This window comes from Halomonas caseinilytica (genome assembly GCF_001662285.1).
Taxonomy (GTDB): Bacteria; Pseudomonadota; Gammaproteobacteria; order Pseudomonadales; family Halomonadaceae; genus Halomonas; species Halomonas caseinilytica.
In genome coordinates, this window is sequence record NZ_BDEO01000001.1 from 850,043 (window position 1) to 895,814 (window position 45,772).

Here is a 45,772-nt window from a genome sequence, read left to right on the forward strand (position 1 = left end):
AGTTCCAGGTGCTGGTGGTGGAGAATGTCGACGAACGGCACATCCAGCGTGCCGCCTGGTTGTTTCCCCTCTACCTGCTGGTCATCAATCTGTTTGTGATCCCCATCGCCATGGCCGGCCTGCTCGGAGGCACCGGCGAGGATCCGGACAGCTTCGTGCTGACCCTGCCCATGGCGGCGGGCGTCGATGGCCTGCCGGTACTGGTCTTTATCGGCGGCCTCTCGGCGGCCACCGGCATGATGATCGTCGAGACCATTGCCTTGTCGACCATGGTCAGCAACCAACTGGTCATGCCCTTGCTGCTGCGTTCACGGCGCCTGCACCGCAGCCACTCGGGGTCCCTGGCCAACCGCGTGCTGGGCATTCGCCGCATTGCCATCCTCGGCATCCTGCTGCTCGGCTACAGCTACCACGCCTTGATCGGCGATGCCTACAGCCTGGTCACCATCGGCCTGGTGTCCTTCGCCGCGGTCGCGCAGTTCACGCCCGCCCTGCTGGTCGGTCTCTACTGGCGCGGCGCCAATCGACTCGGCGCGGGACTCGGCATGTCCGCCGGCATCCTGGTCTGGGCCTGGACCCTGCTGATCCCTGGCTTCGCCCAATCGGGCTGGCTGAATGCCGACTTTCTGGACCAGGGCCCCTTCGGCATCGCCTGGTTGCGCCCTTATGCGCTATTCGGCCTGGAAGGCTGGGACATCTACACCCATTCCCTGCTCTGGAGTCTTCTCGCCAACATCGGCCTGCTGGTCGGGGTCTCGCTGTTCAGCCGCGCCTCGCCGCTGGAACAGGCCCAGGCCGCCTTGTTCACCGAAGCGCTTCATCCACGGCTCGACCAGAGCTCGCTATGGCGCGGACATACCCTGCGAGGTGAGCTGCGCGCCTTGCTCGACCGCTACCTAGGCACCACTGCGGCCCAGCGCGTCTTCGCCGACCATGCGCCCGACGATGACGACCAGTCGGCCTCCACAGCCCTGGTCGCCCGGGCCGAACAGGCCCTGGCCGGCGCCCTGGGCAACGCCTCAGCCCGGGTGCTGATCGATTCGGTGGTTCGCGGCGAGGCACTGGATCTGGACTCGATCCTGCGAATCCTCGATACCACCTCCGAAACCCTGGAGATGAACCGCCGTCTCGAGCAGAAATCCCGGGAGCTTGCCCGCATCGGGCAGGAGCTGCGCGAGGCGAATGCCCGCCTGCGTGAGCTCGACCGCCTCAAGGACGAGTTCGTGGCCATGGTCAGTCATGAGCTGCGCACGCCCCTGACCTCGATCCGCGCCTTCGCCGAGATACTCCGCGACAATCACGAACTTCCCCAGCAGCGTCGCGAACATTTCCTGGATGTCGTGGTAAGGGAAAGCCAGCGACTGTCACGCCTGATCGAGGAGATCCTCGACCTGGCTCGCCTGGAAAGCGGCCGCCTACCCCTGGAGCCGCAGCGGCTGGATCTGGTGACCCTGACCCGCCAGGCCATGGAGGCGATACACCGCCCTCTGGAGAAACGCGGCATCGCGCTGACGTCCTATTTCGAGGTCGACAGCGCCGAGGTGATCGGCGACCCGGATCGCCTGGAACAGGTGATCATCAACCTGATCGACAATGCCGGCAAGTTCGCCGATCCCCACGCTCCCCGGGTCTCGCTGCACCTGGCACAACACCGGCAGGGCTTCCGTCTCGCTGTCTCCGACAACGGCACGGGTATCGACGAAGCCGAGCGCGAACGGGTCTTCGAGAAATTCCACCAGCTTCCCCATGCCGACACCACGCGAAGCAGGCCGCGCGGCAGCGGACTTGGCCTGCCCATCAGCCGCGGGATCGTCGCCCATCTGGGCGGTCGGCTATGGATCGAGGACGCTTCCAACCTCAGTGGTGCTTGCCTGGTGATGGAACTGCCGGAGGCACCGCACGAGGTCGACGATCTGTCTGGCAGCAACGCCGATGACTAGTCATGTCGAGGGCTAGGCGTGTCGATGCCTCGCCCGACGGACATCATGACGGGCAGGAACGAAAAACGGCGCCACCAAGGCGCCGTTTCTCATCGCAGGACAATACGAGCGTCAAGCTAGCGCGCGTCATCGAACAGGGCATCACCCAGCTCGTCGATCAAGCGCTCGGCCTTGCTGATCATCAAGGCATCGCAGGCTTCCCGACCGGGGACCACATCGGAGCGCTCGAAACGCTGCTCGCGTGGCTCGCCGCCCTCCGAGGCCGGCTTGCGAATCCAGCCGCTGACGCGGAACTGACCGCCCACATCCTCGGGCTGGGACACGATCACATAGCCCTTGTACTCCACCGGTTCGCCCTCGACGGACGTCGATCCGGTGCGGGACTCCCTCGCTCCCCCGCCGAACAGGCCGGATAACAGTTTCTTCAGCATGACGCTCTCCCTCGACGTCGCTCAGTCCTGCTGGCGGCCCTTGCCCGCCGCAATCCGCAGCCGCAACGCATTGAGCTTGATGAAACCTTCGGCATCCTTCTGATCGTAGGCGCCGGCATCGTCCTCGAAGGTCGCGATGGACTCGTCGAACAACGAGGCATCGGAACGGCGGCCGGCCACAGTGGCATTGCCCTTGTAGAGCTTCATGCGCACCACGCCGGAGACGTGCTTCTGAGTCTCGTCGATGGCGGCCTGCAGGGCACGACGCTCCGGGCTCCACCAGTAACCGTTGTAGATCACCTCGGCGTACTTGGGCATCAACTCGTCCTTGAGATGAGCCTCTTCGCGGTCGAGGGTGAGCGACTCGATGGCACGGTGGGCCCGCAGCATGATGGTGCCCCCGGGGGTCTCGTAGCAGCCGCGCGATTTCATGCCCACATAGCGGTTCTCGACGATGTCGAGACGGCCGATGCCGTTGTCGCCACCCAGCTGGTTGAGCTTCGACAGCACCTCATGGGGCCGCATCGGCTCGCCGTCGATGGCCACGATGTCGCCCCGCTCGAAGGTCAGCTCCACATAGGTGGGCTTGTCCGGAGCGGCTTCCGGCGACACGCTCCAGCGCCACATGTCCTCCTCGGCCTCGACCCAAGGATCCTCGAGGTTGCCGCCCTCATAGGAAATGTGCAGCAGGTTGGCATCCATGGAGTACGGCGACTTCTTCTTCTGGCTGGAGAAGTCCACCGGGATATCATGCTGCTGGCAGTAGGCCATCAGCTTCTCGCGGGAATTGAGGTCCCACTCGCGCCACGGCGCGATCACCTTGACGCCGGGCTTGAGCGCATAGGCGCCCAGCTCGAAGCGCACCTGGTCGTTGCCTTTGCCGGTGGCCCCGTGGGAGATGGCATCGGCGCCGGTCTGATTGGCGATCTCGACCAGTCGCTTGGTAATCAGAGGGCGCGCGATGGAGGTACCCAACAGGTACTCGCCTTCATAGATGGTGTTGGCACGGAACATCGGATAGACATAGTCGCGCACGAACTCCTCGCGCAGATCCTCGATGTAGATCTCCTCGACGCCCAGCGCCTGGGCCTTGGCACGCGCGGGCTCGACTTCCTCGCCCTGGCCGATGTCGGCAGTGAAGGTCACCACCTCGCAGTCGTAGGTCTCTTGCAACCACTTGACGATGACGGATGTGTCCAGGCCGCCGGAATAGGCGAGCACGACCTTCTTGACATCGGACATGCTGAGAGCTCCTCTAGGTGAACGGTGAGCGTCGTGAAAGCCCGATTATAGCGCGCCATGCCGAGCGCGAATACCGGCGACGGGACGAGTCGGTCCCGAAATGCTAGACTCTCGCGTTTCGGGACTTTCGTGCCCAGCTTTTCGTGCCCAGGACAAGGAGAGGCGCATGACCGAGGCGGTCACCCGCGAACTCATGGCGCAGCGCTTTCGCAGCTTCCTGCCCGTGGTGGTGGACCTGGAAACCGGCGGTTTCAACGCACAGGGCGACGCGATACTCGAGATCGCCGCGGTCACCCTGACCATGGATCCCGAAGGCAACCTGATGCCTGACGCCACCTATGCTTACCATGTCACCCCCTTCGAGGGCGCCAACGTGGAGCAATCGGCGCTGGACTTCACCGGTATCCGCCTCGACGACCCGTTGCGTCGACAAGTCGCTGTCAGCGAGGCCGAGGCGCTGGGAGAAATCTTCCGGCCGGTCCGCAAGGCCATCAAGGCCCATGGATGCACTCGTGCCATCCTGGTCGGCCATAATGCGGCCTTCGACCACGGCTTCCTCAACGCCGCCGTGGAGCGTTGCGCCATCAAGCGCAACCCCTTCCATCCCTTCTCGAGCTTCGATACGGCCTCGCTGGCCGGCATGGTATACGGCCAGACCGTGCTTGCCCGTGCCTGCCGTGCCGCCGGCATCGAATTCGACAACAGCGCCGCCCACTCGGCCCGCTACGATACCGAGCGCACCGCCGAACTCTTCTGCGCCATGATCAATCGCTACAAGGACCTCGGTGGCTGGCGACTGGCGCAACGCGAACAAGGGGTCGAGGAGCCATAGGCCATCACCTTGAAGTTTGAAGAACGCCGCTTCGCGGCTGGAAGAGAAAAGCAGGAAAGAAAGAAGTAAAAAAAGAAAAGAAGTAGAGAAGCGGGAAGAAAACACCCCTGCAGCCATGCTACAGGGGTGTTCCTCTTCCGGCTTCGAGCTTACGCCCACGGGGCGGGCGATCTTCCGGACGCAGGCCGCTCAGCCTTCCGGCTGATCGTCCTGATGCTTGGCGGCGGTTTCCTTGATCAGCGTCTCCAGCTCGCCGTTCTGGTACATCTCCACGACGATGTCACAGCCGCCGACCAGCTCGCCTTCCACCCACAGTTGCGGGAACGTCGGCCAGTTGGCGACCTTGGGCAACTCGGCACGAATATCCGGGTTGTCCAGCACATTGACGAAGGCGAAGCGCTCGCCGCAGGCCATCAGCGCCTGGACGGTCTGGGCGGAGAAACCGCACTGCGGTAGCTGGGGCGTGCCCTTCATGTAGATCAGGATCGGGTTCTCGCTGATCTGCCGCTGAATGTTCTCGACGGTGGTACTCATTGTGCTTTCCCTCTGAATCGCGTGTTGACCATCGCATCAGGCAATACCCGAGCACGCTGGTCGGCCTTATGATGAAGCCATTCTACTGATGCACGGCGCATTGCGCATCCCCCCGGGGGTGGCTAGGATGGTCGTTTTTTTCCGTGGAGCGATGCCATGGCTACCCGCCATTTTCTGACCCTGCTCGACCTGAGTCCGGAGGAATCTCGTTACCTGATCCAGCGCGCCATTTCGATCAAGAACGGCCTGATGACCCAAGGCCCGACCTATACGCCGTTCGCCAATCGCACACTGGCCATGATCTTCGAGAAATCCTCGACCCGCACCCGGGTCTCCTTCGAGACGGCCATGGCACAGTTCGGGGGCCACGCGCTCTTCCTCTCCCCGCGTGACACCCAACTGGGCCGCGGCGAGCCCATCGGCGACACCGCCCGGGTACTCGCCGAAATGGTCGACATCGTGATGATTCGTACCTTTTCCCACCAGGGACTCGAGGAGTACGCCTCGGCAAGCAGGGTGCCGGTCATCAATGCCCTCACCGACGACTACCATCCCTGCCAACTGCTCGCCGACGTCATGACCTGGACCGAGCTGCGCGGCACTATCCGGGGCCGCACCGCCGTCTGGATCGGTGATGGCAACAACATGTGCCACTCCTGGATCAACGCCGCCCGCCAGTTCGACTTCCAACTCCGCGTGGTCTGCCCCGAGGGCTACGAGCCCCGCCAGGACATCCTCGATGCCGCCGGCGACCGCGTGACCATCCATCGCAATCCCCAGACCGCCGTCGACGGCGCCGACCTGGTGACCACCGACGTCTGGGCCTCCATGGGCCAGGAAGAGGAACAGACCAAGCGCGAGTCCGACTTCGCCGGCTTCCAGGTCACCGAGTCCTTGCTCGATCGCGCCGCCGACGATGTGCTCTTCCTGCACTGCCTGCCGGCCCACCGCGGCGAGGAAATCAGCGAAACCCTGCTCGACGATCCTCGCGCCGTGGTCTGGCAGGAAGCCGGCAACCGCCTGCATGCCCAGAAGGCATTGATCGAGTTCTTGTTGCTGGGACGCGTCGAGGCCTGACCCGCATTGCCCCGGCACCTCGCCGGGGCAGCATACGTTCGTCGCCCACACGCCGTAGATTGGCGCATCATATCAAGTCGATGTCGTCTTGTGCTTATTCGACATCGTCATCTTCACGGACACTCCTCTCAGACTCACACAGGAGGTCCGACCATGAACCGCAACGTCATCCTGACCTGCGCCGTCACCGGCGCCGGCGACACCACCGGCAAGAACCCCAACGTGCCGGTGACTCCCAGGCAGATCGCTGACAACTGCATCGAAGCCGCACGCGCCGGTGCCAGCGTGGCTCACATCCATGTGCGCGATCCCGAGACCGGCGGCATCAGCCACTCCCTGGATCACTTCCGCGAAGTGATGGAGCGCGTCCGCGAATCCGACACCGATATCGTCATGAACATCACCGCCGGTGGTGGCGGCGACTGGATTCCCGATGCCACGGACCCGACCCGCGGCGGCCCGGGCACCGACATCCAGACCCCAGCCCAGCGTCACGAGCCGGTGGGTGAACTGCTGCCGGAACTCTGCACCCTGGACTGCGGCAGCCTGAACTTCGGCGACATGGTCTACATCAACACTGCCGACTGGCTGCGCGAACACGCCCGGTTGGTGCAGGCCGCCGGCGTCAAGCCCGAGCTCGAGTGTTTCGATCTCGGCCATGTGTGGTTCGCCCGCCAGCTTCAGCGGGAGGGGCTGATCGACGGCAACCCCTTGTATCAACTCTGCCTGGGCATCCCCTGGGGCGCCGAGGCCGATACCGAAACCATGCTGACCATGCGCAACAAGCTGCCGGAAAACGCCGACTGGGCGGCTTTCGGCATCGGCCGCCATCAGATGCCGATGGTCGCCCAGGCCGCGCTGCTCGGCGGTCATGCTCGGGTCGGCCTGGAAGACAACCTCATGCTGGAGAAAGGCGTACTGGCCACCAACGGCCAGCTCGTCGAAAAGGCCACCGGCATCATCGAACATCTCGGCGGCCGCGTCATGACACCGGCCGAGACCCGCTCGCATCTCAAGCTGCGCGATCCGGTAACCGGTCGCATCGCCGGAGGTGACGCATGAGCCGCCAACTGTCCGTCATCGGTACCGGCGTCATCGGCAACGGCTGGATCGCCCGGGCGCTGGCCCAGGGCTGGGACGTGGTGGCCTTCGACCCAGCACCCGAAGCCGCCGAACGCACCCGCGACTTCGTCGCCAATGCCTGGCCCTCGCTCGAGGCGCTCGGCCTAGCCGAGGGAGCGGCCCCCACCCGCCTGACCTTCGTCGACAGCCTCGAGGAAGCGGTGGCCGGCGCCGACCTGGTCCAGGAGAACGTGCCGGAACGCCTCGAGCTCAAGTGCGAGATTCTCGCCGCCATCGACGCTGCAGCGGCACCCGGCGTGATCGTCGGCTCCTCCACGTCCGGCTTCAAGCCCAGCGACCTGCAGCGCGACTGCGCCTGGGTGCCGGGCCGGGTGATCGTCGCTCACCCCTTCAACCCGGTCTACCTGCTGCCGCTGGTAGAGCTGGTTGGCGGCGAGGCCACCGAACCCCATCAGATCGAGCTGGCCCAGGCGCTCTATCAGGAACTGGCCATGCGCCCGCTGGTGGTGCGTCGCGAGATCGAGGGCCACATCGCCGACCGTCTGATGGAGGCGCTGTGGCGCGAAGCCCTGCACCTGGTCAACGACGGCGTGGCGACCACCGAGGAAGTCGATGCCGCCGTGGTCTACGGCTGCGGCCTGCGATGGGCGCTGATGGGCACCTTCCTGACCTTCCACCTGGCCGGTGGCGATCAGGGCATGCGTCATATGCTCGAGCAATTCGGTCCGGCACTGAAGCTGCCCTGGACCAAGCTGGAAGCCCCGGAGCTCACCGAGGAGCTGATCGACAAGGTCGTCGAGGGCTGCGAGTACCAGGCCGCGGGCCGCCCGGTGGCCGAACTCGATCGCCGCCGCGACGACTTCCTCGTCGAGGTGCTCGGCCTGGTGAAGAAGTACTGGCCCGAGGCGGAAGGCCTCGAAGGACGAATCTGATGGCGCTGCTCGAAACCCGCGTGGCCCCGGAATGGGTCGACTACAACGGCCACATGAACGATGCCGAGTACGCCCGAGCGTTTTCCCTGGCGGTGGAGGAACTGATGCACCGTCTCGGCCTCGACGAGAACGGCCGTCGCCACCATGGGTACACCCTCTACACCCTGGAAACCCATCTCTGCTATCGCCGCGAGGCCCATGAGGGCCAGATACTGCATCTCGAGGCAACGCTGCTCGAGCGTGATGCCAAGCGCCTGCATGTCTTCTTCGAGATGCGGGACAACGAGGGCAACCTGCTGGCCACCAGCGAGCAGATGCTGATGGGTATCGACAGCCAGGCCGGCCGGCCAGCGCCCTTCCCCAGCGAAGTGAATGAAGCCGTCGCGGCACTGTCCCGAGTCGAGCCCGATGCCTGGCCGGAACTTGCCGGACGGCGCATCGGCCTACCCCCGGCCAAGCGCTGAACGGCACCATCGACGAGATGCCGCCCGGTCATGACCGGGCGGCAACGGGATCACCGGCCCGAGGTCCGGATCAAAGAGGATTTCGCTTATCGCTACTTCAACCCCTCCCACTCCGCCCGAGGCACCGCAGGGCGACACTGCCTCGAACCGCGCGACATCGACGGACTACATGGTGACCGAACTGTCCCAGCGGGGGTTCTTCCAGGGTATGCACAAGGGCATGACCCTGGCCTCCGCCGGTCTGGTGCTGACCTTCGTGCTGTTCACCGGGCTCGGCTCCGACATGGCCGGCAGCGTCTTCGGCACGGCGCGCACCTGGATCGAAGGCACCTTCAGCGGCTACTACCTGATGACCGTCATGCTGCTGATGGCCGTCTGTGCCTTCATCGTGGTCAGCCGCTACGGCAGCATCCGCCTGGGCAACGACGATAGCCGCCCCGAATTCAGCAATTTCGCCTGGTTCTCGATGCTGTTCTCTGCCGGCATCGGCATCGGCATCCTCTTCTTCGGCGTCGCCGAACCGGTCTTCTACCTGGATGACAGCGGCGCCTTCGGTTACCCCAACAATCCCCACGCCGACATGGCCGGTGCCACCGCCATCGGCTACGAACGCGCCATCGACGCCCTGCGCGTCTCGGTCTTCCACTGGGGTCTGCACGGCTGGGCCATCTACGTCATCGTCGGGATGTCGCTGGCCTACTTCGCCTATCGGCGGGGCCTGCCCCTCGCCTTGAGATCGGCCCTGTATCCCTTTATCGGCGACCGCATCTATGGACCCATCGGCCATCTGGTCGACATCCTCGGCGTACTGGGCTGCGTGTTCGGCGTCGCCACCTCGCTGGGGCTCGGCGTGAGCCAGATGGCCGTCGGCCTGCAGCGCCTGGTCGGCATCAGTGACGGCCTCGGCACTCAACTCATCCTGATCGCCGTGATCTCGGCCGTCTCTATCCTCTCGGTGGTATCCGGCGTGCAGAAGGGCATCAGGATCATTTCCGAACTCAACATCTGGGTCTCGGTTCTCGTGGTCGGCGCCTTCCTGCTCGGCGGTCCCACTCTATGGCTGATCCAGGCCTTCGGCGCGACTCTGCTCGACTACGCCGCCAACTTCATTCCCATGGGCCTGTGGTATGCCGACGAGCCGGCGTCCGCCGACTGGCAGCAGGCCTGGACCATCTTCTACTGGGGCTGGTGGCTGGCCTGGGCGCCCTTCGTCGGGTTGTTCATCGCGCGCATTTCTCGCGGACGCACCCTGCGCGAGTTCGTACTCGGCGTGCTGCTGGTACCGACTCTGATCATTTTCGTCTGGCTGGTGATCTTCGGCGGCAATGCGCTCTATCAGGAGCTCCACGCCACGAGTGGTCCCGGCAATGCCGGCATCATCGAGCTGGTCAATGCCTGGAATCTGCCAGCCGCGCTGTTCGCCAGCGCCGACGGCATCGCCGGCACCGGCACGCTGGGCTGGACACTCTCGGCACTGATGGTGTTTCTGCTGATGAGCTGGTTCGTCACCTCGTCGGATTCCGGCACCCTGGTACTGACCACCATCCTGTCGCTCGGCAACGACGATCCGCCCCAACGTTTCCGGGTCTTCTGGGGCGTGGTGATCGGCCTGGTCGCCGCCGTACTGCTGGTGGCAGGCGGACTCAAGGCACTGCAGACCGCCTTGATTGCCGCTGCCCTGCCGTTGAGCGCGGTTATCCTGGTCATGACCGCCGGCGTGCTGGTCTCGTTGCTGCAGGAATCGCGCCGCGCGCGTCGCGCCGCCCAGTGATGCGCCACGAGACCTTTCAGCGACGCTTCGCGCACGCACTCGATGCTATCGCCGGGTTGCCCGTGGAGGCGGCTCGGCAGCGTTACGATGCGCTCTGTTCGGGCTTCGCGCCTGCCGATCCCGCCGGCATGACGGTGCTCGACGAACGCATCGCCGGCGTCAGCGTGCGTCGCTTTCAGCCGGCCAAGTTCAAGGCTGGCCCGATCCTCTATGCGCATGGCGGTGGATGGTATCTCGGCTCGCCGCGCAGCCATCACGGCATCACGGCCGATCTCGCCGAGCGGCTGGGCCGCGAAGTGATCAGCGTCGACTATCGGCTGGCCCCGGAGGCCAGCTACGCCGAGGCTCTCGACGACTGTCGTCGAGTGGCCGAGGCCTGCGCCCCCGTGGCCCTGGCCGGTGACAGCGCCGGCGGGCGGCTGGTCCTGGATGTCGCCCGGCAATCGCCGTGGCGCGGCCTACTGGGCCTGATCTACCCACCGGTGGGCCGCCTGTCCCCGACAACCCTGGGGCCGGACGCGCCGCTGCTCTCGCGGGACGATATCCTGACCTTGTGGCACGCCATCGCCAGGGATGTCCCGATGTCCGACGATGCCTCGCCACCGGCAGGCTGTATCGAGATACTGTCGGTGGAGCGCGACCCCCTCACCCGTCCGCTCGAGATGGCAGTCGACGCCTGGCGCCACGCCGGTGCCGATATCGGCTATCGCCGAGCCCCAGGCATGCTGCACGGCGCCCTGCACGCCCATGCCAGGCTCGATGCCATGCAGACGGCTTGGCATGACGTCTGTCATGCCCTGGCAAACCGGCTGGCATGAGACCGTCGCTCGCCGCTTCAGCTACAAATTCAATTTATATCAGCGGATAGAAATGATCGATTGTGCCGCCATTCCCGCCTGTCTAGGCTTCAGCAGCACTGCCATGTCGCCTCGCACATGACATCCGGGTCATCACTCTCATCAAGGAGTTTCACACATGTCGTCCCGACTGCTTCCCCTCGCACTCGCTGTTGCCGCCGGTTCCGCCCAGGCGGCGGCTGGCCCCTGCCACGACACCACCATGGACCAGCAGGTCGAGACGCTGATGACCCGCCATGACATCCCAGGCGTCTCCGTGGCCATGGTGGATCATGGAAAAGTGTGCGTCAGTCATTATGGCGTAGCCTCCCGGGACACCGGCGCCACCGTGGACGATGCCACCCTGTTCGAGATCGGCTCGGTCAGCAAGACCTTCACCTCAGTGCTCGCCGCCTGGGCGCACCAACAGGGTGGATTCGAGTGGAACGACACTGTCGCCAGCATCGAGCCGGACTTCGATGGCAGCCCCATAGGCGAGGTCTCCATGATCGAACTGGCGACCTACACGGCCGGCGGCCTGCCGCTGCAATTTCCCGAAGGCGTGACGGCTCGAAACGCCCATGATTATTACGCGAGCTGGCAACCAGAATATCCGCCCGGCACCCAACGCCTCTACTCGAACCCCAGCATCGGTCTGTTCGGCGAGCTGGCATCCCGGAGTCGCGACATTGCCTTCGAGGCGTTGATGCAACAGCGTGTCCTGCCGGCGCTGGGGCTGGAACACACCTGGCTCGAGGTACCCAAAGACCGGGCACGCCACTATGCCCAAGGCTACAATGGTGACGACGAGCCGGTGCGGGTCAATCCCGGCGCCATGGACGCCCAGGCCTACGGCATCAAGACCACGGCACTGGATCTGGTGCGGTTTGTCCAGGCCAACATCGACGCTCATCGACGTGACGACTCGATCTCTCGGGTCCTGCTGGAAACCCAGCACGGCTATGCTACCGTCGGCGACATGCAGCAGGGCCTGGGTTGGGAGAGCTATGCCCTGCCGGTCTCGCTCGACACACTCCAGGCCGGCACCACCTCAGAGATGGCTCTGTCGCCCCAGCCCGCCCGCCTGCTCGACACCGAGGGCGACCCGCAACCACAGCGCTGGTACCACAAGACCGGCTCGACCGGTGGGTTCGGTGCCTACGCCGCCTACATGCCTGCCCGCGAACAGGGCATCGTGATCCTTGCCAACAAGGGGTATCCCAATGAGGAACGTGTCGAAGCGGCCTGGCGCATTCTGACGTCGCCGGATCACTGATCGAGACGCGTCTTCGGCGCGACCCAGGATCGACTCGTGCAGCCGCTCCCGGACATCGCCGGACCGCACCTCATCCCTTTCGGATCTGTCGAGGGGAGCGGCCATAATGTCCGCGAAATGCCCGGGAGAAACTCGAACTCGAGCCGAAACCACAGGCCAGTCCCACGGCCAGGATATCCAGGTCGGTCTCTTCGAGCAGGTAACGGGCCCGCTCCAGCCTCAGGCCCAGATACCACTCCCGGGGCGACTGCCCGAGCTCGCGCTCGAAGAGGCGCTGCAGATGACGCAGCGAAATGCCGCTGCGTTGCGCCACCTCCGCCAGGCTCAACGGTGTCTCCAGATGCTGCTCCATCAGGTCGACGGCTTCCACCAGGCGGCGGCGATGCGTTCCCAGGCGGCGCGCCAGCGTCATGCGTTGCTGGTCGCGGCGCGTGCGGATCCGCTCGTGCACCAGTTGCTCCGAGACATCGATGGCCAGCTGGTGACCATGACGCCGGGCGATCACATCCAGGGCCATGTCCATGGCGGCCGCGCCTCCGGCACAAGAGAAGCGCCGGCGCCCGAGCTCGAACAACTCATCCGACGTCTCGATGGCCGGAAAGCGTTCCTGAAAGGCCGGCAGGCTCTCCCAATGCAGGGTGACCCGCTCGCCCTCCAGCAGGCCGGCAGCGGCAAGCAGGAAGCAGCCCGTATCGAGACCGCCCAGCACGCACCCAGCTTCGTCCATGCGGTGCAGCCAGCGCATCAGGGCACGGCTCAGGCAAGATTCTGGATCGAAACCGCTACAGACGGCGAGCGACGGGAGGTGATGCACCTCCTCGATGGACTGGTCGGCGAGCAGCGTCATGCCGTTGGAGGCCGTCACCGGCTCGCCGTCCTGGCTGAGCAGCGTCCAGTCGAACAGCGGTCGGCCACTGATTCGGTTGGCGATGCGCAGCGGCTCGACGGCCGAGAAGAAGGCCATCATCGAGAAGCGTGGCAGCAACAGAAAGCCGACGAGCTCCGGCGTGGGACCGCTGTAATCGAGGCGCATGACGGCAAGCCAAGGGGGAAAACGAGCCGGTCATGATGACCGGCCGGGGACTGTCGGGCAAGCTGGCTTCAATCGAAACGCGCCTTGACGGCCTCGATGGCGGGACGACCGTCGCGGGCTGCAACGCCCTCGAGCCAGGCCGCCACGGTGCCGTAGTGCGACGCGATCCATTCGCTGGCCACCTCGTCGGCGGGCCGCTCTTCGTAACTGTAGGCATGCACCCAGTCGTTCTGGTCGGCCGTGTCCACCACGTACTGCGTCATGAAACGATGGACATCGGCATCCCGCTCTTGCAAGTCATCCGGCACCACGGTCCAGACCGTGCTCTCGATCTGCGCCACGCCGGCGTCGTCAGCGTCCTCGAGATAGACGAGATCGAAGCTGACATTCATCCAGTGCGGCTCCCAACCGACGAAGGTCACCCACTCGCCGTCGCGCATCTTCTGCTCGGCCTGGGCGAGCATCGCCGCCGTGGAACTCTCGCGCAGCGTCCAGTCGCCGAGATCGGCCAGATCCTCGTCAATGGCCGCATTGAGGGCGGTATTGATGCCAGTGCCCGCCTCGATGCCCAGGATGGTAGCGTCGAAGCGCTCACGATGCGCCTCCAGGTCCGCCACCGACTCGATGCCGGCTTCATGGACATAGCGCGGCACCACCAGCCCCGAGACCGCGCCCTGGATGTTGGCGGCGGCCTTCTCTACCTTGCCGTCGGCCACCAGCGGCCCGACCATGTCGGTCTGTACCGGATACCAGCCGCCCAGGTAGGCGTCCAGATCGCCCTGGGCAACGCCATTGAGTATCACGCTCACCGCCAGGTCATTCTGGCGGGTTTCGTACCCCATGGCTTCCAGCAACTGGGCGGCGACCTCGGACTTGACGGTCACCCCCGGCCATGGCGGCACACCGAAACGAACTTGCTCGAGATCGGCCTGGGCCAGGGGCGCGGCCAGGGACGTCAGGGCCAGAGTGGTCCCCAGCAGGGGCCAACGACGTTGCAAACTCAGCATGGCGAACTCCTCTTGGAACGGCAATCCCACCAGTCTGACGCCTTTCCCCATGACGACTTGGCCTGACTCGACCTTGAATCGACATAAAGCGACATGACCACCGCTTTCCTGTCCCTATTCGCATGCCCATTGCAAAGAGCGGGATGCCCCCTACAATCGACGCAACAACGACCGTCCCCCACCGGCCAGGTCCTCCTTCATGCGTCTACAGCCCCGGGTCTGCGCACCGGAATCCATCGGCTTTTTGCTGCTGCCGCGTTTCGCCATGGTGGCCTTCTTCTCGGCCATCGAGCCGCTGCGCATCGCCAACCGCATCAGCCAACGTACGCTGTTCCACTGGGACGTCATCAGTCGTGACGGCAGCCCTGTCACCGCTTCCAACGGCATGCCCCTGGCCGCCAACTGGTCACTGCAGGACGCCCCCGAGACACCCAGCCTGGCGGTCTGCGCGAGCTTCGCCCCCGAACACGCCCTCGACACCGAACTGCTGGACTGGTTGCGCGCCAGGGCCTCGGCCGGCTGCGTGCTGGGTGGCATGGACACGGGGTGCTTCGCGCTGGCGGCCGCCGGCCTGCTCGACAACCAGACCGTGACCCTGCACTGGGAGTCGCTGCCAGAATTCCGCGCGCGATTCCCCGGCATCGAGGCGGTCGAATCGCTCTACGAAGTCTCGGCCGAAGGCTTCTCCTGCGCCGGCGGCAGCTCGGCCATCGACATGAGCCTGGACCTGATCGCCCGCCGACACGGCGACGAACTGGCCGGTCGAGTACGCGAGCAGCTCGTCCACGACCAGGGCCGCCTGCCTGCCAGCCGTCAACGCCATGCCGTTCGTTCGGCAGGCCGAGCCAATCCGCTGCTCGATCGGGCCATCGCCCTGATGGAAACGAATCTCGAAGCGCCACTCGGCATCCAGGCCCTGGCCGATGAGCTCGGGCTCTCCTGGCGAAGGCTCGAGCGCCTCTTCGAGCGTCACCTGGGCCAGACACCGCAGCATTTCTACTTGGAGCGCCGCCTGGCCCATGCCCACCAGCTTCTGATCGACACCCGCCACAGCATCATGGACATCGCTTTGGCCAGCGGCTTCGCCTCGGCCTCCAGCTTCACCCGGGCCTTCCGCCGCCGCTACGGCCTGACGCCGAGCCGACTGCGGCAACGTTGACCGGACGCCTCGACTGTCGAATCGTGCACACTCGTTGTCGAATCGGGTCGCATCGCACCACCTCTCGGCTGGCATCCTGAATTGCCTCATCACGTGATCCCTCTCAGGAGATGCCTCATGACCGAGACCGCCCTTCCGCTGACGCCGGATTACGATGCCTGGCCGATCGAAGCCCACATCCTGACTGTGGAAAGCTCGCCGCGCCAGGTTTCGGTACGCTGGAGCGACGGCCGTGTCAGCCGCTATCACAGTATCTGGCTGCGCGAGAACGCCGCCGACGAGACCACCGTCAATCCGGCGACCCGCGAGCGCATTCTCGATCTCTCTACCCTACCCGCCTGGCCGGAAATCGGCAGTGTCGGGATCGACGACAGCGGTGCCTTGTGCATCGACTTCGTGCCCGAGGATCGTCGCCTGCGCTTTCACCCCGGCTGGCTGCGTGCCCACGATTACGACAACGCCACCGACGCCGAGGCAGCGCTGATCCCGGTGACCACCTGGCTCGGCGGTCCCGACGAGCAGCCCGACAGCCTGGACGCCAGCGGCCTGCTCGACAGCGCTCCCGGCAGCGCAGCCGAAGAAGCGATCCTCGCCCCGGCTCTGGAGAGCGTGCTCGGCAAGGGGCTGGTGCGATTGCGCAACCTGCCTACCGAACCCGGCTCGCTGGAAGCCATCGCCCGGCGTATCGGTCCGGTGCGTCCCACCAACTTCGGTGAGTTGTTCAACGTGCGCGCCAAGCCAGACCCGGATTCCAACGCCTACACCGCGATCGCCCTGCCACCCCACGTGGATTTGCCGACCCGCGAGTATCATCCCGGGCTCCAGTGCCTGCACTGTCTCGAGAACAGCGTGGCCGGCGGCGAAGCGGTGATGCTCGACGGTTTCGCCGTGGCCGAAGCCTTGCGCGAACGCGACCCGCAGGCCTATGCCACCCTGACCCGCGTGCACTGGCGTTTCGCCAATACCGCCCGCACTACCGATTACGTCTGGCATGCACCGATGATCTGCCTGGACACTCGAGGCGAGCTGCTCGAAGTGCGCATTGCCGACTTCCTGCGCGGCCCCCTGCAGACCGCTTTCGAGGACGTCGAGCCAGCCTACGAAGCCTTGATGGCCCTGCAACGCCTGCTGCGCGAGCCTGGGTTCGCCATCCGCTTCACCTACCAGCCCGGCGACCTGGTGATCTTCGACAACCGGCGCCTGTTGCACGCTCGGGATGCCTTCGAGGGCGACAGCGGTCATCGCTGGCTGCAGGGGTGCTATCTGGAACGCGACGAGATCCGCTCGCGCTACCGCATGGTCCAGCGCGCCCGGCGTCAACGACGGATCGGCGCCGAGGACCGCTGAGCTGATGTCTAGCGCCGCATGGTCGAACCTGGTCAGCTTTCAGAGGATACCTAGCCTCGATCGGCCGTCACACTGGGCGCCTCCCCGAAACGCGCCCGGTAGGCCCGCGAAAAGTGCGCCAGATGCACGAATCCGGTGGCCAACGCCGCCTCGGTGACCCGGCAGCGGCTGGCGGCGAGCAGGCGCTGGGCCTGGTCGAGCCGCATGCCCAGATAGCATTGCTTGGGCGTCTCGCCGAAATGGGCCATGAAGCGGCGCGTCAACTGACGCTGCGACTGGCCCACCAACCGGCAGATCTCGGGAATGGGCAGCGCCTGGGCCAGATTCGCCTCCATCACCGCCAGGGCCCGCAGCACACTGCGCGGCAGGTGCGCATAACGCTCGTCACGGCTCGATGAAGGATCATCGTCGCCACGCTGGTGAACCAGCTGGCGACCCACCGCATTGGCCAATGCAGGGCCATAGAGCCGCTCCATCCAGGCCAGCATCATGTCGATGCTCGCCGAACCGCCCGACCCGGTCAGCCGCGACGCATCCAGCTCGAAGCGTGCCTGGCTGATCCTGAGCTGCGGGAACTCGCGACGAAACGCCGGCACGCTTTCCCAGTGCATCGCCACCCGATGTCCTTCCAGCACGCCCGACCGCGCCAGGATGAAGGGCGCCGTGTCCAGTCCACCCAGCCAGCCGCCATGCGCCGCCACTCGGCGCAGCACGGCGAGATCCTGCCCCTGGATGGTGGCTTCCGCCTCATAGGAGGACACCACCATCAGATGCGCGTCATCGGCCACGGTATCGAGTTCGTCATCGACGTCGATACGCACGCCATTGCTGGCGATCACTCCCTCTCCATCGGCGGACAACAACCGCCAGGCGAACAGGTCCCGACCGAAACGGTTGGCCACACGCAATGGCTCCAGCAGGCAGAACAGGCTCAGCATCGAAAACTTGGGTACCAGCCAGACATCCAGGGTGTACTCGGCCTGCTCGGGCGCCAGCAAAGGCGGAGAATCCGGTCGTGGATAGGGCCAGGCGTCGGTAAGCTCGCTCATTATGGCCAAAAATATCAAATATAAGGCGAATTTATGCAAATGGTAGCGGAGCAGTGGCGTTAGGGTAAAGCCAGTCGCGCATCGGCGCCGGTGGCGACGCCTCGTCACGGTCCACGCAACACCCGGAGATAGATCGTCATGACCGCAAGCGACACGCTGTGGCTGTCCTCGGACGGACAGCGCCTGAACCTCGAGACCCAGGGCCAGACCCGCGAATTCGCCGCCCTCTGGCTGCGCGAACGCGCGCCCGATCCCGACACCCTGGATCCGCGAACCGGCCAGCGCCTGATCGAAGCCGCCGAGCTGCCGCTCGACCTGGCCGTGGAAAGCGCCGAATTGACTGGCGAGCACGTGGCACTACGCTTCAGCGACGGTCACGCCACGGCCTTTCCACTCGCGGAACTGATCGAGGCCAGCACCGAGAACGACACCAGCGTGCCCGACCGCACTCTCTGGGATGCCAGCCTGTCCGAGCCGCCCAAGGCGGACTTCGCGGCCGCCCGACAGGACGATGCCGCCCTGCTCGACATGCTCGAGAACCTGCATCGCTTCGGCTTCGTGCTGGTGTCCGGCGTGCCCACCGAGGAAGACGGCATGCAGGCGCTGATCGATCGCATCGGCCCCTTGCGTCGCACCAACTGGGGCGGCATCGCCGACGTCAAGTCGGTGGCCAATGCCTATGACCTGACCATGACCCAGCGCGGACTCGAGCCGCACACCGACAACCCCTATCGCGACCCCATCCCCGGCTACATCTGGCTGCACTGCCTGACCAATGCCGCCGATGGCGGCGACAACACTCTGGTCGACGGCTACCAGGCCGCGCTGACGCTCAAGGCCCGCGCCCCCGAAGCATTCGACTGCCTGACCCGTATCGCCCCGGGTTTTCGCTACCACGACGACACCACTTGCTTGGAAGGCGAAGGGCCCTTGATCGAGCTCGACAGTCAAGGCCGCCTGTCGCGCGTGCGCTTCAATAACCGCACCGAGCGCGTCGGCGCCCTCTCCACCGATGAGCTCGAACGCTACTACGCTGCGCGACGGACCTTCTATCGCCTGATCACCTCGGACGAGCTGACCGTGCACCTAAAGCTCGACCCCGGCCAGATGCTGATCATGGACAACTACCGCCTGCTGCACGGACGGCGCGCCTACCAGCTCGCCGGCGGCGTGCGCCACCTGCGTCAGGGCTACGTCGATCGTGACAGTACCGCCAGCCGCCGCCTGGTGCTGCGTCGCCAGCTATCCAGCCAACCGTCCCAGGAGGTCAGCGCATGAATCAGGCCCGTTTCCGCCGTTTCGACGAAAGCCGGCTCGACGAATGGCAATTGATCGACGCGCGTTTCCGCGACTACCAGGCCGACGCTCCGCGTCGCGTGCTCGCGCATCTACACCGCCTGGCCGGCGACCATCACGGCTACCCGGTGGATCGCTTCGAGCACAGCCTGCAGACCGCGACCCGAGCCCTGCGCGACGGTGCCGACGAAGAAATGGTCGTGTGCGCCCTGCTGCATGACATCGGCGACGACCTGGCGCCGGCCAACCATGCCGAGATCGCCGCGGGGATCCTCGAGCCATTCATCGATCCGCTGAATGCCTGGATGATTCGCCATCACGAACTCTTCCAGGGCTATCATTACCGTCACTTCTTCGGCCAGGACCGCCACGCCCGGGAGCAGTTCCGCGACCACCCGGCCTATGTCCGCACGGTGCGCTTCTGCGACCACTGGGATCAGGCGAGTTTCGATCCCGACTACGACACCCTGCCGCTCGAGCATTTCGTGCCCATGGTCGAGCGCGTTCTGGGCCGCCCGCCCTTCGGCGGCCTGCCCGACCCGATCGAGGAGAACGAGCCCCGATGACGTGTGCCCAGCGACTGATCCAGCTCCTCGAGGCCTACGGCGTCGATACCGCCTTCGGCATCCCCGGCGTGCATACCATCGAGCTGTACCGTGCGCTGGGCGAAAGCCGGCTGCGCCATGTGACGCCACGCCACGAACAGGGAGCCGGCTTCATGGCCGACGGCCATGCCCGGGCGAGCGGCAAGCCCGCCGCCTGCTTCATCATCACCGGCCCCGGCATGACCAACATCGCCACCGCTATGGGCCAGGCCCTGGCCGATTCGGTGCCCATGCTGGTGATCTCCAGCGTCAACCAGCGCGCCAGCCTGGGGCGCGGCCAGGGGCGCTTGCACGAGATGCCCCACCAGCGCGAGACACTGGCCGGCGTCAGCGTATTCAGCCACACCCTGCACGACCCCGAGGCACTGCCCGAGGTGCTGGCCCGCGCCTTTGCGATATTCGACAGCGCCCGCCCCGGCCCCGTGCATATCGAGATTCCCCTGGACGTGATGGGCGCTCCGGTCTCCGATGCTCCCGTCACGCCCACCCGTAGCTACCCGCCGGCACCGGCACCCGAGGCACTGAGGCAAGCCGCCGAATGGCTCGGCGCCGCGGTTCGGCCGCTGGTACTGCTCGGCGGCGGCACCGTCGATGCTCCGGACGTCGCCCGCATCCTGGTCGAACGGCTCGACGCCCCGGCGTTTACCACCATCAACGCCAAGGGCGTACTGGGGCTCGACCATCCGCTGGATCTGGGCGCCACCGCCAGCCTGCCCGCCGCCCGCCGGCTGGCCCGCGACGCCGACGTGGTGCTGGCCATCGGCACGGAGCTTGGCGAGACCGACTATGATCTGGTCTTCGACGGCGGCTTCGTCCTCGATGGCCGCCTGATCCGGGTCGATATCGACCCCCAGCAGCTCGGTCGCAACCAGGCCGCCGACCTGGCCCTGCTCGCCGAAGCCGGCCAGACCATGACGGCCCTGGTCGAACGACTGCCCGAATCAGCAGCACGCGACGGTACTGCTCGCGCCGAGGCCGTGCGCCGGGAACTCGCCCTGCTCGAAGAGCCCGAGATCGCGCCCTATGCCCCGCTCTTCGCCACCCTGCACGAGGCGCTGCCCGAGGCTATTGTCGTCGGCGATTCCACCGGCCCTGTCTATGCCGGAAATTTCCTGGCTTCGCTGCCGGCACCCCGCCGCTGGTTCAACGCCGCCACCGGCTTCGGCACCCTCGGCTACGGCCTGCCCGCCGCCCTCGGCGCGGCCTTGGCCTGTCCCGATCGTCCGGTGGTCGCCCTGGTCGGCGACGGCGGTCTGCAGTTCGTGCTCGGCGAGCTCGGCACCGCCCGCGACCTGGGCCGCCCCGTCGCAGTGGTGATCTGGAACAACGACGGCTATGACGAGATACGCCGCTACATGGCCGCAAGCGAAATACCCAAGCTCGGTGTCGACCTGGCCGCCCCCGATTTCCAGGCCCTGGCACAGGCCTTCGCCTGCCGCTACCGCCGTATCGCCGACCCGGCCACGCTGGGCGAGGCGTTGGCCAGCCTCAACGACACCACATCGCCACTGATCGTCGAGGTCGACGCCGCCGGCTGGGCCGCATCCCTGTAATACAGCAACTGTCAGCTTCATCGCCAGGCAGTAGACCAAGAGCCGGGGACAGGTCAGAGAGAAGGGTCTACAGCGCCTCCTCGTCGACCTGTCGACGGATCAACCAGAGGGCATAGACCACGGTTGTCCTGCAGAGACAGTCACGCTAATTGACAAATTCAAATCAGGAGACATCCGAGATATGACGACCAGGATCCCCATCACCCTGACTCTGCTCGCCGGCCTGACCCTGGCCGGCCCCACCACGGCCGCCGATCGCGACGACGAACTCCGCCTGGTCGTGCCACCCTGGCCCGGCGTGACCGTCAAGAGCGAGATCCTCGCACAGCTCATCGAGCCGCTGGGATACACCGCCAGCAAGCAGCAGCTCAGCTCCACGGTCGGCTACAACACCCTGCAGACCGGCGACAGCGACGCCTTTCTCGCCGGGTGGCTGCCTGCGCAGCAGGAAAGCTACGACGCCGCCATGCAAGCCGACGCCATCATCGATCTGGGCAACAACGTCAACGGCGCCCGCATGGGCTTCACGGTGCCAAGCTACGTCTACGAGGCGGGCATCACCAGCGCCGAACAGCTCGCCGATCCCGAGGTGGCCGAACGCTTCGGCAAGACCGTCTACAGCATCGAGAGCGGCTCCACCGTCACCGACATGCTGAACAAGGCCATCGAGGCCGACACCTACAGCCTCGGTGACTGGGAAAGCATGTCCTCGTCCACGCCCGGCATGCTCAGCGAAGTCGAGGCGGCCGTGAACGAAGGTCGCTGGATCGTCTTCTACGGCTGGACACCCCACTGGATGGTGCCGGAGTACGACACCCGCATCCTCGACGACCCGGCAGGCGTCTACGGTGCCGACAACGGTCGCAGCGACGTCAGGACCATCGTCGCCAAGTCCTACGCCGAGGCCAATCCCAACCTGACGCGCCTGCTCGACCAGTTCGTGCTCAGCGCCGACGAACAGAGCGACTTCATCCGCGACTACAGCCTCGAGGAACGCGAACTGGACGTCGTGGCCCATGACTGGCTGGCCGCCCACCCCGAGCGAGTCGCCGAATTTCTCGAGGGCGTCGAGACTCGCGACGGCGGCGATGCGCTCGACGCCGTGAAGGCCAGCCTGTGATGCGTCTTGAAGCCTTCGACACCGCCGACACCACCACCAATCTGGCCACTCCCGAGCGGGCCACTCTGTGAGATTGCCATGCGTTATTCCCGACTGACCGACCGCATCGCCGGCGAAGGCGCCGCCGCCTGGAACATCCACTATCGCGCCCTGGCGCGCCGGGAAGCCGGCGAGGACATCACCGTGCTCTCGGTGGGCGATCCCGACTTCGACACCCCGGCGCCTATCGTCGACAGTGCCGTAGCCAGCCTGCGTGCCGGCGCGACGCACTATGCCGACGTCCAGGGCAAGGACAGCCTGCGCGACGCCATCGCCGAGCGCTACCGCCGACGTGGCGTCGAAGCCGACCCCGAGCGCATCATCGTGATGGCCGGGGCCCAGTGCGGCCTCTATGCCGTTGCCCAGTGCCTGCTCGACCCCGGTGACGAAGTGATCGTGCCCGAGCCCTGTTACGTCACCTACGAAGCTGTGCTGCGCTCCACCGACGCGACCATGGTGCGCATCCCGCTGCGCAGCGATGCCGGCTTCCGCCTCGACGCCGCCGACATCGAGGCGGCGATCACTCCGCGCACCCGGGCGATCATGCTCAATAGCCCGCACAACCCCACCGGGCAGCTCATCGACGCCGATACCTGGCACGCCATCGCCGAGCTGTGCCATCGCCACGACCTGTGGCTGGTCTCCGACGAGGTCTACGCCAACCTGGTCTTCGAGGGAGACCACCAGTGCGCCGCCGCCCTGCCCGGCCTGGAGGACCGCAGCGTGGTGATCGACAGCCTCTCCAAGTCCCACGCCATGACCGGCTGGCGACTGGGCTGGGTCCTCGGCCCCCGGGAATTGATTGCGCACCTCGGCAACCTGGCGCTGAGCATGCTCTACGGCTGCCCGGACTTCATCCAGGACGCCGCCCGGGATGCCCTGACCCGGGAGATCCCGGAACTCCAGGCCATGCACGAAAGCTACCGGGCCCGGCGTGATGCCGTCTGCGCGGCCTTGGCGGATTGCCCGGCCGTGGAGGTCATTCCCCCGGCGGCCGGCATGTTCCTGATGGTCGACATACGCGCCACCGGCCTGTCGTCCCAGGCCTTCGCCGACCGGCTGCTCGACGAACACGGCGTCTCGGTGCTCTCCGGCGAGGCCTTCGGCTCCTCCGCCGCCGGCTTCGTTCGGCTGAGCCTGACTGTCGACGAAGCCCGTCTGACCGACGCCTGCCGACGCCTGGCCCGCTGTGCCGAAACGGCACGCGACACGGCCGGCCCTCTGTTCACCGTTCAATGAGTCGCCTATGACATCATCGCTCGACGATCACACTCCGACCGCCACCGCCGCCCCGGCGGTGCAGGCGCGCCACCTCGTCAAACGCTACGGCGACCTCGAGGTGCTGCGCGATGTCTCCCTCGAGGTCCCCGAGGGCAGCGTTACCTCCATCATCGGCGCCAGCGGGTCCGGCAAGAGTACCCTGCTGCGCTGCCTCAACCTGCTGGAACGCCCCGACCAGGGCGACCTGGCGATTGCGGATGAGGCAATCCGTTTCGACCGCAATCCCCAGGGCGACGTCGTCGGCCTGGACCGGCGCCAGCTGCAACGGCTGCGCGCCAAGGTCAGCATGGTCTTCCAGCAGTTCAACCTGTGGCCGCACTTCAGCGTGCTCGGCAATGTCACCGAGGCCCCGATGCGAGTCCAAGGGCTCTCGCGCCGACGTGCCACCGAGGTGGCCGAGCATTATCTGGCGCGCGTCGGCATGGCCGACAAGCGCGACGCCTACCCGGCCTTTCTGTCCGGCGGCCAGCAGCAGCGCGTGGCCATTGCCCGTGCGCTCGCCATGGAGCCACGCCTGCTGCTGTTCGATGAGCCGACCTCGGCCCTGGACCCGGAACGCGTCAATGAAGTGCTCGGCGTGATCCGCGGCCTGGCCGACGAAGGCCGCACCATGGTGCTGGTCACTCACGAGATGGCCTTCGCCCGGGAAGTCTCCGATCAGGTGGTGTTTCTCGACCGCGGCGTCATCGGCGTCGCCGGCACCCCCGAAGAGGTCTTCGACGATCCACGCTGCCAGCGCTTCGCCGCGCCGGCCGCCTGATCGCCTTCCCTTTCCAATAATGAGCAAGGAGAACACCATGCAACGCGCCCTCATCCCCGCCATCGCCCTTTCCATCGCCACTCTCGGCGGTGCTGCCCAGGCCGCCGAGCCGCTGCAGATCGGTATTTCCGCCGAACCCTACCCGCCCTTCACCTACACCTCGTCCGAAGGCGAATGGACCGGTTTCGAAGTGGAACTTGGACTGGCCATCTGCGAGGCCATGGAAGCCGAGTGCGAAATCCAGCCCACCGGCTGGAGCGGCATCATCCCCTCGCTCAAGGCCGGACGCATCGACATGATCATGAACTCCATGTCGATCACCGAAGCCCGCCAGAAGGTCATCGACTTCAGCGATCCCTACTACTTCACTCCCGGTGCCTATGTCGCCGCCGACGACCTGGAACTGAGCCTGCCCGAAGGGCTGGACGGCCTGGTGCTGGGCGTGCAGAGCGCCACCACCAACGCCACCTATGCCCGGCGCGCCCTGCGCGATACCGGCGTCGATATCCGTCTCTACGACCAGGCCGAGCAGGTCAACCGTGACCTGCTCTCCGGGCGCCTGGACGTGATCCTGGCCGACGAGATCGCCATGAACGAGCTGATCGAGCGCGACGAGGCCGAAGGCTTCGAGATCAAGGGCACCGCGCCGCATCACGAGGCCTACGGCGAAGGCGTCGGCATCGGCATTCGCCAGGGCGACAGCGAGCTGAAGGCCAACCTCAACGCGGCCATCGAACAGGTCCAGCAGGATGGCACCTGCGGTTCGCTCTCCGAGGAGTACTTCGGCACCGACATCTGCACCGGCTGAACACCCTCTACCAATCTCGTGACCCGGGCTGCCGAACGACAACACCCCGCCGGCGGCCCCACCATGTCAACGCAAGCGAGGCGCCGATCCCGCCAGCGTACGGAGAGCCACTGACCTGGCGTTCGGTCGGCACCTGGCAAGGTGCTTTACGATCATGAACAACCTTTCGCAAGAAGGCTTGGCCGACTGGGCCGGCCCCATTCTCCAGGGCGCTCTGACGACCCTGGAGATCGCCGTGCTGGCCTATGCCATCGGCCTCGCGCTGGGCCTGGTCGGCGCCAGCGCACGTCTCAGTCCCTGGGCACCGATTCGCGGCCTGGCCACGCTCTACTCCACGGCGGTGCGTGCCGTGCCCGAGCTGTTGCTGATCATCCTGCTCTACTATGCCGGTTCCCAGGCACTCACCGCCGTGACCAATGCCATGGGCTTTTCCGGCCAGGTGGCCATCAATGGCTTCGTGACCGCCGTAGGCGTGCTGGCCTTCGTTCAGGGGGCCTACATGACCGAGGTACTGCGCGGTGCCATCCTGGCCATTCCTCGAGGCCAGCTCGAGGCGGCCGATGCCTTCGGTTTTTCGGCCTGGGCACGCTTCCGACGCATCGTCGTGCCCGCCATGCTGCCCAATGCCCTGCCTGGCATGTCGAATCTCTGGCTGATCCTGATCAAGGACACCGCCCTGATCAGCGTCATCGGCTACAGCGAGCTGTTCTTCACCATCCAGCAGGCCGCCGCCAGCACCCGCGCCCACTTCCTGTTCTATGCCGCCGCCGGCGTCATCTACCTGGCGATGACACTGTCGTCCACGGCGCTGTTCGCGCGCCTGGAACGTTACCTGCGTCGCGGCCAGCCGACCACCGAGGAGACCTGACATGGACTTTTCCTGGCTTGGCGATCCGTTCTATCAGGAGTACCTGATCGAGGGCTTCATCAACACCCTGTGGTTGATCGCCGTATCCGCGATCGGTGGACTGGTGCTCGCCGTGGTCGTTGCCATCACGCGGCTCAAGGGGCCTCGCCCCCTGGCGCTGACCGCCCAGGGCTTCACCACGGTGATGCGAGGCACACCATTGCTGGTGCAGCTTTTCTTCTTCTACTACGGCGTGGGGCGCCTGCTCGAAGGCATCCCCGGCATCCAGGACAGTCTCATCTGGCCGCTGCTGCGCGATCCCTTCTTCTATGCTGCCCTGACCTTCACCCTCAGTGTCGGGGCCTATTCCGGCGAGGTCCTGCGCGGCGCCCTGTTGAGCGTGCCGCCGGGCGAACGAGAGGCCGGCCGCGCCTTCGGCCTGACGCCCCTGCAGGTCTTCATGCGTCTCTGGCTGCCCCGCGCCATCCAGCTATGCCTGCCGACCCTGACCGGCGAGATGATCCTGCTGCTCAAATCCGTGCCACTGGTCTCGACCATCGCCATGATGGACCTGCTGCAGGCCGCCAACCTCATCCGCGACGAGACCTTCCTGGTCTACGAGCCCCTGCTGTTGATCGGTGGCATCTACCTGGCCATGACGCTGGTGCTTACCCTGGCGCTGCGTCAGGTGGAACGTCACTTCCCCGGCATGCAGCCCGAACGCGGCCGAGGCTGGCTGCCACGCCGTCTTCCGCACAGTCAGAGAGAAGCCTCATGAGCACACTGACACACCACTTCATCGACAACGCCTGGGTGGCAAGCCGTGCCACGCGATGCCTGAATGTCATCGACCCCTATCGCGAGACGCCCATCGCCGAGGTCACCGCCGGCGATCCCGCGGACGTGGATGACGCCGTGGCTGCCGCCCGCCGCGCCTTGCCCGGCTGGCGCGAACTGTCGAGCAAGCGTCGTGGTGCCTTCATCGATGCCATCGCCGAGGCGCTCGAGGCGCGCCGTGCCGCGCTGGTCGAGCTTTCCAGCCGCAACAACGGCAAGCCGCGAGCCGAGGCCGATCAGGACCTGGCCGACGCCATCGCCTGCTATCGTTACTACGCTGGCCAGGCACGGGCACTGGACGCACGCCAAGGCGAGACGATCGACACCGGCGAAGCAGGACTGGTATCGCGCCGCTACCAGGACCCGGTTGGCGTGGCCGGCTTGATCACGCCCTGGAACTTTCCGCTGGTCAGCAGCGCCTGGAAAATCGCCCCGGCACTCGCCGCCGGCTGCACGGTAGTCTTCAAGCCCTCCGAGGTCACCCCGCTGCCCGAGCAGGCACTGGCCGAGATCGCCCTCGAGATCGGACTGCCGTCCGGCGTTTTCAATCTGCTCCACGGCGACGGCCGAGGCGTGGGTGAGGCGCTGACCGCCCATCCAGGAGTCGACAAGCTGTCCTTCACCGGCAGCAACGCCGTGGGCGAGGCGGTGATGGCCGCTGCCGCCCGGGGAACCCGCAACGTTTCCCTGGAGCTCGGCGGCAAGTCGCCGATTCTGGTCACCGCAGATGCCGATCCGGAGCTGGCCGCCGAGCTGGTGCTGGCCGGTTTCTGCTACAACGCCGGCCAGATGTGCTCGGCCACCTCACGGCTGCTGGTCCACGAGTCGCTGGCCGATGACCTGCATGCCCGGCTGGATGCCGCCATCGCCGACCTTGTCCCGGGCGACCCGCTGGACGACGCCACCACGCTGGGACCGCTGGTCAACGCCGCTCAGCGCCAGCGGGTGGAGGCCTACCTGGCAACGGCCGAAGCGGAAGGACTCGTGCCCACCGCAAGGTCCCGGATTGCCCTGCCCGAACACGGTCACTTCATTGCCCCCAGGGTCTTCCGCGACGTGCCCACCACCAGCCGCCTGTGGCGGGAAGAGATCTTCGGCCCGGTGCTGTGCGCCCGTACCGTCAGGGACGACGACGAAGCGGTGACACTGGCCAACGACAGTATCTTCGGCCTGGCCGCCACCGTGGTCGCCGGCGACAAGGGCCGCGCCGCCGATATCGCCGCACGGCTCCAGGCCGGTAATGTCTGGTGCAACGCTCACCAGGTGGCCCCGCCAGCGCTCGGCTGGGGCGGCATGAAGGCCAGCGGCATCGGGCGAGAGCTTGGCCGAGAGGGGCTCGAGGCCTATCTGGAGACACGCTACGTCACCCTGCCGAGTGCCGACTAGCCGACGCGCGGCGCCCGAGCCAGCCACTGCCGATCAGCGCGCCGCTGCAGATCAGCAACGCGGCGAGCAGCAGCGTCGGGCTGGCCGTGGCCAGTCCAGCACCGATCAACACCAGGGTCGAAAACAGCGGCGTGGCATACGAGAGCAGACCCAACAGGCGCACCTGGCCACGCTTCATGCCGATGTCCCAAGTGAAGAAAGCGCTGCCGACCGGCCCCAACCCCAAGGCCAGGATCGCCCAGAGATTCGCCCCCTCGGGCCAGCCCCACGGCTCCCAGGCCAGGTGGCAGAGCAGTGCCAGCATGGCGGCGCCCAGACAGTTCCAGGCCACCGCCGTGGTGGGGATGCGCGCCAGCAACCGCGAGGCCACCGAGTAACCGCTCCAGATGAAGGCGGCCAGCAACGCTGCCAGATAGCCCGGCGTGTATTCCCCCGCCCAGTCGAGGCCATCCGGCCCCACCAGTAGGGCCGCGCCGACGAACCCACAGGCACCACCCAGCAGATGGATGGCCTTGAGGCGTTCACCCGGCAGCACCAGCCCGGCCAGGATGACGATCAGCAAGGGCCAGAGGTAGCTGATCAGGCCGGCGTTGGCGGCCGGAGCGTTCTGCTGGGCAATGAAATAGAAGAGGTGATAGCCGAACAGGCCGCCGACGCCAAGCACCCAGCCCAGCGGCGGCTGCCCGAGAGCAGTCATCAGTGCGCGACGCTCACCCCGCCACAGGAACATCAGCACCGCCAGGCCGCCAGCCAGGCCGAAGCACAGCGCCGTCAGCAGGAAAGGCGGTACCGGACCGGCCCATTGAGTGAACAGTGCCAGCGTCGCCCAGTTGATCACGGTGGTGGCGCCCCACAGGGTCGCGCGGTGCGATGCAGCGGATTCGGTCGACATCTCTCGGCTCCTTGGCGGTTCGCCGGAAAGTGTTGCCGACCTGGCCGGTCAAAGCTTGTCGATTTCGGCCATCATGGCCGGCGACGAAAGTCACTCGGCGTCATGCCCCGCCAACGGCGGAAGTGGCGGCTGAACTGGGCCCCGTCGGCAAAGCCGCAGGCCAGGGCAATCTCGGTGATCGTGGCATCACCGGTTATCAGCAGACGCTCGGCCCGGGCCAGGCGCTGGCCCTGCAGCCACTGCCAGGGAGACTGGCTGGTCGCCTCGAAGATGCTGCGACGCAACTGGCGCTCCGAAAGACTGGCGGCCTCGGCCAGGCGTGCCAGGCTCCAGGGCGCGGCCGGATCGTCCTGCACCAGCCGGGTCAGCCGCGCCATATTGAGCCGCGGCCCATACCAGGGCGGCGCGCCACCGAGCCGTGCCAGCAGGGCATCATCGTCCAGGCCACGAGCCTCCTCCGGCGACAGGCACAGGAAGCGGATGCGCTCGAACAACGCATCAATGGCATCTTGGCCGACCGGCAAGTCCAGCACGCGGCAACGGTTGTCGATACCCAGCCCCAGGTAGTGATGAGTCGCGGCGGCGGGAATCACGCAGACACCACCGGGTACCACGGCCGCACCGCGCCCCTCCACTTCGACGTCCACACGGCCGTCAAGCCCCACCAGCAACTGATGGTGATCATGGTTATCGCTGAGGCAATCGGGCGGGTAGCATCGCTCGACGCTGCCAGCTCCATGGTGAAATTCGACGCTCATGACCTACAGGATGCCGGGGCCGCAACGTGGATGCCAGTGCCCGATGCTTGAACCGAGCGCGATCGGCAGATGACCGCAAGGCGTCTGGCTCGATCGCGCAAAAGATTACGATGGGATTCGACAACTCATGGACAGGTATCGGCAGCGCCCATGAGGGCAAGACTTCCCCCTCCGGCCGATCTACAGACGCAGCCGCGGCGCGACGAAGTCCAGAAAAGCGCCGATCCGAGCCGACAGGGCCGTGTTGCGGTAGTAGACCGCCTGAACCAGCTCACGCGGATTGGGGCTGATGATGCGATCGGCCATCAGGCTGACCAGTCTTCCCCGGGCCAGCTCGTCCTGGATCATGAAGCGCGACAGACAAGCGATGCCCTCGCCGGCCAGGCAAAGCTGAAGCATGACCTCGCCGCTGGACGTGCTCAACTGGGGCTGGATATTGGCTCCGTGCCGGGACAGGCCCTCCACGGGCCAGTGGTTGAGATTATCGACATTGAGAAACCCCAGCAGCCGATGATCGTGCAACGCGGCTGGGCTGACCGGAACACCGTGGCGCTCCAGATACTGCGGACTGGCCACCAGCTGCAACGGCGAACGCCCCAGTGGGCGGGCGTGCAGGGTGGAGTCCTCCAGGCCACCGATGCGGATCGCCACGTCGGTGCGCTGCTCGAGCAGGTTGATGATGTCGTCCGAGGCTGACAACTCCAACTCGATGCCCGGGTAGCAGTCCCGGAAGCCTCCGATCAGCGGCACCAACTGATGCAGCATGAAAGGCGTCGCCGCATCCACCCGCAGCGGCCCGCTGGGCCGCTTTCGACTGAGGCGCATGGCTTCCTCGGCCTCGGCGAGCCGCCCCAGCCCTTCGCGCACCTGCTCGACGAACACCCGGCCCTCGCTGGTCAGCGTCACGCTGCGGGTCGTGCGATTGAGCAGCGGTGTATCGAGTCGTCGCTCGAGTCGCTGCACGGCGCGCGACACCCGCGCCACCGGGATATCCAGCCGCCGGGCAGCGGCACTGAATCCGCCGCTGTCGACGACCGCCACGAGCAGCTCGAGGTCTTCCGTACGACTCTGCAAGTCTGATCCTCCTCGCCGGACACGACTTACTATTGCAATTTCCGTAAAAGTGTTTCCATTTTACCCACATTTATCATACGGAAAAGTCGGCACAGACTGCCCAACCGTCGAGGCTTCTGAACCACCCACGACCCGATCACCGCCCGTGATATTCGCGTGATGGCCTCGTCCCAAGCCACACCTTTGCGTCCATCGAGAAAGTGTTTTTCGCTGGACGAACATTGAAGGCCACCGCTTTCGCACGCATCTAGCGGGCACGCAACTCATTAGCCACTTAATGGATTTTATGAATATTCTGCTACTCAACGGTGCCAAGGCCTTTGCCCACTCCGGTGGTCGCTACAATGACACCCTGCACGAAACGGCTCGCCGCACCCTGGCCGAACAGGGTCACCAGCTGCAGGAGACCCGCATCGACGACGGCTATGACACCGAGGCCGAAGTCGAGAAATGGCTCTGGGCCGACGCCATCATCCTGCAGATGCCCGGCTGGTGGATGGGCACGCCCTGGACCGTCAAGCGTTACCTGGACGAGGTACTCACCCAAGGCCATGGCAGCCTGTACGCCAGCGACGGCCGCTCGCGCCATGACCCCAGCCTCCAGTACGGCAGCGGGGGCCTGCTGCAGGGCAAGCATTACCTGCTATCGCTGACCTGGAATGCGCCGAGAGAGGCTTTCGACCAGCCCGGCAACTTCTTCGAAGGTCGCGGCGTCGACGGTGTTTATTTCCCCGTGCACAAGGCCATGGAGTTCCTTGGCATGAGTGCCCTGCCGACCTACCTGGCCAACGATGTGATCAAGGCACCGGACATCGACACTCATCAGGACGAGTACCGTGCGCACCTGGAACGTGTCTTCGGCGACGCCGTCACGACCGGCGCTTGACTCCGGCGACCCGAGCCCCCACGACGTCAAGGACCGAGGACCCACGAAGCGAAAGTGACGACGACCTCACGCCCGCCCAGGGCTTCGTCACCTTCCGGCTCGCAGGCGTACTTGCCTGACGACGCTCATCGCCGGGCCAGGCAGGGCTCCGCCAGGCCCGGCGTTTCCACCTCGAGTGCCAGCAGGCTGCCCGCCAGCGGGTAACGGCGACGCGCCTCTGCGTCCATGTCCTGGGTGGCGGTGGTGATGTAGAGCGTACGCAAGTCCTCGCCACCGAACGCCACCATGGTCGGATTCGGACAAGGCACGGGGTATTGCGCCACGAGGCGCCCCTCGGGATCGAAACGCGCCACCCGGGCGCCCCCATAAAGCGCGCTCCAGTAGTGGCCATCGCAGTCCACCGCGGCACCGTCCGGTACGCCGGGCAGGTCATGCATGTCCAGATCGATCCAGACCTCGCCCTCGCCGATCTCGCCGGTCCCGACATCGAAGGCATGGCGCATCACCTGGCGCGACGGTGAATCGGTGTGATACAGCCAGCGGCCATCCGGGCTGAAGGCCAAGCCATTGGCGATGCCAAGCCCCCTCTTGATCGCCACCAGGCGCTCGTCGTCCAGTCGATACAGCGAGGCATCTCGCCCGTCGGGATTCAGGGTACCGACCCAGAAGCGCCCGGCCGGATCGCAGCGGCCATCATTGAAGCGGTTGCCTCCCTCGAGCCTCCACTCTGGATTGCTCACGCCCGGATCGCAGCGCTCGCCAGACGGCAGCGACAGATGCGTCAAGCCAGGCGCGGTAGCTACCAGCAGCCCCTCCTCGCTCAGTGCCACGCAACCGACCGTATGCTCGAAATCGTGCCGCTGCGGCGCTTGCCGGGAATCCGGCGACCAGGCATAGACATGACCGCGATTGATATCGACCCAGTACAGCACGTGATCCTTGGCGGACCAGACCGGACTCTCGCCCAGGCTCATGTCGAGCTCGACGGCGAGCTCCACGGCATTCGATGGCGTTGTCATCATCCCTTCCGTTCGTTTCATCAAGTGATGCGATTATCCTGCCCCGACGAGGCGCTATCCAGACGACTGCCACGACGACAAAAGCCCCCGGACGTCATCAACCCCCGGAGGCTTCATGGTGACTGCTGCTCAGGCATTGTTCGAAGCCGGTCTACACCTAGGCTCGACTACGTCGCGTCTGTTTCCAGCGATCGAACATCACCGCCAGCAGCAAGATGGCGCCGCGAACCAGGTATTGATAGAAGGTCGGCACATTGAGCAGTCCCATGGCGTTCTGCACGCAGCCCATGATCAATACCCCGACCAGCACGCCGGTGATCGAGGCGATGCCCCCGGACAGCGCCACGCCACCCAGCACACAGGCCGAGATCACCGCCAGCTCCAGGCCCAGCGAGGTGTTGGGATCGCCCAGACCCATCCGCGACGTCAACAAGACGCCGGCGATGCCCGCGACCACACCCTGCAGGCCAAACACGATGATCTTCAGGCGACGCACGTTGACCCCCGCCAGGGCCGCGGCTTCGGCATTGCCGCCGGTCGCCAGCACATTACGACCGAAAGAGGTCATGTTGAGCAACACGCCGAAGACCACGAAGCAGCCGATCATGGTCCACACCGGCAGGGTGAGGCCAAGGAAGGAGGCACTGCCGAGCTCGAAGAAGGCCGGCACGGTGATCATCACCGCATCGCCGCCCGAGGTGATGTAGGCCAGGCCACGCACGAACTCCATGGCCGCCAGGGTGGCGATCAACGAATTGATCCCGAAACGCGCCACCACGAAACCGTTGAAGGCGCCCACCGCACCACCGGCGGCCACGCCTCCCAGCACGCCGATCACCACGCTGCCGGAGGCACTGGTGACCACGGCGGCCACCACGCCGGCGAAGGCCACGATCGAGGCCACCGACAGATCGACCTCGCCGAGGGCCAGCACCATCATCATGGTGGTGGCAATGGTGCCGATCAGGGTCACCGAGAGCAGCAGCCCGACCATGTTGCGGCCGGTCAGGAAGTCGGGAATCATCACCGACAGCCCGATGAACAGCAGCGCGAAGATGGCGAACAGGCCCGAGGTATCGAGCAGGGTGCGCAAGGGCTTGGCCAGCCCCTGGCGCCCTTCGGGAAGGGGCGACGGGACACTGTCGCCCTGGACAGTCTTTTGGGTTGTCATGGACATCTCTCTTTCGCGTTTTATTGTCATCAAGACGTCAGGCCGGCAGCGCCAGCCCCAGCAGTCGTTCCGGCGTGGCCTCGTCGCGGGACACGATGTCGACCAGCTCGCCGTCGCGCATCACGCCGATGCGGTCGCAGATGGCACTGATCTCCGCCAGGTCACTGGAGATCACCACCACGCCCTTGTCGTTGTCGGCCAGGTCGTAAAGCAGGGAATAGATGTCGCGGCGGGCACCGACATCGATGCCGCGTGTCGGCTCGTCCATGACGAACAACTCGATGCGTTCCGAGAGCCAACGCGCCAGGATCACCTTCTGCTGGTTACCGCCGGACAGGTTGCTGATGCGCGTGCGCGGTCCCGGCGTCTTGATGCTGAGCCGCTTGATATAGTCCTCGGTATTGGCCAACTCGCGGCGGGGATGACGAAAGCCACCAAGCCGCTTGAAGAAACGCCGGCAACTGATGTTCAGGTTGTCGGTCACGCTGGCGATGGGAAAGATTCCCTGGGACTTGCGATCCTCGGGGCACATGGCGATACCGGCACGGATCGCCTCGCCCGGGGTCGCGAAGCGTCGCGCCTCGCCGTCGATCAGCACCTGCCCCTCGCTCGGCGACTCAACACCGCACACCAGCCGCATCAACTCACTACGCCCGGCCCCGACCAGGCCGAACAGGCCGAATACCTCGCCACGATGCACCGAGAAGCTGACCGGCGCCTTCACACCCCGCCCGCACAGGCCATCGACCTCCATCAGCACCTCGCCGGTGGAGCGCGGCCGGTACCCATAGACATCGTCGATGTCGCGGCCGACCATCTCGCTGACCAGGGTGTCGTGATCGAGCCCCGTCATGCGTTCGTGGGTACGGATGTGCTTGCCATCGCGGAATACCGTGACGGCATCGCACATCTCGAACACTTCCTCCATGCGATGCGTGACATAGAGCACGACCCGCCCCTCATCGCGCAGCCGCTGGACGATGCGCTTGAGCTGCCGGGTCTCCTGCACCGAGAGGCTACTGGTGGGTTCATCGAAGGCGATCACGCGGGCATCGCGCAACAGCGCCCGGCCGATCTCGATCATCTGCTGCTGACCGATGGAAAGATCGCGAACCTTGGTGGCAGGATGCACCGATGTCTCGCCCAGCTCGGCGAGAATCTCTCGGGCTCGCGCGTAGAGCTCACGGCGGTCGAGCATGCCGCGCCGTTCCGGCAACTGACCGAGCAGCAGATTCTCCGCCACCGACAAATTGGGCGACAGCGTCAACTCCTGGTAGATGATGGCGATACCCTCGGCCAACGCCTGACGGGCATTGGCGAAGACATGTCGTTCGCCATCGAGCCACAGGGCTCCCTCGCTGAGCCGGTTGACGCCGCTCAACACCTTGAGCAGGGTCGACTTGCCGGCGCCGTTTTCCCCCATCAAGGCGTGCACTTCGCCGGCCCGGGCGGAGAAGCTGACACCATCCAGCGCCTTGACCCCGGGAAACTCGACCGTCACGTTCTCCACGCTCAGGTAGGCGTCGGCCGCTCCGCCGACGCCTTCCGCGGCAACCGCGGCGACACCATCAGAGGCCCAGCTCATCGCGTACCGCCTCCCAGTTCTCGCGCGTCATCAAGGTGCCGGTGGTTTCGGTATTGGCCTTCGGCTTGTCACCCTCGGTGACCCAGTCATAGAGATTCTGCGCCGTCTGGCGGCCATGCATGGTGGAACTCACCGCCACGGTGCCGTGAAAGCCGGTCGGCTTTTCCCGGGAGAATTCAGCAAAGGCTGCACCGGAACCATTGATACCGACACCAATCACATCCTCGGCAGTCAGGCCGTACTGCTCGGAGGCCCTCACTCCGCCCAGCACGCTTTCTTCGTTGAGGGCATAGATCACCCAGTGCTCGTAGTCGCCGTTCTGGGAGAAGATCGGCGAGGCCGCCGAAAAGGCACTGGACGTATCAGTATTCTGCTGTGGCGCATCGAAAATGTTGTCTTCCTGGAACCCTCGCTCGAGCAGGGCATCGGTCGCCCCATCGGTGCGCTTCTTGGCCGTTGGCAGTTCATAGTTGGTGATGCGCAGCGCCGCGACGTCGTCGGGATCCCAATTCCTGGCCTCCATCTCGTCGGCGATGGCGTTGCCGACCTGACGGCCGATCTTGTAGCCCGACATGCCGAGGTGCGGCACCGCCTCCATCGGCTCGCCATCGGCATCGACGAAGCGGTCGTCCACGGTCACCACCTTCATGCCGTACTGCTCGGCACGACGCATGATGGTGGGGCCCAGACGCACATCGGGCGGACAGATGACGAACCCCTGGGCGCCCTGGGAATGCAGGTTGTCGATGGCGCTGAGCACCTCCTGGCCGTCCTCCCCGGCCAGCCTGACCACCTCGAAGCCCTTCTCCTCCCCCAGTCGGGTAGCCGCATCCTGTTCATTGATGAACCAGGCCTGTTCGGGCTTCTTGACAATGAAGCCCAGCTTGATTTCGTCCTGAGCTTGCGTCAGTGGCGATAGCGCCAGACAGGCACCGAATGTCAGGGGAGCGAGGATCGGGAAGCGGGACATGGACGTCTCCTTAGCCCTGAACGGGCATTTGTTGTTGTCGCGTGTTGAGGAAGATGCTCCGGCAATGTCATGCCTCGCACCGGACGCGCCTCTACCCTATGCCGTGGCCACATAACCATCCAATGCACTTAACGTCAGCATGCAATATCCTTTTTGTTATCACTTTCATGCCAAGGACCGAACTACCGAGACCACCCGCGTCACGGATGCTGCCACGCTGCGACTAAAGTGTGTTGCCCTGTGCCGATGACGGACACGTCAACGCCCCGGTGAAGGCCCGGGGCGTGGAGGGATGAGGCATGATGTCGGCAAGCGGGGAGGCCCGCTCGATGCTCAGTTCGCGCCGTCGTCAGTTCGCCGAAGCGCTAGCCGCAACGGTGGAAAAAACATACCGGGTCTGGCTTTGGTAGGTTTCTCCCGGCTGCAGCAACGTTGAGGGGAAATCGGGCTGGTTGGGCGAGTCTGGAAAGTGCTGGGTTTCCAGGGCCAGGCCGAAGCGATGGCCGTAGGTCGTCCCCCTCTTGCCGATCAAGGAGCCGTCGAGGAAGTTACCCGAGTAGAACTGGAGACCGGGCTCGGTGGTGAATACTTCCATCACCCTGCCGCTGTGCCCGGCCTCCAGGCGAGCCGCCATCACCAGTTCCTTCTCGCCCAGACCACTCCGGTCGAGCACGAAGTTGTGATCATAGCCCTGCCCTCTGGCCAACTGGGCATTGTCGGCTCCGATACGCTCGCCGATGGCCGTGGGCTCCCGGAAATCGAAGGGTGTCTGCGCCACGGAACGCAGCTCGCCGGTCGGAATCAGCCCCTCATCCACCGGCGTGAAGGCATCGGCATTGATCGTCAGGCGATGATCGAGGATATCGTCGCCATCGGCCCGCTCACCGGTCACGCCATCAAGGTTGAAGTAGCTGTGCTGGGTGAGATTGACGGGGGTGGTGGCGTCGGAGGTGGCCTGATAGTCGACGATCACGGCATTATCGTCGCTCAACGTATAGCGAACCCGGGCCTGCAGTTCTCCCGGATACCCCTGGTCTCCATCGGGGCTGGTCAGCGTCAGGATCACTCCCACGCCCCGCTCGTCCTCGACGGTTTCGGCCTTCCAGAGACGTCGATCGAAGCCTTGATCGCCACCATGCAGGTGGTTGCCACCGTCATTGGTGGGCAAGGTATGCACCTTGCCGTCGAGGGTGAACTCACCGCCGGCGATACGGTTGCCATAGCGTCCGATCAGTGCCCCGAAATAGGGATTGGCCTGACGATAGGCCGGTGACAGATAGTCCTCCAAGCGGTCGAATCCCAGCACGACATCCTCGAATTCCCCCCCGGCATCCGGCACCTCGAGGGCGACGATGATCCCGCCATAAGGCGTCACCGACAGACGCGCTCCCTGTGCATTGGTCAAGGTGTACAGCGCCACCTCACTACCGTCCGGCAGGGTGCCGAAAATGCCTTGCTCGATACTTCGCTGCTGCTCCATTTCCGTTCCGTCCTGCTTTGTCTGCTGAGCGAAAGCGATACCGGCCATCAGCGGCAGAGCTGTCAGCAAGGCCCATGCTCCGTTGCGAATTCCGGTCCTTGAGCCAGGTGCTGCCGAGGTACCTGAGAAGCGGTCGAATGCGGTCATTTGTTGTTGTCTCCTGCCTGGAACATTCCACTGAACGTCGACCACATTAGACAGATGAGAGATTAACCGCTAATAATGACTTATCGCGTAATCCATATCCATTTGGTTATCACAATATGACCCGTCGCTCCGCCATGGGTGAATTGCCACCCGACTGGTTTCTCAAGGTAAGACTAAAGTTACGCCACCTGCAGTTGTTCCTTGCCCTGGACGACCACCGCAATCTGCACCGCGCGGCCGCCAGCCTTTCCATGAGCCAGCCCGCCGCGTCCAAGTTGCTCGGCGAGCTGGAGGGACGCCTGGGCGTGCGACTGTTCGAGCGCCACTCCCGGGGCATCGAACCCAACTGGTATGGCGAGGTGGCGGTGCGTCACGCCCGCAACATCCTCTCCTCACTGCAACAGACCGGCGACGAGCTCAATGCCCTGAATGCCGGCAACGCCGGCGCGGTCTCCATCGGCACCGTGATGGCGCCGGCGGTAACCCTGATCTCGCGGGCCCTGGAGCGTGTCCATCACCAATTGCCGGGACTCAAGGTCAACGTCGATGTGGACGTGAGCCCCGCCTTGGTACCTCGGCTGCTGGAGGGCGAACTCGACATGGTCATCTCGCGCATTCCCGCCGGCTTCGACCCCGGCCACTTCGTCTTCGAGGAAATCGGCGAGGAGGCCATCAGCGTGGTATGCCGACGCGGGCACCCTCTGGCGGATGCCGCTTCTCCCTCACTGGCCGAGATGACCGCCTACCCCTGGTCGCTCCAGCCCCCGGGCGCCCTGATGCGGCAGCGTGTCGACCACCTGCTGATGTATCATGACCTCTCGCCTCCCACCCGCATCATCAATACCTCGGACATCCTGGTGTCGCTGGCGCTGGTCGCCAACTCCGACACGCTCACCGTCACCAGCCGAGAGGTCGCCGAGTTGCTCTGCGACCCACAGCGTTTTCGGGTGCTGCCTACCGAGGAGGCCCTGAGCGTCCAGCCTTATGGCCTCATCACGCTACGCCAGAAGCGACTCTCTCCCGGCGCTGCCGCCCTGACCACCCTGCTGCGCGACGTGATCGCCGAAGGCTGGGCCGGAGCCCCCGGCTAGACGGGCTGCCTTAATCGTGAAACGGCGCCACCGTCTTCCGATGCCCCAGCATCAGGGCATCGGCCACGTGCCGCAGCGGCGCAATATCCACATCGCAGCGCCCCGTCATCAGCAGCTCATGGAAATGGGCGTAGAGACCCGGGTATTCGCGCTCCGGCTCGTCGACCGCCACCTCGCCATCGAGCACCAGGCGACGCCCCCCTCCGGACAATTCCAGTCGTCCGTCCTCGGTGGAGATGGTCATCTCCCAACGGGGCGGATCCTCGTGGCGGAAATCGAAGTCCGCCTCCAGGGGCACGCCCGTGCCATCCCGCAGGTGCAGCCTGGCGGCAATCGGCGTCTGACAATTGCCGGGCACCTCGAGCGTGGCATGCTTCAAGAAGAAGGGCCTGTCGAACAGACGGGTGACCACCGACAAGGCATTGATACCAGGATCGAACACGCCCATGCCGCCCGCTTCCCAGAGCCATGCCTGGCCGGGATGCCAAACCCGGACATCTTCGTGCCAGACGATCTCGATGCCCGTGACGCGACGCTCGCTCAGCCACTGCCTGGCCAAAGGCACGGCGGGCGCAAAGCGTGAATGCCAGGCGGCAAAGAGCACACTGCCACGCGCTTCGGCCAGGACCTTCAGGTCCTCGACCTCGGCGAGGGTCGCCCCGGGCGGCTTCTCGAGCAAGACGGCCTTGCCATGTTCCAGCGCCTGGCGGGCCAGGCCATGGCGCAGGTGGGCCGGCGTGCAGATTGCCACGGCATCCAGCGACGGTTCCTCGGATAGCATCGCCTCCAGCGATGCATGACCGGGAACCCCCTCGAGCGACGCATGCGGGTCGGCCACGGCCACGAGCTCGAGACCCGGTGTGGCCCGGATGGCGGCGAGGTGCTGGTCGCGAACGATCTTGCCGGCGCCGACCAGCCCCAGGCGAAATGAAGACATGAAACCTCCTGATGAGAGATGCAGGCCGGGCAGCCTACCCCGCTCGACATCCCCCGAAAAGCGCCTTCGCTTGTCGATGTTCAGGCAACGTCAAGCGCGATACCCGGCCCCCCCGTCGGACTCGCGCACAAGACCGGTTACAGTGCCGCCATCGCCGAGTGCAGGCACTTTCAAGCGGTCCTAATGATTGTCCCGGGGCGGACTCTGGCGTGCCACATCCCGATAGTCGGGCGCCCCGCGCAGCGTCATGCCATCCGCCAGCGGCTCCACCAGGGTTCGCTGGATCTCCTGCCAGGGCGTCTGGTGCGCCGGATAGTCGTAGCCACCAGCGGCCTCGAGGCGCGACCGGCGTGCCGCCAATTCGGTATCGTCTACCCTCAGGGTCACCTCGCAGCGCCTAAGGTCGACGCGCAGACGGTCGCCGGTCTCGAGCAATGCCAGGGGCCCGCCGGTGGCCGCTTCCGGCGAGGCATTGAGGATCGAGGGAGAGCCCGACGTCCCAGACTGGCGCCCGTCGCCGAGGCAGGGCAACGACTCGATGCCCTGCCGGATCAACGCAGCGGGCGGCTGCATGTTGACCACTTCGGCGCCACCGGGGTGTCCCACCGGCCCAGCACCGCGCATCACCAGAATGGTGGTGGCGTCGATATCGAGTTCGGGATCGTCGATGCGCGCGTGGTAGTCCTCCGAACCGTCGAACACCACCACCTTGCCCTCGAAGGCATCGGGGTCGTCGGGATCGCTCAGGAAACGCTCACGGAAGTCCGCGGCAATCACGCTGGTCTTCATCAGTGCCGAGTCGAACAGGTTGCCCTTGAGGTTGAGGAACCCCGCCTTTTCCACCAAGGGATTGTCGAAGCGCCGGATGACCTCGGGATCCCGGCTCTCGCGTCCCGCGACATTGTCGGCCAAGCAGCGGCCATTGACGGTCATGACATCGCCGTGGATCAAGCCATTGGCCAGCAGTTCAGCGATGATGGCCGGCACGCCGCCGGCGCGATGGAATTCCTCGCCAAGATAGGCGCCCGCCGGCATCACGTTGGCCAGCAGCGGCACCGCATGACCGAGGCGTTGCCAATCGTCGTTGTCGAGCGCGACACCGGCATGGCGGGCAATGGCATTGACATGAATGGGCGCATTGGAGGAGCCGCCCAGTGCCGAACAGGTCACGATGGCGTTCTCGAACGCCTCCCGAGTCAGGATGTCGCTCGGTCGCAGGTCCTCCCAGACCATGTCGACGACGCGCTCGCCGGTCTGGTAGGCGACCATGGCCCGTTCCTTGTAAGGGCCGGGAATCATCGCCGAACCGGGCAGGCTCATGCCCAGCGCCTCGGCCATGGAATTCATGGTCGAGGCCGTGCCCATGGTGTTGCAGTGCCCCACGGAGGGGGCGGACTCGGCGATCCTCGACAGAAACTCGGGATAGTCGATGTCGCCGGCCGCCAGGCGCTTGCGCATCTCCCAGACGATGGTGCCCGACCCCACCCGCTCCACGCCGTGCCAACCATTGAGCATCGGCCCGCCGGACAGCACGATGGCCGGGATGTTCACCGTGGCAGCGGCCATCAGGCAGGCCGGGGTGGTCTTGTCGCAGCCGGTGGTCAACACCACGCCATCCAGCGGATAGCCGTGCAGCACCTCCACCAGGCCGAGATAGGCCAGATTGCGGTCCAGCGCAGCCGTGGGCCGGCGCACGTTCTCGTGGATGGGATGCAGCGGAAACTCGAACGGCACGCCGCCGGCGGCACGAATCCCCTCCTTGACGCGCTTGACCAGCTCGACGTGATGGCGATTGCAGGGTGTCAGGTCGGACCCCGACTGGGCGATGCCGATGATCGGCCTGCCGGAGGTCAGCTCCTCCAGCGTCATGCCGTAGTTCATGTAGCGTTCGATGCACAACGCCGTGGTGCCTGGATGTTCGGGATTGTCAAACCAGTCACGCGAGCGCAACCGGTCGGACGTCATACGGGGTCGCTGGGTCGTCATGGCGTCTCCGATGTCAATGCGAGTGGCGTGGAACCTCGGCTCCCCGGCATCCCACCAGGAAGTCGAAGTCACATCCTTCGTCGGCCTGCAGTACGTGCTCGATGTAGAGCTGGCGATAGCCACCGCTGCTGGCAATCTGTCGCGAGGCCTGGGTCGGATCGTGCTCGGCCAGGCGCGCTTGCAGTTCTTCGTCGTCGATGTCCAGATGCAATTTGCCGGCGTAGGCATCCAGCTCGATCCAGTCACCGTTGCGTACCGCCGCCAGCGGCCCGCCGGCTGCTGCCTCCGGCGCCACGTGGAGCACCACGGTGCCGTAGGCCGTGCCGCTCATGCGTGCATCCGAGAGACGCACCATGTCGGTGACGCCCTGTTCGAGCAGCTTGGCCGGCAGGCCCATGTTGCCCACCTCGGCCATGCCGTGGTAGCCGCGCGGCCCGCAATGTTTCATTACCAGCACACTGTCGGCGTCCACGTCGAGATCGGGATCATTGATGCGCGCCTTGTAGTCGTCGAAGTCCTCGAACACTACGGCACGCCCACGGTGCGTCATCAGCTCGGGGGTCGCCGCCGACGGCTTGAGCACCGCGCCCTTGGGGGCCAGATTGCCGTGCAGCACGCACATCCCGCCATCCTCGACCAGGGGGTTGTCCAGCGGCCGGATCACCTCGTCGTTGTACAGCGGTGCCTCGGAGACGTTCTCCCACAGCGTCTTGCCATTGACGGTCAACGCGTCCTTGTGCGGCAGCCGTTCGGCCTCGCCCAGGCGGCGCAGCACGGCGGGCAATCCGCCGGCATAGTAGAACTCTTCCATCAAGAAGCGGCCCGAGGGTTGCAGGTCCACCAGTGTCGGGGTACCGCGGCCGATGCGCGTCCAGTCGTCCAGCGCCAGGTCGACGCCGATGCGTCCGGCAATGGCCTTGAGGTGGATCACCGCATTGGTGGAACCGCCGATCGCCGCATTGGTGCGAATGGCATTTTCGAAGGCTCCTCGCGTCAGGACCTTCGAGAGACGAAGGTCCTCCTCGACCATCTCGACGATACGATTGCCCGACAGGTGCGCCAGCACATAGCGACGCGAATCCACCGCCGGGATGGCAGCGTTGTGCGGCAGCGATACACCCAGCGACTCGGCCATGCAGGCCATGGTCGACGCCGTGCCCATGGTGTTGCAGGTGCCCGCTGAGCGCGACATGCCCGCCTCGGCGGCCATGAAATCATGCATCGAGATCTTGCCGGCCTTGACCTCCTCGGACAATCGCCAGACCACTGTGCCCGAACCGATGTCACGCCCTTCCTGCTTGCCGTTGAGCATCGGGCCGCCAGTGACCACGATCGTCGGGATATCACAGCTCGCCGCGCCCATCAGCAACGCCGGCGTGGTCTTGTCACAGCCGACCAGCAACACGACAGCATCGATCGGGTTGCCGCGGATCGCCTCCTCGACATCCATGCTCGCCAGATTGCGCGTAAACATTGCCGTCGGGCGCAGGTTGGACTCCCCGTTGGAAAACACCGGGAATTCCACCGGGTAGCCTCCTGCCTCCAGGACACCCTGCTTGACGTGGTCGGCAATCTTGCGGAAGTGAGCGTTGCAGGGCGTCAGCTCCGACCAGGTATTGCAGATACCGATGATCGGCTTGCCCTGGAATTCGTGATCGGGGATGCCCTGGTTTTTCATCCAGCTGCGATACATGAAGCCGTTCTTGTCGGCGCTGCCGAACCATTCGGCGCTGCGCAGCGTCGGCTTGTTGGCGTTCTTCGGTGACGGCATGGAGGTGACTCCTCGCGGCATTCCTGGGCGATGGGCAAGACCCACCGATGACATGCAACGGACACTACGACGGGAAACGCTCAAAGTACACACATACGAAAGTATATGTTGAACATATTTGATCTATGCGCAACATTTCCCCTGCTCGTTTCCGATGCCCGCGACACGAAAACGACACTTCCCGGCCGATCGGGAAAGCGAGCTTGCATCACGACAACCCCAAGCATCCAGCACGAACGTCAACAACAAACTCCCCCAAACGGAGAGATTCGATGCCACACCTGACCCCCAAGCTGCTCCTTGGCGCCTCTGCCCTGCTGCTGAGCGTCACCGGCGCTCATGCCGCGGAGTACGAATGGACCTTCCAGGCCTCGGAAACCGCCGGTGAGCCGAGTTTCAAGGTCAAGCAGGAGTGGGCCGAACGCATCGGCACCATGACCGATGGCCGTGTCCAGATCGAATTGCTGCCCATCAATGCCGTGGTAGGCCCTACCGAAACACTGCAGGCCGTCAGCTCCGGCATTCTGCAAGGCCACATGACCGACCCGAGCTACTTCTCCGGACAGAACCCGGCCTTCGGCATGCTGGGGAACCTGGTCGGCGCCTGGAACGATCCCTACGACTTCCTGGAATTCATGAAGCAAGGCGGCGGCGAGGAACTCTACAACGAGCTCTCCGAACCCTATGGCAGCCACTTGATCGGTGCCGCCACCTTCCCGCTCGAGTCCGTGCCCTCCACGGTGCCCATCGAGAGCCTCGAGGACTTCGAAGGCCTCAAGATCCGCGCGCCCCAGGGCATGGTCTACAACATCTTCGAGCGCATCGGCGCCACGCCGGTCAACCTGCCGGGCTCCGAGGTCTACACCGGCCTGGAAAAGGGCGTGATCGATGCCGCCGACTCCACGGTGCTGTCCAACAACGACGCCCAGGGACTGCACGCCTTCGCGCCCTATCCGCTCTACCCGGGCTTCCACTCCATGCCGATGATTGCCGTGTCGATCAACAAGGAAATCTGGGATGGCCTGCCGGCCGAACTGCAGACCACGCTCGAGACTGCCTTCGACGCCATGGCGTATGACCTGATCGCCCGCCTCAAGGAGCAGGACATCGAGACCCTCGCCAAGCTGCGCGAGAACCCCGATGTGCATCCCTTCGACCTGCCGGCGGAAGAGCGCAAGAAGTTCCGCCAGGCAGCCGAGCAGGAATGGAAGGAGTGGGCCGGTCGCAACGAGATGACCCAAAAGGTCTACGACGCCGCGACCAGCTTCCTCGAGGCACGCGGACAGCTGTAAGGAATCGCGCAGGTTCCTTCTCGCACGTTCGGGCCGGCCTCGCCGGCCCCCTTATCGTTCTCATCACACCATCCGACGGCGTCGGCACGGAGTCGAGATGTCCCCCACCAACGAACCTGCCGGTGACCCTCGGGTCACCCCACCGAAAGAGACGCCTCCCGACCCGGT

General features: G+C 65.3%; 41 protein-coding genes (1 of these 41 only partly in view). 24 read left to right on the forward strand and 17 right to left on the reverse strand.

The features are described from left to right. A protein-coding gene (locus tag HSDC_RS03760; protein ID WP_064698554.1) for a sensor histidine kinase crosses the window boundary here: on the forward strand, positions 1 to 1,940 show its 3' portion. Its footprint begins 811 nt before the window's first position; the window shows 1,940 of its 2,751 coding nt (coding positions 812–2,751); the start codon falls outside the window, past its left edge; the stop codon is at positions 1,938 to 1,940. A 116-nt stretch (positions 1,941 to 2,056) separates the two neighbouring features. Here HSDC_RS03760 and HSDC_RS03765 read toward each other — a convergent pair whose 3' ends face one another. Next, on the reverse strand, positions 2,057 to 2,371 hold the full coding sequence (locus tag HSDC_RS03765; protein ID WP_064698555.1) for an HlyU family transcriptional regulator: 315 nt from the start codon (positions 2,369 to 2,371) through the stop codon (positions 2,057 to 2,059). A 21-nt stretch (positions 2,372 to 2,392) separates the two neighbouring features. Continuing rightward, positions 2,393 to 3,613 carry an argininosuccinate synthase gene (locus HSDC_RS03770; protein WP_064698556.1) on the reverse strand — a complete coding sequence of 407 codons (1,221 nt, stop codon included), beginning with the start codon at positions 3,611 to 3,613 and terminating at the stop codon, positions 2,393 to 2,395. A gap of 166 nt (positions 3,614 to 3,779) precedes the next feature. Between HSDC_RS03770 and rnt the strand changes: the two genes are divergently transcribed. Next, entirely contained in the window at positions 3,780 to 4,445 is a 666-nt protein-coding gene (rnt, locus tag HSDC_RS03775; protein WP_064698557.1) for a ribonuclease T, read from the forward strand. Positions 4,446 to 4,634: 189 nt separating this feature from the next. Here the strand turns inward: rnt and HSDC_RS03780 are convergent, their stop codons facing one another. Continuing rightward, entirely contained in the window at positions 4,635 to 4,979 is a 345-nt protein-coding gene (locus HSDC_RS03780) for a Grx4 family monothiol glutaredoxin (RefSeq protein ID WP_064698558.1), read from the reverse strand. Positions 4,980 to 5,135: 156 nt separating this feature from the next. On the opposite strand from HSDC_RS03780, the gene argF reads away from it, so the two are divergent. From argF to ampC, 7 genes are all read left to right on the forward strand, one after another. Continuing rightward, a complete protein-coding gene (argF, locus tag HSDC_RS03785) occupies positions 5,136 to 6,056 on the forward strand; it encodes an ornithine carbamoyltransferase (protein ID WP_064698559.1) in 921 nt (306 codons plus the stop codon). Between the two features lie 153 nt (positions 6,057 to 6,209). Continuing rightward, positions 6,210 to 7,118, forward strand: a complete 909-nt coding sequence (locus HSDC_RS03790; RefSeq protein ID WP_064698560.1) for a beta-keto acid cleavage family enzyme — start codon at positions 6,210 to 6,212, stop codon at positions 7,116 to 7,118. Continuing rightward, positions 7,115 to 8,071, forward strand: a complete 957-nt coding sequence (locus tag HSDC_RS03795; protein ID WP_064698561.1) for an L-carnitine dehydrogenase — start codon at positions 7,115 to 7,117, stop codon at positions 8,069 to 8,071. Before HSDC_RS03790 ends, HSDC_RS03795 begins: the two co-directional genes overlap by 4 nt. After that, positions 8,071 to 8,535: a thioesterase family protein gene (locus tag HSDC_RS03800; RefSeq protein ID WP_064698562.1), complete on the forward strand. Its 465-nt coding sequence runs from the start codon at positions 8,071 to 8,073 to the stop codon at positions 8,533 to 8,535. The genes HSDC_RS03795 and HSDC_RS03800 overlap by 1 nt, the downstream gene beginning before the upstream one ends. Positions 8,536 to 8,704: 169 nt before the next feature. After that, on the forward strand, positions 8,705 to 10,306 hold the full coding sequence (locus HSDC_RS03805; protein WP_064698563.1) for a BCCT family transporter: 1,602 nt from the start codon (positions 8,705 to 8,707) through the stop codon (positions 10,304 to 10,306). After that, entirely contained in the window at positions 10,306 to 11,124 is an 819-nt protein-coding gene (locus tag HSDC_RS03810) for an alpha/beta hydrolase fold domain-containing protein (protein WP_064698564.1), read from the forward strand. Before HSDC_RS03805 ends, HSDC_RS03810 begins: the two co-directional genes overlap by 1 nt. 157 nt (positions 11,125 to 11,281) lie before the next feature. Continuing rightward, the gene (ampC, locus tag HSDC_RS03815) at positions 11,282 to 12,418 is read left to right on the forward strand and encodes a class C beta-lactamase (protein WP_064698565.1); all 1,137 of its coding nucleotides are present in this window, start codon (positions 11,282 to 11,284) and stop codon (positions 12,416 to 12,418) included. A gap of 70 nt (positions 12,419 to 12,488) precedes the next feature. On the opposite strand, the gene HSDC_RS03820 is transcribed toward ampC, so the two are convergent. Continuing rightward, positions 12,489 to 13,451, reverse strand: a complete 963-nt coding sequence (locus HSDC_RS03820) for a GlxA family transcriptional regulator (protein ID WP_064698566.1) — start codon at positions 13,449 to 13,451, stop codon at positions 12,489 to 12,491. Positions 13,452 to 13,519: 68 nt separating this feature from the next. Continuing rightward, positions 13,520 to 14,458 (reverse strand): ABC transporter substrate-binding protein, encoded by a 939-nt coding sequence (locus HSDC_RS03825; protein WP_064698567.1) that lies wholly within the window; start codon positions 14,456 to 14,458, stop codon positions 13,520 to 13,522. 199 nt (positions 14,459 to 14,657) lie between these two features. Between HSDC_RS03825 and HSDC_RS03830 the strand changes: the two genes are divergently transcribed. Beyond that, positions 14,658 to 15,617 carry a GlxA family transcriptional regulator gene (locus HSDC_RS03830; protein WP_064698568.1) on the forward strand — a complete coding sequence of 320 codons (960 nt, stop codon included), beginning with the start codon at positions 14,658 to 14,660 and terminating at the stop codon, positions 15,615 to 15,617. Positions 15,618 to 15,734: 117 nt separating this feature from the next. Continuing rightward, positions 15,735 to 16,964, forward strand: coding sequence for a TauD/TfdA family dioxygenase (locus HSDC_RS03835; protein ID WP_064698569.1), 1,230 nt, complete (start codon positions 15,735 to 15,737; stop codon positions 16,962 to 16,964). A 50-nt stretch (positions 16,965 to 17,014) separates the two neighbouring features. Here the strand turns inward: HSDC_RS03835 and HSDC_RS03840 are convergent, their stop codons facing one another. After that, entirely contained in the window at positions 17,015 to 18,013 is a 999-nt protein-coding gene (locus tag HSDC_RS03840; protein WP_064698570.1) for a GlxA family transcriptional regulator, read from the reverse strand. A gap of 138 nt (positions 18,014 to 18,151) precedes the next feature. On the opposite strand from HSDC_RS03840, the gene tmpA reads away from it, so the two are divergent. The 10 genes from tmpA to HSDC_RS03890 all read left to right on the forward strand — a co-directional run bounded on the left by tmpA (position 18,152) and on the right by HSDC_RS03890 (position 28,545). Further along, positions 18,152 to 19,291, forward strand: a complete 1,140-nt coding sequence (tmpA, locus tag HSDC_RS03845; RefSeq protein ID WP_064698571.1) for a 2-trimethylaminoethylphosphonate dioxygenase — start codon at positions 18,152 to 18,154, stop codon at positions 19,289 to 19,291. Beyond that, positions 19,288 to 19,875 (forward strand): HD domain-containing protein, encoded by a 588-nt coding sequence (locus tag HSDC_RS03850; RefSeq protein WP_064698572.1) that lies wholly within the window; start codon positions 19,288 to 19,290, stop codon positions 19,873 to 19,875. The genes tmpA and HSDC_RS03850 overlap by 4 nt, the downstream gene beginning before the upstream one ends. Beyond that, a complete protein-coding gene (locus HSDC_RS03855; protein WP_064698573.1) occupies positions 19,872 to 21,467 on the forward strand; it encodes a 5-guanidino-2-oxopentanoate decarboxylase in 1,596 nt (531 codons plus the stop codon). The genes HSDC_RS03850 and HSDC_RS03855 overlap by 4 nt, the downstream gene beginning before the upstream one ends. A gap of 181 nt (positions 21,468 to 21,648) precedes the next feature. Continuing rightward, positions 21,649 to 22,587, forward strand: coding sequence for a glycine betaine ABC transporter substrate-binding protein (locus tag HSDC_RS03860; RefSeq protein WP_064698574.1), 939 nt, complete (start codon positions 21,649 to 21,651; stop codon positions 22,585 to 22,587). Between the two features lie 78 nt (positions 22,588 to 22,665). After that, positions 22,666 to 23,865: a pyridoxal phosphate-dependent aminotransferase gene (locus HSDC_RS03865; protein ID WP_064698575.1), complete on the forward strand. Its 1,200-nt coding sequence runs from the start codon at positions 22,666 to 22,668 to the stop codon at positions 23,863 to 23,865. A gap of 7 nt (positions 23,866 to 23,872) precedes the next feature. Next, complete coding sequence (locus tag HSDC_RS03870; protein WP_064698576.1) at positions 23,873 to 24,667, forward strand: ABC transporter ATP-binding protein; 795 nt, start codon at positions 23,873 to 23,875, stop codon at positions 24,665 to 24,667. Positions 24,668 to 24,704: 37 nt separating this feature from the next. Then, the gene (locus HSDC_RS03875; protein WP_064698577.1) at positions 24,705 to 25,475 is read left to right on the forward strand and encodes a transporter substrate-binding domain-containing protein; all 771 of its coding nucleotides are present in this window, start codon (positions 24,705 to 24,707) and stop codon (positions 25,473 to 25,475) included. 154 nt (positions 25,476 to 25,629) lie between these two features. Further along, positions 25,630 to 26,343, forward strand: coding sequence for an ABC transporter permease (locus tag HSDC_RS03880; protein ID WP_064698578.1), 714 nt, complete (start codon positions 25,630 to 25,632; stop codon positions 26,341 to 26,343). Between the two features lies 1 nt (position 26,344). Further along, positions 26,345 to 27,100, forward strand: coding sequence for an ABC transporter permease (locus tag HSDC_RS03885; RefSeq protein ID WP_064698579.1), 756 nt, complete (start codon positions 26,345 to 26,347; stop codon positions 27,098 to 27,100). Then, positions 27,097 to 28,545 (forward strand): aldehyde dehydrogenase family protein, encoded by a 1,449-nt coding sequence (locus tag HSDC_RS03890; protein ID WP_064698580.1) that lies wholly within the window; start codon positions 27,097 to 27,099, stop codon positions 28,543 to 28,545. The genes HSDC_RS03885 and HSDC_RS03890 overlap by 4 nt, the downstream gene beginning before the upstream one ends. On the opposite strand, the gene yddG is transcribed toward HSDC_RS03890, so the two are convergent. The 3 genes from yddG to HSDC_RS03905 form a co-directional block, all read right to left on the reverse strand. Then, entirely contained in the window at positions 28,523 to 29,437 is a 915-nt protein-coding gene (gene yddG, locus HSDC_RS03895; protein WP_064698581.1) for an aromatic amino acid exporter YddG, read from the reverse strand. The genes HSDC_RS03890 and yddG overlap by 23 nt on opposite strands. Before the next feature lie 71 nt (positions 29,438 to 29,508). Continuing rightward, positions 29,509 to 30,195, reverse strand: a complete 687-nt coding sequence (locus HSDC_RS03900) for an AraC family transcriptional regulator (protein WP_064698582.1) — start codon at positions 30,193 to 30,195, stop codon at positions 29,509 to 29,511. Between the two features lie 180 nt (positions 30,196 to 30,375). Beyond that, positions 30,376 to 31,269: a LysR family transcriptional regulator gene (locus HSDC_RS03905; protein ID WP_064698583.1), complete on the reverse strand. Its 894-nt coding sequence runs from the start codon at positions 31,267 to 31,269 to the stop codon at positions 30,376 to 30,378. Positions 31,270 to 31,555: 286 nt separating this feature from the next. Between HSDC_RS03905 and HSDC_RS03910 the strand changes: the two genes are divergently transcribed. Then, positions 31,556 to 32,155, forward strand: coding sequence for an NAD(P)H-dependent oxidoreductase (locus HSDC_RS03910; RefSeq protein ID WP_064698584.1), 600 nt, complete (start codon positions 31,556 to 31,558; stop codon positions 32,153 to 32,155). 125 nt (positions 32,156 to 32,280) lie between these two features. Here the strand turns inward: HSDC_RS03910 and HSDC_RS03915 are convergent, their stop codons facing one another. The 5 genes from HSDC_RS03915 to HSDC_RS03935 all read right to left on the reverse strand — a co-directional run bounded on the left by HSDC_RS03915 (position 32,281) and on the right by HSDC_RS03935 (position 38,449). Next, the gene (locus HSDC_RS03915) at positions 32,281 to 33,177 is read right to left on the reverse strand and encodes an SMP-30/gluconolactonase/LRE family protein (protein WP_244534411.1); all 897 of its coding nucleotides are present in this window, start codon (positions 33,175 to 33,177) and stop codon (positions 32,281 to 32,283) included. Positions 33,178 to 33,331: 154 nt separating this feature from the next. Continuing rightward, entirely contained in the window at positions 33,332 to 34,345 is a 1,014-nt protein-coding gene (gene araH / locus HSDC_RS03920) for an L-arabinose ABC transporter permease AraH (protein ID WP_064698585.1), read from the reverse strand. A 37-nt stretch (positions 34,346 to 34,382) separates the two neighbouring features. Further along, the gene (gene araG / locus HSDC_RS03925) at positions 34,383 to 35,930 is read right to left on the reverse strand and encodes an L-arabinose ABC transporter ATP-binding protein AraG (protein ID WP_064698586.1); all 1,548 of its coding nucleotides are present in this window, start codon (positions 35,928 to 35,930) and stop codon (positions 34,383 to 34,385) included. Further along, positions 35,914 to 36,900 carry an arabinose ABC transporter substrate-binding protein gene (locus tag HSDC_RS03930; RefSeq protein WP_064698587.1) on the reverse strand — a complete coding sequence of 329 codons (987 nt, stop codon included), beginning with the start codon at positions 36,898 to 36,900 and terminating at the stop codon, positions 35,914 to 35,916. The genes araG and HSDC_RS03930 overlap by 17 nt, the downstream gene beginning before the upstream one ends. Before the next feature lie 349 nt (positions 36,901 to 37,249). Beyond that, the gene (locus HSDC_RS03935) at positions 37,250 to 38,449 is read right to left on the reverse strand and encodes an aldose epimerase family protein (protein WP_064698588.1); all 1,200 of its coding nucleotides are present in this window, start codon (positions 38,447 to 38,449) and stop codon (positions 37,250 to 37,252) included. Between the two features lie 194 nt (positions 38,450 to 38,643). Here HSDC_RS03935 and HSDC_RS03940 point away from each other — a divergent pair, with 194 nt between their 5' ends. Next, a complete protein-coding gene (locus HSDC_RS03940; RefSeq protein WP_082919930.1) occupies positions 38,644 to 39,618 on the forward strand; it encodes a LysR substrate-binding domain-containing protein in 975 nt (324 codons plus the stop codon). A gap of 10 nt (positions 39,619 to 39,628) precedes the next feature. Here the strand turns inward: HSDC_RS03940 and HSDC_RS03945 are convergent, their stop codons facing one another. The 3 genes from HSDC_RS03945 to HSDC_RS03955 all read right to left on the reverse strand — a co-directional run bounded on the left by HSDC_RS03945 (position 39,629) and on the right by HSDC_RS03955 (position 44,312). Further along, a complete protein-coding gene (locus tag HSDC_RS03945; protein ID WP_064698590.1) occupies positions 39,629 to 40,555 on the reverse strand; it encodes a Gfo/Idh/MocA family protein in 927 nt (308 codons plus the stop codon). 180 nt (positions 40,556 to 40,735) lie between these two features. Then, entirely contained in the window at positions 40,736 to 42,541 is a 1,806-nt protein-coding gene (locus tag HSDC_RS03950; protein ID WP_064698591.1) for an IlvD/Edd family dehydratase, read from the reverse strand. Between the two features lie 13 nt (positions 42,542 to 42,554). Further along, positions 42,555 to 44,312, reverse strand: coding sequence for an IlvD/Edd family dehydratase (locus HSDC_RS03955; protein WP_064698592.1), 1,758 nt, complete (start codon positions 44,310 to 44,312; stop codon positions 42,555 to 42,557). A gap of 272 nt (positions 44,313 to 44,584) precedes the next feature. Between HSDC_RS03955 and HSDC_RS03960 the strand changes: the two genes are divergently transcribed. After that, complete coding sequence (locus HSDC_RS03960; RefSeq protein ID WP_064698593.1) at positions 44,585 to 45,604, forward strand: TRAP transporter substrate-binding protein; 1,020 nt, start codon at positions 44,585 to 44,587, stop codon at positions 45,602 to 45,604. Positions 45,605 to 45,772 lie beyond the last annotated feature (168 nt).

Coding starts and splice junctions, on each gene's coding strand:
- HSDC_RS03870 (WP_064698576.1), top strand. CDS start 23,873: ATGACATCATCGCTCGACGATCACACTCCGACCGCCACCGCCGCCCCG.
- HSDC_RS03850 (WP_064698572.1), top strand. CDS start 19,288: ATGAATCAGGCCCGTTTCCGCCGTTTCGACGAAAGCCGGCTCGACGAA.
- HSDC_RS03910 (WP_064698584.1), top strand. CDS start 31,556: ATGAATATTCTGCTACTCAACGGTGCCAAGGCCTTTGCCCACTCCGGT.
- HSDC_RS03885 (WP_064698579.1), top strand. CDS start 26,345: ATGGACTTTTCCTGGCTTGGCGATCCGTTCTATCAGGAGTACCTGATC.
- HSDC_RS03810 (WP_064698564.1), top strand. CDS start 10,306: ATGCGCCACGAGACCTTTCAGCGACGCTTCGCGCACGCACTCGATGCT.
- HSDC_RS03820 (WP_064698566.1), bottom strand. CDS start 13,451: ATGCGCCTCGATTACAGCGGTCCCACGCCGGAGCTCGTCGGCTTTCTG.
- HSDC_RS03770 (WP_064698556.1), bottom strand. CDS start 3,613: ATGTCCGATGTCAAGAAGGTCGTGCTCGCCTATTCCGGCGGCCTGGAC.
- HSDC_RS03945 (WP_064698590.1), bottom strand. CDS start 40,555: ATGTCTTCATTTCGCCTGGGGCTGGTCGGCGCCGGCAAGATCGTTCGC.
- araG (WP_064698586.1), bottom strand. CDS start 35,930: ATGAGCTGGGCCTCTGATGGTGTCGCCGCGGTTGCCGCGGAAGGCGTC.
- ampC (WP_064698565.1), top strand. CDS start 11,282: ATGTCGTCCCGACTGCTTCCCCTCGCACTCGCTGTTGCCGCCGGTTCC.
- HSDC_RS03955 (WP_064698592.1), bottom strand. CDS start 44,312: ATGCCGTCACCGAAGAACGCCAACAAGCCGACGCTGCGCAGCGCCGAA.
- HSDC_RS03800 (WP_064698562.1), top strand. CDS start 8,071: ATGGCGCTGCTCGAAACCCGCGTGGCCCCGGAATGGGTCGACTACAAC.
- HSDC_RS03795 (WP_064698561.1), top strand. CDS start 7,115: ATGAGCCGCCAACTGTCCGTCATCGGTACCGGCGTCATCGGCAACGGC.
- HSDC_RS03950 (WP_064698591.1), bottom strand. CDS start 42,541: ATGACGACCCAGCGACCCCGTATGACGTCCGACCGGTTGCGCTCGCGT.
- araH (WP_064698585.1), bottom strand. CDS start 34,345: ATGACAACCCAAAAGACTGTCCAGGGCGACAGTGTCCCGTCGCCCCTT.
- HSDC_RS03890 (WP_064698580.1), top strand. CDS start 27,097: ATGAGCACACTGACACACCACTTCATCGACAACGCCTGGGTGGCAAGC.
- HSDC_RS03875 (WP_064698577.1), top strand. CDS start 24,705: ATGCAACGCGCCCTCATCCCCGCCATCGCCCTTTCCATCGCCACTCTC.
- HSDC_RS03960 (WP_064698593.1), top strand. CDS start 44,585: ATGCCACACCTGACCCCCAAGCTGCTCCTTGGCGCCTCTGCCCTGCTG.
- rnt (WP_064698557.1), top strand. CDS start 3,780: ATGACCGAGGCGGTCACCCGCGAACTCATGGCGCAGCGCTTTCGCAGC.
- HSDC_RS03880 (WP_064698578.1), top strand. CDS start 25,630: ATGAACAACCTTTCGCAAGAAGGCTTGGCCGACTGGGCCGGCCCCATT.
- HSDC_RS03830 (WP_064698568.1), top strand. CDS start 14,658: ATGCGTCTACAGCCCCGGGTCTGCGCACCGGAATCCATCGGCTTTTTG.
- HSDC_RS03790 (WP_064698560.1), top strand. CDS start 6,210: ATGAACCGCAACGTCATCCTGACCTGCGCCGTCACCGGCGCCGGCGAC.
- HSDC_RS03940 (WP_082919930.1), top strand. CDS start 38,644: ATGACCCGTCGCTCCGCCATGGGTGAATTGCCACCCGACTGGTTTCTC.
- HSDC_RS03835 (WP_064698569.1), top strand. CDS start 15,735: ATGACCGAGACCGCCCTTCCGCTGACGCCGGATTACGATGCCTGGCCG.
- HSDC_RS03840 (WP_064698570.1), bottom strand. CDS start 18,013: ATGAGCGAGCTTACCGACGCCTGGCCCTATCCACGACCGGATTCTCCG.
- HSDC_RS03930 (WP_064698587.1), bottom strand. CDS start 36,900: ATGTCCCGCTTCCCGATCCTCGCTCCCCTGACATTCGGTGCCTGTCTG.
- HSDC_RS03805 (WP_064698563.1), top strand. CDS start 8,705: ATGGTGACCGAACTGTCCCAGCGGGGGTTCTTCCAGGGTATGCACAAG.
- tmpA (WP_064698571.1), top strand. CDS start 18,152: ATGACCGCAAGCGACACGCTGTGGCTGTCCTCGGACGGACAGCGCCTG.
- HSDC_RS03765 (WP_064698555.1), bottom strand. CDS start 2,371: ATGCTGAAGAAACTGTTATCCGGCCTGTTCGGCGGGGGAGCGAGGGAG.
- HSDC_RS03855 (WP_064698573.1), top strand. CDS start 19,872: ATGACGTGTGCCCAGCGACTGATCCAGCTCCTCGAGGCCTACGGCGTC.
- argF (WP_064698559.1), top strand. CDS start 5,136: ATGGCTACCCGCCATTTTCTGACCCTGCTCGACCTGAGTCCGGAGGAA.
- HSDC_RS03860 (WP_064698574.1), top strand. CDS start 21,649: ATGACGACCAGGATCCCCATCACCCTGACTCTGCTCGCCGGCCTGACC.
- HSDC_RS03865 (WP_064698575.1), top strand. CDS start 22,666: ATGCGTTATTCCCGACTGACCGACCGCATCGCCGGCGAAGGCGCCGCC.
- HSDC_RS03780 (WP_064698558.1), bottom strand. CDS start 4,979: ATGAGTACCACCGTCGAGAACATTCAGCGGCAGATCAGCGAGAACCCG.
- HSDC_RS03900 (WP_064698582.1), bottom strand. CDS start 30,195: ATGAGCGTCGAATTTCACCATGGAGCTGGCAGCGTCGAGCGATGCTAC.
- yddG (WP_064698581.1), bottom strand. CDS start 29,437: ATGTCGACCGAATCCGCTGCATCGCACCGCGCGACCCTGTGGGGCGCC.
- HSDC_RS03915 (WP_244534411.1), bottom strand. CDS start 33,177: ATGATGACAACGCCATCGAATGCCGTGGAGCTCGCCGTCGAGCTCGAC.
- HSDC_RS03825 (WP_064698567.1), bottom strand. CDS start 14,458: ATGCTGAGTTTGCAACGTCGTTGGCCCCTGCTGGGGACCACTCTGGCC.